At 70.2% G+C, this 57,671-nt stretch carries 41 protein-coding genes, 1 tRNA gene and 1 other RNA gene (2 of these 43 only partly in view); 12 read left to right on the top strand and 31 right to left on the bottom strand.

Going from position 1 to position 57,671, the window contains the following annotated elements; translation table 11 throughout:
* The 4 genes in view from Q5716_RS02165 to Q5716_RS02150 are tightly spaced (each overlapping or abutting the next) and all read left to right on the top strand, a layout consistent with a single transcriptional unit that may run on beyond the window.
* On the top strand, nt 1–935 hold the 3' portion of the coding sequence (locus Q5716_RS02165; RefSeq protein WP_305001445.1) for a glycosyltransferase. 4 nt of this gene lie to the left of the window's left edge; 935 of the gene's 939 nt are visible here — the last part of the coding sequence; its start codon lies beyond the left edge, outside the window; the stop codon is at nt 933–935.
* A complete protein-coding gene (locus Q5716_RS02160; protein ID WP_305001444.1) occupies nt 932–2,161 on the top strand; it encodes a glycosyltransferase in 1,230 nt (409 codons plus the stop codon). Before Q5716_RS02165 ends, Q5716_RS02160 begins: the two co-directional genes overlap by 4 nt.
* Complete coding sequence (locus Q5716_RS02155) at nt 2,158–3,525, top strand: hypothetical protein (protein ID WP_305001443.1); 1,368 nt, start codon at nt 2,158–2,160, stop codon at nt 3,523–3,525. Before Q5716_RS02160 ends, Q5716_RS02155 begins: the two co-directional genes overlap by 4 nt.
* Nucleotides 3,518–4,750: a hypothetical protein gene (locus Q5716_RS02150; protein ID WP_305001442.1), complete on the top strand. Its 1,233-nt coding sequence runs from the start codon at nt 3,518–3,520 to the stop codon at nt 4,748–4,750. Before Q5716_RS02155 ends, Q5716_RS02150 begins: the two co-directional genes overlap by 8 nt.
* Here the strand turns inward: Q5716_RS02150 and Q5716_RS02145 are convergent.
* The 5 genes from Q5716_RS02145 to Q5716_RS02125 are packed head-to-tail and all read right to left on the bottom strand — an operon-like array spanning nt 4,747 to nt 11,111.
* Nucleotides 4,747–5,796 carry a glycosyltransferase family 4 protein gene (locus Q5716_RS02145; protein ID WP_305001441.1) on the bottom strand — a complete coding sequence of 350 codons (1,050 nt, stop codon included), beginning with the start codon at nt 5,794–5,796 and terminating at the stop codon, nt 4,747–4,749. The genes Q5716_RS02150 and Q5716_RS02145 overlap by 4 nt on opposite strands.
* 4 nt (nt 5,797–5,800) lie before the next feature.
* On the bottom strand, nt 5,801–7,276 hold the full coding sequence (locus tag Q5716_RS02140) for a malate:quinone oxidoreductase (RefSeq protein ID WP_305001440.1): 1,476 nt from the start codon (nt 7,274–7,276) through the stop codon (nt 5,801–5,803).
* Nucleotides 7,277–7,285: 9 nt separating this feature from the next.
* Entirely contained in the window at nt 7,286–8,767 is a 1,482-nt protein-coding gene (locus tag Q5716_RS02135; RefSeq protein ID WP_305001439.1) for an oligosaccharide flippase family protein, read from the bottom strand.
* On the bottom strand, nt 8,764–9,786 hold the full coding sequence (locus tag Q5716_RS02130) for a glycosyltransferase family protein (RefSeq protein WP_305001438.1): 1,023 nt from the start codon (nt 9,784–9,786) through the stop codon (nt 8,764–8,766). Before Q5716_RS02130 ends, Q5716_RS02135 begins: the two co-directional genes overlap by 4 nt.
* On the bottom strand, nt 9,783–11,111 hold the full coding sequence (locus Q5716_RS02125; protein WP_305001437.1) for a nucleotide sugar dehydrogenase: 1,329 nt from the start codon (nt 11,109–11,111) through the stop codon (nt 9,783–9,785). Before Q5716_RS02125 ends, Q5716_RS02130 begins: the two co-directional genes overlap by 4 nt.
* A gap of 187 nt (nt 11,112–11,298) precedes the next feature.
* On the opposite strand from Q5716_RS02125, the gene Q5716_RS02120 reads away from it, so the two are divergent.
* From Q5716_RS02120 to Q5716_RS02110, 3 genes are read left to right on the top strand one after another with little or no spacing between them, the layout of a single operon-like run.
* Nucleotides 11,299–13,482 (top strand): glycosyltransferase, encoded by a 2,184-nt coding sequence (locus Q5716_RS02120; RefSeq protein WP_305001436.1) that lies wholly within the window; start codon nt 11,299–11,301, stop codon nt 13,480–13,482.
* Nucleotides 13,479–13,946: a hypothetical protein gene (locus tag Q5716_RS02115; protein ID WP_305001435.1), complete on the top strand. Its 468-nt coding sequence runs from the start codon at nt 13,479–13,481 to the stop codon at nt 13,944–13,946. Before Q5716_RS02120 ends, Q5716_RS02115 begins: the two co-directional genes overlap by 4 nt.
* Complete coding sequence (locus Q5716_RS02110) at nt 13,943–15,025, top strand: hypothetical protein (RefSeq protein WP_305001434.1); 1,083 nt, start codon at nt 13,943–13,945, stop codon at nt 15,023–15,025. Before Q5716_RS02115 ends, Q5716_RS02110 begins: the two co-directional genes overlap by 4 nt.
* On the opposite strand, the gene Q5716_RS02105 is transcribed toward Q5716_RS02110, so the two are convergent.
* The 7 genes from Q5716_RS02105 to ffs form a co-directional block, all read right to left on the bottom strand.
* Nucleotides 14,970–16,031 (bottom strand): aspartate-semialdehyde dehydrogenase, encoded by a 1,062-nt coding sequence (locus Q5716_RS02105; RefSeq protein WP_305001433.1) that lies wholly within the window; start codon nt 16,029–16,031, stop codon nt 14,970–14,972. The two genes, Q5716_RS02110 and Q5716_RS02105, sit on opposite strands and share 56 nt — an antisense overlap.
* Nucleotides 16,032–16,106: 75 nt before the next feature.
* Complete coding sequence (locus Q5716_RS02100) at nt 16,107–17,384, bottom strand: aspartate kinase (protein WP_305001432.1); 1,278 nt, start codon at nt 17,382–17,384, stop codon at nt 16,107–16,109.
* 52 nt (nt 17,385–17,436) lie between these two features.
* On the bottom strand, nt 17,437–18,036 hold the full coding sequence (gene recR / locus Q5716_RS02095) for a recombination mediator RecR (protein WP_305001431.1): 600 nt from the start codon (nt 18,034–18,036) through the stop codon (nt 17,437–17,439).
* Between the two features lie 3 nt (nt 18,037–18,039).
* Nucleotides 18,040–20,067 carry a DNA polymerase III subunit gamma and tau gene (locus tag Q5716_RS02090; protein ID WP_305001430.1) on the bottom strand — a complete coding sequence of 676 codons (2,028 nt, stop codon included), beginning with the start codon at nt 20,065–20,067 and terminating at the stop codon, nt 18,040–18,042.
* 82 nt (nt 20,068–20,149) lie between these two features.
* The gene (locus Q5716_RS02085; RefSeq protein WP_305001429.1) at nt 20,150–21,247 is read right to left on the bottom strand and encodes an acetate kinase; all 1,098 of its coding nucleotides are present in this window, start codon (nt 21,245–21,247) and stop codon (nt 20,150–20,152) included.
* Nucleotides 21,244–23,337, bottom strand: a complete 2,094-nt coding sequence (pta, locus tag Q5716_RS02080) for a phosphate acetyltransferase (protein WP_305001428.1) — start codon at nt 23,335–23,337, stop codon at nt 21,244–21,246. The genes Q5716_RS02085 and pta overlap by 4 nt, the downstream gene beginning before the upstream one ends.
* A gap of 79 nt (nt 23,338–23,416) precedes the next feature.
* An RNA gene (gene ffs, locus Q5716_RS02075) (signal recognition particle sRNA small type) lies at nt 23,417–23,513 on the bottom strand.
* A 58-nt stretch (nt 23,514–23,571) separates the two neighbouring features.
* On the opposite strand from ffs, the gene Q5716_RS02070 reads away from it, so the two are divergent.
* Together Q5716_RS02070 and Q5716_RS02065 are read left to right on the top strand one after the other, a co-directional pair.
* A tRNA-Ser gene (locus Q5716_RS02070) sits at nt 23,572–23,659 on the top strand.
* A 133-nt stretch (nt 23,660–23,792) separates the two neighbouring features.
* Nucleotides 23,793–24,404: a hypothetical protein gene (locus Q5716_RS02065; RefSeq protein WP_305001427.1), complete on the top strand. Its 612-nt coding sequence runs from the start codon at nt 23,793–23,795 to the stop codon at nt 24,402–24,404.
* Here the strand turns inward: Q5716_RS02065 and Q5716_RS02060 are convergent.
* The 9 genes from Q5716_RS02060 to Q5716_RS02020 form a co-directional block, all read right to left on the bottom strand.
* A complete protein-coding gene (locus Q5716_RS02060) occupies nt 24,394–25,143 on the bottom strand; it encodes a helix-turn-helix domain-containing protein (RefSeq protein WP_305001426.1) in 750 nt (249 codons plus the stop codon). The two genes, Q5716_RS02065 and Q5716_RS02060, sit on opposite strands and share 11 nt — an antisense overlap.
* Nucleotides 25,140–26,960, bottom strand: coding sequence for a sigma-70 family RNA polymerase sigma factor (locus Q5716_RS02055; protein WP_305001425.1), 1,821 nt, complete (start codon nt 26,958–26,960; stop codon nt 25,140–25,142). The genes Q5716_RS02060 and Q5716_RS02055 overlap by 4 nt, the downstream gene beginning before the upstream one ends.
* A 107-nt stretch (nt 26,961–27,067) precedes the next feature.
* Nucleotides 27,068–27,649, bottom strand: a complete 582-nt coding sequence (locus Q5716_RS02050; protein ID WP_305001424.1) for a hypothetical protein — start codon at nt 27,647–27,649, stop codon at nt 27,068–27,070.
* A gap of 75 nt (nt 27,650–27,724) precedes the next feature.
* On the bottom strand, nt 27,725–35,215 hold the full coding sequence (locus Q5716_RS02045) for an SdrD B-like domain-containing protein (protein ID WP_305001423.1): 7,491 nt from the start codon (nt 35,213–35,215) through the stop codon (nt 27,725–27,727).
* Nucleotides 35,216–35,647: 432 nt separating this feature from the next.
* The gene (locus tag Q5716_RS02040; RefSeq protein WP_305001422.1) at nt 35,648–36,235 is read right to left on the bottom strand and encodes a GNAT family N-acetyltransferase; all 588 of its coding nucleotides are present in this window, start codon (nt 36,233–36,235) and stop codon (nt 35,648–35,650) included.
* A complete protein-coding gene (locus tag Q5716_RS02035; protein ID WP_305001421.1) occupies nt 36,232–37,494 on the bottom strand; it encodes a saccharopine dehydrogenase family protein in 1,263 nt (420 codons plus the stop codon). The genes Q5716_RS02040 and Q5716_RS02035 overlap by 4 nt, the downstream gene beginning before the upstream one ends.
* Nucleotides 37,495–37,571: 77 nt before the next feature.
* Nucleotides 37,572–38,192 (bottom strand): phosphatase PAP2 family protein, encoded by a 621-nt coding sequence (locus Q5716_RS02030; protein ID WP_305001420.1) that lies wholly within the window; start codon nt 38,190–38,192, stop codon nt 37,572–37,574.
* Nucleotides 38,193–38,211: 19 nt separating this feature from the next.
* The gene (locus Q5716_RS02025; RefSeq protein WP_305001419.1) at nt 38,212–39,441 is read right to left on the bottom strand and encodes a multidrug effflux MFS transporter; all 1,230 of its coding nucleotides are present in this window, start codon (nt 39,439–39,441) and stop codon (nt 38,212–38,214) included.
* Complete coding sequence (locus Q5716_RS02020; RefSeq protein ID WP_305002949.1) at nt 39,438–40,553, bottom strand: Gfo/Idh/MocA family protein; 1,116 nt, start codon at nt 40,551–40,553, stop codon at nt 39,438–39,440. The genes Q5716_RS02025 and Q5716_RS02020 overlap by 4 nt, the downstream gene beginning before the upstream one ends.
* A gap of 169 nt (nt 40,554–40,722) precedes the next feature.
* Between Q5716_RS02020 and Q5716_RS02015 the strand changes: the two genes are divergently transcribed.
* Nucleotides 40,723–42,240 carry an alpha-N-arabinofuranosidase gene (locus Q5716_RS02015; RefSeq protein ID WP_305001418.1) on the top strand — a complete coding sequence of 506 codons (1,518 nt, stop codon included), beginning with the start codon at nt 40,723–40,725 and terminating at the stop codon, nt 42,238–42,240.
* Nucleotides 42,241–42,244: 4 nt separating this feature from the next.
* Here Q5716_RS02015 and Q5716_RS02010 read toward each other — a convergent pair whose 3' ends face one another.
* From Q5716_RS02010 to Q5716_RS01990, 5 genes are read right to left on the bottom strand one after another with little or no spacing between them, the layout of a single operon-like run.
* Nucleotides 42,245–43,273, bottom strand: a complete 1,029-nt coding sequence (locus Q5716_RS02010) for a LacI family DNA-binding transcriptional regulator (protein ID WP_305001417.1) — start codon at nt 43,271–43,273, stop codon at nt 42,245–42,247.
* Between the two features lie 28 nt (nt 43,274–43,301).
* Nucleotides 43,302–45,620 (bottom strand): beta-xylosidase/alpha-l-arabinosidase, encoded by a 2,319-nt coding sequence (locus Q5716_RS02005; protein ID WP_491047336.1) that lies wholly within the window; start codon nt 45,618–45,620, stop codon nt 43,302–43,304.
* 4 nt (nt 45,621–45,624) lie between these two features.
* The gene (locus Q5716_RS02000; protein ID WP_305001416.1) at nt 45,625–46,485 is read right to left on the bottom strand and encodes a carbohydrate ABC transporter permease; all 861 of its coding nucleotides are present in this window, start codon (nt 46,483–46,485) and stop codon (nt 45,625–45,627) included.
* Complete coding sequence (locus tag Q5716_RS01995; RefSeq protein ID WP_305001415.1) at nt 46,482–47,498, bottom strand: carbohydrate ABC transporter permease; 1,017 nt, start codon at nt 47,496–47,498, stop codon at nt 46,482–46,484. Before Q5716_RS01995 ends, Q5716_RS02000 begins: the two co-directional genes overlap by 4 nt.
* 11 nt (nt 47,499–47,509) lie before the next feature.
* Nucleotides 47,510–48,793 carry an extracellular solute-binding protein gene (locus Q5716_RS01990; protein ID WP_305001414.1) on the bottom strand — a complete coding sequence of 428 codons (1,284 nt, stop codon included), beginning with the start codon at nt 48,791–48,793 and terminating at the stop codon, nt 47,510–47,512.
* Between the two features lie 218 nt (nt 48,794–49,011).
* Between Q5716_RS01990 and Q5716_RS01985 the strand changes: the two genes are divergently transcribed.
* On the top strand, nt 49,012–50,010 hold the full coding sequence (locus Q5716_RS01985) for a LacI family DNA-binding transcriptional regulator (protein WP_305001413.1): 999 nt from the start codon (nt 49,012–49,014) through the stop codon (nt 50,008–50,010).
* Nucleotides 50,011–50,030: 20 nt separating this feature from the next.
* On the top strand, nt 50,031–51,194 hold the full coding sequence (locus tag Q5716_RS01980) for an ROK family transcriptional regulator (protein WP_305001412.1): 1,164 nt from the start codon (nt 50,031–50,033) through the stop codon (nt 51,192–51,194).
* Here the strand turns inward: Q5716_RS01980 and yicI are convergent.
* The 5 genes from yicI to Q5716_RS01955 all read right to left on the bottom strand — a co-directional run.
* Nucleotides 51,191–53,503 (bottom strand): alpha-xylosidase, encoded by a 2,313-nt coding sequence (gene yicI / locus Q5716_RS01975; RefSeq protein WP_305001411.1) that lies wholly within the window; start codon nt 53,501–53,503, stop codon nt 51,191–51,193. The two genes, Q5716_RS01980 and yicI, sit on opposite strands and share 4 nt — an antisense overlap.
* Nucleotides 53,500–55,545, bottom strand: a complete 2,046-nt coding sequence (locus Q5716_RS01970) for a beta-galactosidase (protein WP_305001410.1) — start codon at nt 55,543–55,545, stop codon at nt 53,500–53,502. The genes yicI and Q5716_RS01970 overlap by 4 nt, the downstream gene beginning before the upstream one ends.
* Nucleotides 55,546–55,562: 17 nt before the next feature.
* A complete protein-coding gene (locus Q5716_RS01965) occupies nt 55,563–56,453 on the bottom strand; it encodes a carbohydrate ABC transporter permease (protein WP_305001409.1) in 891 nt (296 codons plus the stop codon).
* Nucleotides 56,453–57,376: a carbohydrate ABC transporter permease gene (locus Q5716_RS01960; RefSeq protein WP_305001408.1), complete on the bottom strand. Its 924-nt coding sequence runs from the start codon at nt 57,374–57,376 to the stop codon at nt 56,453–56,455. Before Q5716_RS01960 ends, Q5716_RS01965 begins: the two co-directional genes overlap by 1 nt.
* A 61-nt stretch (nt 57,377–57,437) precedes the next feature.
* Nucleotides 57,438–57,671 carry the final stretch of an extracellular solute-binding protein gene (locus Q5716_RS01955; protein WP_305001407.1) on the bottom strand. It continues 1,041 nt past the right edge of the window, so only the last 234 of its 1,275 coding nucleotides appear in the window; its start codon lies beyond the right edge, outside the window; the stop codon is at nt 57,438–57,440.

Below are 57,671 nucleotides of genomic sequence, written 5' to 3'. Positions count from 1 at the left end.
CCGGGCGCAGCATGACCGTCGTCGTCGTGACGTATCGCAGCGCCGACGTGATCGCGGAGTGCCTCGCGTTCGTGGCCGACCTCGACGACGCGGACGACGTCGACGTCGTCGTGATCGACAACGCCTCGCCCGACGAGACCCTCACCGCGATCCCCCGCCATCCGCGGATCCGCGTCATCGAGGGTGACGAGAACACCGGATTCGCTCGCGCGGTCAACCGCGCGGTCGCGACCGTCGCCGCGAACCGCGACCTCTTGCTGCTCAACCCCGATGCCGTGATCCACGCGGCCGGAGTGCGCGAGCTCGGGCGGGAGCGGTCCTTGCGCGGCGGCATCGTGGCCCCGGTGATAGTGCATCCCGGCGGCCGGCTGCGGGTCGCCTCGGCGGGCCGCGCGCCCACGGTGTGGAGGATGCTCACCCACTACTCGGGGCTCTCCCTCCTGCCCGGCTCCGTGTTCGAGGGCCACTACCTGCGTTCGTCGCGCGTGCGCCGCGAGCGGGTCGTCGACTGGTCCACCGGCGCGTGCCTGCTCGTGTCACGCGAGACGTGGGACGCGGTTGGAGGGCTCAGCGAACGGTGGTTCATGTACGCGGAGGACGTGAAGCTCGGTGTCGATGCGACCCGGGCGGGGCATCCCGTGACCGTCCTGCCGCGGGTCGTGGCCACCCACTTGCTCGGCCACAGCGCGGCGACCGACGGACCCGTCGACGCGTCGTGGGTGCTCGCACTCTACGACTACTACTGCACCGACCTGGCGCGATCCAGGTTCGGTCGATGGGCCTGGCGTTCGGTGGTGGCGGCGGGGCTGCGCTCCCGCGCGATCGTGTACTCCGCCCGCGGCCGCCTCGGCGGCTCGACGGCCTGGCGTGCCGAGGGGCGGCGGTTCCGCTCCTTCGCGCGTGCACTCGTGGCGGCCCGACCGGGGCGCGCGTGAGCGCCCCGGTCCTGCTCGTCTCGGCGTACGGTGCTGACCCGGGCATCCCCAGCGAGCCGTTCATCGCGTGGACGTTCCTCGTCGAAACAGCCCGCCTCGCGGGCGCTCGCGGCCTGGATGTCGCGGTGCTGACCAACCGCCGGTCCGCTGCCGCCCTGCGGCGGGAACAGTTCGCCGACCCCGAGCTGCGCTTCGAGGTACTCGAGGTCGGGCTACCCCGCCTGCTGCGAGGGCTCGAGAAGCCGCGGATCGGGATGCTCGCGCGCGTCGAATACCTCGTGTGGAACACGCGCGCGCGCCGCCGAGTGCGCCAGCTCTGCCGCTCGCGCTCGGTGGTGCTCGCCCATCACGTGTCGTTCGCGACGGAGATCCTCCCGACGCCGATCGCGGCGGCGGGGTCCGACACCTTCCGAGTGTGGGGTCCGATCGGGGCCGACGGCGTCGCGGAGGTCTTCCTCATCCCGCCGCGCTCGCGGGCGAGCCGCTGGGAGTACCTCGTCCAGCGCGCCCGCGACTTGCTCAGCCGCACCGTCGGCCGTTCTCGGGCCCGTCGAGTCGACCTCGTCCTGGCCCAGTCCCCCGCGCTCGAGCGCGCCCTCGGCGACGGGGTGCGCATCCGGGTATTCCCCAACCTCCTGCTCGACGCGCCGCCCGAGTCGGCGGTCGACGACGAGCGGAGGGCATCCCCCGCCGCCGGGCTCAGCGTGCTGAGCGTCGGCCATCTCATCCCGCGAAAGCGCTTCGAGCTCGCGGTCGCGGCTCTCGCCACCCCCGAGCTCGCGGGCGCGACGCTGCACCTCGTGGGGCGCGCGACGGGCGTCGAGGACTACGTGGCCGCGTTCGCGGAGCGGCTCGGGGTGGCCGACCGCGTCGTACTGCACGGCCAGATCCCGCGCGGCGAGGTGCTCGCGCTCATGCGCTCGTGCTCGGTGCTGCTGCACCCCGCGGGTCGGGAGGGCGCGCCGGGGGTCATCGGCGAGGCGTCGAGCGCGGGCATCCCGATCGTGTGCTTCGCGGGCACCGGAGCTGCCGCGATGCTGCGGGAGTCCGGCACCTCGGGCGTGCTCGTCGAGCCGCGTCGCGACCTCGCGCCGTCCGAGCTCGCTGCCGCGGTCGTCGCGGCCGCCGGCCTGCCGCGCGTGCCCGGACCGGCGTGGGATGCTGCCCGCTTCCGCGGACTCGTGCACGATCTCATCACCGAAGCCCTCGATCGGAGACGACCGTGACCGACCTTCTCGCCGCCGCGTCCACATGGGTCGAGCGCCGCTCGAGGCCGCTGGCCGCGGGGCTTGCCGGGCTCGCGGTCCTCGGCGCCGGCGCGGCGTGGGCGCTCCGCGGACTGCTGGAGGCGATCGCGGTGCTCGTCGTGGTCGGGGGCATCGCCCTCGCGCTCGTCGCGCCACTGCTCGCCTGGTGCTTGTTCGTCGCCTTTGCGCTCAGCGGGGGCATCCCGCTGAGCATCGGACCGGTGGATGCCCGGCTCGAGCTCCTGGGCATCCCGATGCTCCTCGTCGCGCTGTGGCGCTGGCGGGCGGGCCGCGCCCAGCCGCTCAGCCGCTGGATCGTCGCGTCGGCCGCGCTGTGGCTCGGGCTCGGGCTCGTCTCTAGCGTGCTCGTCGCCCCCGAGCCGTTGCGGAGCGTGTGGATCTGGGTGCAGCAGCTCGGCGGCATCCTGATCGTGTGGGCCGTCGCGCGGACCGAGCCGCGTCGACGCATCCTGTTCTCGGCGGCTTCGGCGACGATCGGCGCCCTCGCCCTCGCCGCCCTGGTGCTCTACCTCATCGCGCCGGGAGCACAGCCGGGGGCAACGAGCGACGACGTTCGGCTCTCCGGGCTCGCCCTCGAGCCGAACCTGTACGCGGCGATGTGCGTCGGCTGGCTCGCGGTTTCCTACTACCTTCGCGCGTGGCGAGCGCCGTGGCACTGGGCGGTGGATGCCGTGCTCGTGGTATCCGTGGTGCTCGCCGGAACCCGAGCCGCGTGGATCGCGGCCGTCGTCCTCGCCGTGTTCGTCGCGGCGACAGCCCTGCGGTCGCGGGGACTGGGCGCCGGTCGTACCGCTCTCGTGCTCGTCGGTGCGGGGGCGGTGCTGGGCGGCGCGATGTTCGCTGTGCTCGCCGCGATCGGCAGCGCCTCCGACCTCGTGAACCGCGCGCTGACCTTGCTCGACTTCTCCGGCGGCACGGGCGCGTACCGGCTCACCATCTACCAACAGGCCCTGGCCGAGCTCGCCGAGCCGTGGCGCTGGGTGATCGGGAGCGGGGCGAACTCGTTCTCGCAGTTCCACCCGGTGGACCCCACGAACGTGGGCGCCGCCTACCTCAGCACGGTGTGGCTCGCGGTACCGTACGACGCGGGCGTGCTGGGCGCCGTCGGCTTCGTCGCCCTGCTCGTGCTGCTATGGCTGTCGACCGTGCGTCGGGCCGAGTCCCTCGCGGTGTTCGCCGTCGTGCTGATCTGCGCGTCCGCGACGAACAGCTTCTGGCTGGCGTTCCCGTGGCTGTTCTTCGGCCTCGTCGTCGATCGCGGGATGCTTCGGCACCGGCCGACGGCGCCCGACGAGCATCCCGCTCCCGCCGCCCATGCGTAGGTTGCTCGGGCCGATCGGCTTGCTCGGGGTCGCCGCGTTCTCGGGGCCGATCCTCAGCCTGATCGCCGTGCCAGTGATCATCTCCCGGGTGGGGCCCGAGGACTGGTCCGCCCTCGCTGTCGGACAGTCCGTGGGGTCGCTTGCCGCGATCCCGGTCGCCCTCGGCTTCGCCGTGACGGGTACGGTGCGCGTCGCCCGCCTCCCGGAGGCCGAGCAGGCGGCGCTCGCGCGGCAGTCGATGGCGGCGCGGCTGATCGCGGGGCCGGTGCTCATCCTGTTGGCGGCCGTCGTCGCGGCCCTCATCGTTACCGAGCACGCGATCGCCGCGGGGCTCGCCGCGGTCGCCGTGTCGGGCGTCGGCCTCGACCTCGGCTGGTTCTTCATAGGACAGGGCCGACCGCTGCGTCTGTTGCTGTGGGACACAACGCCGAAGGCGGCGGGAACGCTCCTCGGCATCGCGGCGGTACTCCTCGGGGCGGGGGTGCTCGGCTTCGCCGCCGCCCAAGTGCTCGGCACGGCCACGGCTGTCGTGGGGTCGGCCCTGCGCGCACAGCGCGGCGCGGCGCGTCAGTCGGCCCGCTGGTCGCCGCGCGGCGTGCTAGCGGATTCCCGCCGGCAGGGCTATGCGCTAGGTGTGGCCGCCTCGACCTCGGCGTACCTGTCTGTGCCGACCGTTCTCGTCGCCATTCTTCTGCCCGACGCGACAGCGCTGTTCGCCCTCATCGAGCGAATCTCGCGCTCGTTCGGCCTGGCCGTGACCCCGGTGCTGCAGTGGCTGCAGCAGTCGACCCGGCTCGACGGCGACGTCGCCCGGCAGGTGTCGAGGTTCCGCTCGCGCGCGCTGCTCTTCGCGCTCGGATACGGGGTGCTCGCCGCGCTCGTCGCGCCGCTCGCTCTCACCGTGCTGTCGGCCGGCACCGTGTCCGCCCACCCGCTCGTGTTTGGTCTGCTCGGGCTCACCGTGGCCGCGAGCGCGGTGGGGCGGCTCGTCGGCGGGGTCATCCTGCAGCACCTCGACAGGGTGCGCCGGTTGTTCGCCGCAACCCTCACGGGCGCCGCCGTCGCCGCCGTGACGGTGCCGCTGGGCATCCTGCTCGCGGGCTTAGACGGCGCAGTCGTCGCGGTCGCCGCAGCGGAGCTCGCGGTCGCCACCGGCGTGCTTTCGGGCAGCGGACGGCCGCGGCGCGAGGATGACGTGACCGGCGCGGCCGATGCGACGAGCTAGCCGCGCAGCGCGGCGGACCGGACGGATCGGGCGACTGCCGGCCATGAAACCTCGGCGGGCAGCGCCGCTGGCGCAGGCTCGCGGTCGAGCGCGGCGCGTAGCGCCCGGGCGATGTCTGCGGGATCGCGGGGATCGAACGACTCCGCGCTCAACCCCAGCTCCTCAAACGGCGGGATGCGACTCGCGACTGACGTCGCGGAGAACCGCGCCGCCTCGATGAGCGGTAGACCATAGCCCTCATCGAGCGAAGGGAAGACGAACAGGCGGGCGTTCGAGTACAACCATGCGAGCTCGTCGTCGGAGACGTAGCCGAGAAAACGAACTGCCGAGGCATCCGCGCCCGCGAGCGCCGGGTCCACTCGGCCGTTCGGCTCCCCGACGATGAGCAGGTCGGCGTCGGCGGACAGGGAGGAGTCGCCGACGAAGGCCCGCAGGAGCGCCCCGAGGTTCTTGCGCGAATTGAGTCGCCCGACGCTCAGGATGAACGGTCGGGCACCCTCGGCCACGGCGGACGGACGACTGGGCTCGGCCGCATCGAGGCCGAGCGGCACTCCGTAGCCGACGACCGCCAGCCGAGAGGCGACGCGGGGCCATGACCGACCGATGCGGGCGGCCTCGCTGCGCGACGAGGCGAGCACAACGCGCGCGCGGCCGAGGGTCGCCCCGATGAGGGAGAGGTACAGGCGCTCAGCGCGAGTGAACCACTCCGGATGCTCCATGAAGATCGCGTCGTGGACGTACACCGCCGGCCGCGGGCCCGAGAGTGCGGTGAAGTTCTCGGTGACGACCGCGTCGGGGCGCTTCCCGGACCAGCCGCCGAGGAGTACGGAGAGCGCGTGATTCGGCCAGCGCGAACGGACGATTCGGGCCCGGATGCCCTGCCGCTCGAGCCACTCGCGAGCGGCCGCCTCGTGCCGACGCGGCACGCGCACGAGAATCTCGTCGTCCGGGAACGCCACCGACCACCCGGCGATGAGACCGCGCACGACGTTGCGGCCCGACGGCGGCCCGTCGATGAGCCAGTACGCGTCGAGCCCGATGCGCACGGCGTCAGCGGGACAGCTTGAGCGTCGCCGAAGTGCGCTTGATGGTGGCGGCCGCCTTCTTCGGGTCGTCTGAGAGCGGCGAGCCGTAGCTCGGGATCATCTCGGTGAGCTTGGGCGTCCACTGTTCGAGGCGCTGCGGGAAGCACCTCTCGATCAGGCTCGTCATGATCGCGACGGCCGTCGACGCTCCCGGCGAGGCACCGAGCAGCCCGGCGATGCTGCCGTCCGCTGCGGCGACGACCTCGGTGCCGAACTGGAGCACGCCGAGCTTCTTCTTGTCCTTCTTGATCACCTGCACGCGCTGGCCCGCCGTGATGCGATACCAGTCCTCGGGCTGGCCGTTCGGCACGAAGCGCCGCAGCTCCTCGAACTTCTTCTGCGGGCTCGCCGCGAGCTGGCCGACGAGGTACCGCACGAGACCGAGATTGCCGAGACCGGCCGCCACCATCGGCACGATGTTGTGCCAACGGATCGACGCGAAGAGGTCGACGAGCGAGCCGGTCTTGAGGAACTTCGGGCTGAAGCCGGCATAGGGCCCGAACATGAGGCTGCCGCTGCCGTCGACGATGCGCAGGTCGAGGTGGGGCACCGACATCGGAGGCGAGCCGACGGCGGCCTTGCCGTAGACCTTTGCGGAGTGCTTCGCCACGAGGTCCGGGTTGTCGGTACGCAGGAACTCACCGCTCACCGGGAACCCGCCGTAGCCGCGGATCTCGCGGATGCCCGACTTCTGCAGCAGGCCGAGCGCGTAGCCGCCCGCGCCGACGAACACGAAGCGTGCCGTCAGCGGCGGGAGCGGCGTGCCACCGATGTCCTTGCGCAACGACAGCCGCCATAGTCCGTCACGCTGCCGCTTCAGGTTGGTCACCGCCACGCCGGTGCGTAGCGTCGCGCCCTCCGACTCGAGCGCCGACACGAGCGCTCCGGTGAGTGCGCCGAAGTTGACGTCGGTGCCGCTGACAATGCGCGTCGCGGCGATCGGCTCGGACTTCGCGCGGCCGGGGATGAGCAGCGGCGCCCAGGAACGGATGGTGCGGGCATCCTCGCTGTACTCCATCCCCGCGAAGAGCGGGTGATCGGCGAGGGCCTCGAAGCGCTTGCGGAGGTACTCCACGTTGGCCTCGCCCCACACGAAGCTCATGTGCGGGGTCGCGGCGATGAACGCGGTCGGATCGGGCAGCACACCCGACTCGACAAGGTACGACCAGAACTGCCGGGAGAGCTGGAACTGCTCGTTGACCTTGATCGCGCTCGAAGCGTCGATCGTGCCGTCGGCGCGCTCCGGCGTGTAGTTCAGCTCGCACAGGGCGGCGTGCCCGGTGCCGGCGTTGTTCCAGGGGTTGGAGCTCTCCTCGGCGACGTCGTCAAGGCGCTCGATGATCTCGATGGTCCAGTCGGGCTGAAGCTGCTTGAGGAGCATCCCGAGCGTAGCGCTCATGATTCCGCCGCCGATCAGAGCGACGTCGACCGGTGTGTTCACGCTTCCAGTCTAGTTGTCGGCGCCGCCCGGCATGGCGCGACGACGGGTCAGTAGGCGGGCGCTCGATAGCACGGTGCGGAGGTCGGAGCGAGCCCGCCGCCACGCCGCGCAGACGATGGCGAGCAGCAGCAGGCCGAGCGCGAGGCCCGCGAGGAGTCGCACGACCGACGCGGTATCGGCGAGGAGCAGCCGGTCGACGACGCCCACCGGCGCGGCGACCGCCGTCCACACGATGAGCCAGCGGGCCGCGACTCGCAGCAGCCCCGCGCGCGCGAGCCCGATGCGCGGTGCCGCGACGAGGGCGAGCACAATCCAGATCACCGCGAGCCCCACCGAGAGACCTGCGGCGGCGCCGACGATGCCCGCCACCGCCGTGCCCGCTCCGATGAGACCGACCATCGCCGCCCGCAGCGGGAGCATGAAAGCCACCTGCAGCCGCGTCGAGGCGGTCGCCAGGAACGCCCAGTAGTAGACGTAGCCGAGTGCCTGGAACACGCCTCCCACCGAGAGGATGGCGAACGCCGCTGCCGACGGTCGCCAGCCGGGGCCCAGGAAGAGGTCGATCGTCGGCACCGCGAGCGCCGCCCCCGCCGCGAAGACACCGCCCAGCACGACCGCGAGCCGAACCTGGGCGGCCTCGAGACCCGCGGCGAGACGCGCACGGTCGTCGACTCGGGAGAAGAGTGGCAGAGCCACGCGCGTGAGCGGCGCGGCGAGCTGGCTCATCGGGAGCGCGAACACGCTGTAAGCGCGGCTGAAGAAGCCAGCGGCGTCCGGCCCGGACCAGCGACCGAGCAGAACCGTCGGGATGCTCGTGCTCACGTAGTTGGCGACCTGCACGACCGCCGTGCCGACCCCGAACCGCACGAGCGGAATCGTCGAGCGCCAGTCGTCGGGCCACCCCGGCCGCCAGCGCGCGAACACGGTGACGACGACGAGCGCGACCGACGCGGCGACGACCTGCTGGGCCGCGAGCGCCCAGAAACCGCCCCCGGTGAGCGCCACGACGACCGCGACGACGAGCCCGATCGCTTGCGAGAGCACGTCGGCGAGCACGAGCGGCCGGAAGCGCAGCTCGCGGTTGAGGTGCGCCCGGAACTGCGCCGCGACCCCCGAGAGCAGGAAGACGAGGGAGAGCACGCGGACGAGCGCGACGAGCTCCGGCCGGCCGTAGAGCGCCGCGACCGGGTCGGCGAGGAGCACCACGACGACCGCGAGCGCGAGGCCGAGGGCGGTGTTGAGCCAGAACAGCGCGCTGCGCTGGGCGGCGCTGAGCTCGCTCGCCTGCACGGCCGCGAGGCTGAGCCCCGCATCACCGAGCACCGCGGCGACGCCCACGACCGCCATCGCCATCGCGAACAGCCCGAAGTCGGCGGTGCCGAGAGCGCGGGCGAGCACGAGGATGGTGAGCGCCTGGATGCCGAATCGCGCCAACTGGCCCGAGACGAGGAGGGCGCTCGCGCGGTGCGCCGAGCCCGAGCTGAGACTCACCGACGGGTCCCTGCCGCGAGCTCGCGGTAGAGCTGGGCGTAGCGCTGCCCGACCTCGAGCCACCGGCGATGCTCGAGCACGGGGCGAGTCCCCCGGTCGAGCGCGAGGAAGGCCGAGACATCCCGATCGAGCGTCTCCCCCGACAACTCACCGGCGTAGAGGTGCACCCACTCCGAGCCCGCCTCGCCGCGCAGCTCGCGCATCGTCGCGCTTTCCGGGACGACGATCGGCCGGCCGAGGGTGAGCGCGAGCAGAGCGGCCCCCGAGTTGTACATCTCACGGTAGGGCAGTACGACCGCCTCCGCCGCGAGGATCTCAGCGGCGAGCGCGGCATCGTCGAGGTGCAGCGCCGCCACCGACGCGCGGTCGTCGCCGGCGGCGAGCGCCTCGAGCTGCGCCGCGTACTCCGGCGATGCCGCCGCCCCGACGATCCGTGCGGAGAACGGCTCGGCCGCCGACCGCACGGCCGCCAAAAGCGACTCCGCGCCCTTGTACGGGCGCAGCAGTCCGAACTGCAGCAGCCGACCGGGTGAGCGCTCCCCGGACCACCCGTCGCGCTGAGCACCGAAGGTCGGCTCATAGTCGCCTCGGCGGATGACTCTCGCGCGGGCATCCGTCGGCGCGACCGACTCGTACATGTACACGCGGGCCGACGCGACCGACTCCCACGCGGCGAGCAGTGCGCGCTCGAGCCGGCCGCCGTCCTCGTGGGGGCGCAGGTTGTGGACGGTCCAGACCGAGCGGACGCCGCCGAGGCCGAGGCGCAATCGCGCGAGGAGCAGGGCGAAGAGCGCGCGTTTGGCGATCGTGCCGCCGCGCGAGCGGTGCCGCACGACGAACTCGGGCCAGTGCACGTGGAGCACATCGTACGAACCGAAGAGGGCGCGGCGCCACGAGAAGTCGACGACGTCGATCTCGGCGGGCAGCGCGTCCACGAGGAGGGCCACAGTCGCATTCGGCGACGGGACCCGGACGGGCGGGTTGGTGAGCACTCGCGTCCGCCGAGGGGCGGAGGTCACCACGCCGCCCCCGCGTAGGACGCCGGGGCGGGGCGGTCGCGGAGCCGACGCTCGACCCCCGGGGCGAGCATCCCCGAGAGGTCGATGACGGGCAGCGGGCGCCCGACGAGCTCGTCGGTGATCTCCGCGTTCGGGTTGGCGAGCAGCACGAGCTCGGCGCCGTCGAGGCACTCCGCGAGCGAGCCCACGAGGATGCTCTCGAGGCCGGGCAACTGCGCGAGGGCGTAGGCGCGGTTCGCCCCGATGAGCCGCTCGAGCCGCACGATCGGGTCGAACGCCCGCACCCGGATGCCCGCCGCCGCGAGCCTCGCCGTGAGCGCGACGAAGGGGCTCTCGCGCAGGTCGTCGGTTCCCGGTTTGAACGTGAGGCCGAGCTGCGCGACCGATCGCGCGCCGGACTCGACGACCATCCGCACCACGCGGTCGATGTGGGCCTCGTTGCTCGGCAGGAGGCTGTCGAGCACCGGCATCGGCACGCCGCGCTCGCGACTGAACGCGCTCAGGGCGCGCACGTCCTTCGGCAGGCACGAGCCGCCGAACGCGAAGCCCGGCCGCAGATAGCGGGCCGAGACGTTGAGCTCGCGGTCCTGAACGAAGATGCGCATGACGTCGCGCGCGTCCACCGCCGCGCTCTCGAGGGCCCGGCCCATCTCGTTCGCGAACGCCACCTTGACCGCGTGGAACGCGTTGGACGCGTACTTGAGCCCCTCGGCCACCCCGGGCGAGACGACGTGCACCGGCGCCTCGAGGAACGAGAGTAGTTCGGCGGGCACTACCGCCGACGAGGGCTGACGGGCGCCGAGAACGGTGTAGGGAGGGGCGAAAAAGTCGTGCACCGCACTCGACTCGCGCAGGAACTCCGGGCAGAACACGAGCGAGAAACCCTCCCCCTCCGCGAGCCCGGACTCCTCCTCGATCCACGGGATCACGAGCGACTCGGTCGTACCGGGCAGCACAGTACTGCGCAGCATCAGGGTGAGGCCGGGGCCGCGCACCCGCAGCCGGGCGCCGATCTGGCGCACCACGGTCTCGACGTGGTCGAGGCCCAGGCTTCCGTCTGGGGCCGACGGAGTGCCCACGCAGACGATCGCGACATCCACCTCGTCGAGGGTCGCGATGTCGCCTGATGCGGCGATGCGGCCGGCCTCGAACGCGTCGGCGAGGAGCTCCGCGAGCCCCGGCTCGACGACCGTCGCACGACCCTCCGCGAAGGCCTCGACCTTCTCCGGTGCCGGATCGATGCCCACGACCCAGTGCCCGGCCTCCGCCAGGCACGCGGCGGTGACGCAACCGACGTAGCCGAGCCCTAGCACCGCGATCCTCACGCGAGTCACCCCCGGTCGAAATGGGCTTAGGATGCGACGCCCTAAGATCGGTTCAATGCTAATGGGATACCGCACATCCCCTTCCTCGCGGCCCACCGCGGGCGGTGCCCGGGGGCGGGGACAGCCGTGGCCGGCCCTTCTCGCGTGGGCCGGCTACGTGGTGTGCCTCGCGGCAACGGGACTCGGGATGCCCGTCTGGGAAGGCACCGTGCGGCCCGAGCACGTCGGCATCCTGCTGCTCGCGCCGCTGCTGCTCGGAAGCGGCACCCGGTCCACTCCCGTGCCGAGGCCGGTGCTCGTCGGGCTGGCGCTGTGGCTCGCCGTCGGGACGTTGTCGAGTCTCCTGTTCGCCCCGGATCCGCTGCGCAGCATCTACATCGTCGCGCTCATCACGGCGAGCCTCGTCGCCTTCGTCGCGGTATCGCGCTCGCGCGTCGACAAGGCACTCCTCGTCGAGGTCGGCACGTGGGTGCTCGCGGCGCTGAGCACCGGGAGCCTGCTCGTGCTGCTGCTCGCGCCCGAGTACCCGGTCGGCACGCCGTGGGTCACCGCCTACGGCGACGGCTACGGCGACGGGGCCACCGGTCGCATCGTGGGACTCGCCTTCGAGCCGAACATCATGGGCGGACTCTCGAGCGTGTGGGTCGCTCTCGTGGTCTACCACCGGCGGCGGCTCAGCCGGGCCGCGCTCGTTGCGACGTCGACAATCGTGCTCGCTGCGGTACTCACCCTCACTCGGGCCTCGTGGGTCGCGCTCGCCGTCACCCTCGTCGTCGCCCTCGTCGCCGCGCGCCGCACCCGGGCGGTACTGCTCGCAACGGGCATCGCCGTCGTCGCGGGAGTCGGGGCGCTCGCGCTCGCCGTCGCGACTGCGCCGCGCGACGCCCCCTGGCTCGAGCGGCTCGTCGGCCTCCTCGACCTGTCCAGCGGCACCGGCGCATTCCGGGTGGCCACGTGGGTCCAGGCGATGCAGGACCTCGCCGCGAGCGGCTCGTGGGCGATCGGCCTCGGCGTCAACACGTTCCAGCAGCGCCACGTCCCCGCCCCGGGCGCGGCGCCCATCGAGTACTTCTCCAACGCGTGGCTCGCACAGCTGCACGACACCGGGATGATCGGGACGGTCGCCCTGCTCGCCTCGCTCGTCGGCCTGTGGGCCGCTACCCGGCGCCGTCTCGACGCGCTGGCCGTGTTCGCGACGCTCGCGATCACCGCCGCGTTCGCCAACCCGCTGTGGTTCGCCTACCCGTGGGTCGTGCTCGCCCTGCTCGAGTTCCGGCCCCGCCGCCCGTCCGCCGGCAACGCCCGCATCTACCCGATGGCTCGCGTCAGCCACCTCGAGCGACTCCCGCGCACGACGGCCGCTGATTTCCTGTACTCTCGCCACCGCGCAGACTGGGACGAACGGCTCGCCGCCTCGCTGCCCGACGTGCACCGCTCTGCCCTGCCGGGCATCCTCGTCCGCGTCTCGCGTCGGAACTACGCCACCATCGAGACGCCCGAGCCGCTCGCGCTGCCGCTCACCGGTCACCTCGTGGCGCTCTCCGTGCTCGTTGTCGGGCTGAACGCGCTGCTCGGCCGCACCACGAGGCTCGTCTGCTACGCGCTCGAGAACCTCGACCCCGTCGACAAGCTCGTCTCCCGCAGCCGACTGCCACGGTGGATCGCGATCGCCTTGTTGCGCGCGAGCTGGGCGATCATCCTGCTGGGCATGCGCCGCATCGCCTTCGGCACGGAGGGCGCCCTCGAGAACTACCGCACCGCGTTCGGGCCGCTCTGGCGCCGGGTCGAGTCGCGTATCGAGGTCGCCGTCTTCCCAGCCCTGCCCGCCGCGGCGGAGAAGCTCGGCCCGCGTGACCCGCGACAGGTGTGCTTCCTCGGCGGCTTCCAGGTCAACAAGGGGATCCGCGAGCTGCTCGCGGCATGGCCGCTCGTCGAGCAAGCGCGGCCGGATGCCCGGCTCCTCATCCTCGGACAGGGGCCCCTGCTGCCGGAGGTGCTCGCCGTCGCCGAGTCGACGGCGAGCGTGCAACTCGAGGTCGACCCGCCGCGGGACGCCATCCGCGACCGGCTGCGGTCGACGACGTGCCTCGTGCTCCTCTCCCGCCGCACCGCCACCTTCCGCGAGCAGGTCGGGTTGCCGCTCGTCGAGGGCCTCGAGCACGGCTGCGAGGTCGTGACGACCTACGAGACCGGGATCGCCCAGTGGCTCGTCGACCACGGCCACCGCGTGCTCGAGCGCACCGACCCGGAGTCCGTCGCCGGGGCGGTGCTCGACGCCCTCGCCCACGCTCGGACTCCCGAGCAGATCGTCGCGCCGCTTCCCGAGCGGGATAGCCGGCTCGCCGCCGACGCCTGGATGTTCGCGCAATGAGGCGGCTCGCACCCGTCGTCGTCGCGGCAGTCGCAGCCGCCCTGGTTCTGCCCGTGCAGGCGGCGATCGTCTTGCGCTGGGGGGAGCCCTATCCGGCGCTTACCCAGCCGGTGTTCCGGGCGCCCGGCCCCCTCGACGGGGAGGTACTGACGACCTCGAAGCTGGAGGTCGTACTGCGGGATGCCGGCGGCACCGAGCATCCCGTCGAGCTCTACGACCTCCTGGGCACGCACGCCGTCTCCCCCGTGGCCGTCGTGTCTGACCTCCTGCTTTCCGACGACGCGGCCGACGACCCCGCCATCCGCTCGTGGCTGCGGGAGCGGGTGGGTGCGCTCGGGCTGCCCGTCAACGGCTCGACCGTCGAGACGGTGTGGGAGACCGAACAGCGCCGCATCGACGACCTGGATGCGCCAGCCCAGCACGACACGCTCCGCCGGGTCACGATCGAGCTGGGGTCGTCGTGAGCCTCCGCGAGCGCATCCTCGACTGGGTGGACGAGTCTCCGGTCGGGCGCCGCGACCTGGGCGCGTTCCGGATCCTGTTCTCGATCGCGAGCATCCTGCTCGTGCCCGACATCCTGTGGGTCGCGCGGATGCCCGACTCGGCCTTCCACCCCCGGTTCGGGCCGCTTATGCTCCTGCCCAGCGCACCGCCCGAGGCTGCGCTCCTCGCGCTGCAAGTCGCCCTCGCGGTCGCCCTCGCCCTACTCGCCCTCGGCGGACCCGCCACGCCGGCCGTCTCCTACGCAGCGAGCGCGCTTCTGCTCACGCTCTACGGGCTGGCATACTCGTTCGGCCAGATCGACCACAGCATCGTGCTGGCGGTGGCGCCGGCACTGCTCGCGCACAGCGGGTGGGGTCGCACGGTCACGCCGTGGCCGAGCTCCGGCCCGGGGGCGCCCGGCCCCGCCCTGCGTGCGCTGGCCGTCGCGATCGGACTCGGGATGGCGTGGGCCGCCCTCAACAAAGTTGCGAGCGGCTGGATCGGCGGCTCCGCGACCGCGCTGGGCTACTCGCTGCAGAGCCACGTAGAGCCGGGGGACCCCCTGCGCTCGCTCGCCGGGATCGCCACCGGACCCCTCTCGTGGATCGGGGAGGGCGCCGATCTCGTCGTCGTCGTGCTGGAACTCGGCGCCCTTGTGACGGTGCTGTGGTGGCCGGCCTTCCGGCTAACGATCGCCCTGCTCGCGCTCTTCCACCTCGCCGTGTGGATCATGCTCGACATCTCGTTCGCTTGGAACGTCGTCGTCTACGCCGCGTTCGTGCCCTGGGGCCGCGTGCTGCCAACGCGAGCTCTGCTCGCCCTCGACCGGATGCAGGGACGACGGCTGCCCACCGCAGCCGCCGTCGGCATCGGCGTGCTCGCCGCTGCCGCGTCGCTCGTGGCATCCCGGGTGCCTGCCGTCGAGAAGGTCACGAGCGTGGTCATCCTCGTCATCGGGGCCGCGACCGCGGTCGCGCTCCTCGCAAGCGCGACTCTCCGCCGCGTCAGCGCGCGGCGACGAGCTCCGCGGCCACGAGCTCCGCGATCTGCACCGCGTTGAGCGCGGCCCCCTTGCGCAGGTTGTCGTTGCTGATGAACATCGCGAGGCCGCGGTCGTCCGGCACGCCCTCGTCCTGCCGGAGGCGGCCGACGTAGCTCGGGTCCTGGCCGGCGGCCTCGAGGGGCGTGGGCACGTCCGTGAGAACGACGCCCGGGGCATCCTTGAGCAGCTCCTTCGCGCGCTCGACGGTCAGGGGGTTCGCGAACTCCGCATTGATGGCGAGCGAGTGGCCCGTGAAGACCGGGACGCGCACGCACAGTCCGCTCACGCGCAGCTCCGGCAGCTCGAGGATCTTGCGGCTCTCGTTGCGGAGCTTCTTCTCCTCGTCGGTCTCGAAGAGGCCGTCGTCGACGAAGCTCCCGGCCTGCGGGATCACATCGAACGCGATCGTCTTGGGGAATGCGGCGGCGTCGGGGAAGTCGACGGCCGCACCGTCGTGGACGAGAGCCAGGGCATCCTGCGAGACTGCGGCCTTCGCCTGGGCCAGCAGCTCCTCGCCGCCCTTGAGGCCCGCGCCGGAGACCGCCTGGTAGGTGCTCACGATGAGCCGCTCGAGGCCTGCCTCGGTGTCGAGCACCTTGAGGATCGGCATCGCGGCCATCGTCGTGCAGTTCGGGTTGGCGATGATGCCCTTGCGCGCGTCCTTAATGGCGTGCGGGTTGACCTCGCTCACCACGAGCGGCACGTCGGGGTCCATGCGCCAGCCGGAGGAGTTGTCGATGACGAGCACGCCGGCCTCCGCGAATCGCGGAGCCTGGGCCTTGCTCGTCGTGGCGCCGGCGGAGAAGATCGCGACGTCGAGTCCACGCGGGTCGGCGGTCGCGGCATCCTCGACGACGATGTCCTCGCTCTTCCAAGGGAGGGTCGTGCCGGCGCTGCGCGCGGAGGCGAAGTAGCGGATCTCGGCGACCGGGAAGTCGCGCTCCTCGAGAAGGCGGCGAACGACGGCGCCGACCTGGCCGGTGGCGCCGACGACGCCGATGCGGATGCCCTGCTCAGAAGTCATGGGATCCATCATCCCAGACGTCGCACGCGGATTACGCCGGGCGGGGTGCCAGGGATGCTCGAGAAACTGCCGCCCCTACCGGCCCGTTCCCGCGTACACGACCGCTTCCGCCTCGCCATCGAGACCGAACGCGGTGTGCACCACGCGCATCGCCTCGTTGAGGGTGTCGGCTCGAGTCACCACGGAGATGCGGATCTCGCTCGTAGAGATCATCTCGATGTTGATGCCCGCGTCCGAGAGGGCGCGGAAGAGCTGCGCGGAGACGCCCGCGCTCGTGCGCATGCCCGCGCCGACGACGGCGAGCTTGCCGATCTGGTCGTCGTACTGCAGCGACTGGAAGCCCGCCGAGCCCTGGCCTGCGCGCAGCGCCGTGAGCACCTTCTCGCCCTCCGACTTCGGGAGCGTGAACGAGATGTCGGTGAGGCCGGTCGCCGCGGCGGAAACGTTCTGCACGATCATGTCGATGTTGGCGCCGGTCTGCGCGACGATCGTGAAGATCTCCGCCGCCTTGCCGGGCACGTCGGGCACGCCCACGACCGTGATCTTGGCCTCGTTGAGGTCGCCCGCAACTCCCGTGATGATCGGCTCTTCCACCGTGTCTCCCTCGTTCGGGCCGTCGATCGACTCGACCACCCAGGTTCCCTCGTTGTTGTTGAATGACGACCGCACGTGCAGCGTGACGCCGTGCCTGCGCGCGTACTCGACGGCGCGGATGTACAGCACCTTCGCGCCGGCGGCAGCGAGCTCGAGCATCTCCTCGCTCGTGACCCGGTCGATCTTGTGGGCCTTCGGCACGACGCGCGGGTCGGCGGTGAAGATGCCGTCGACGTCGGTATAGATCTCGCACACATCAGCACCGAGCGCCGCCGCGAGGGCGACCGCCGTCGTGTCCGAGCCGCCGCGGCCGAGAGTCGTGATGTCCTTCGTGTCGCGGTTGAAGCCCTGGAACCCGGCGACGATGACGATGGCGCCGTCGTCGAGGGCCTCGCGGAGGCGGACGGGGGTGACATCCACGATCCGGGCGGAGCCGTGCTGAGCATCCGTGATCATGCCGGCCTGGCTGCCCGTGTACGACCGGGCTTCGACGCCCATGCTCTTGATCGCCATCGCGAGCAGCGCCATTGAGATGCGCTCACCCGTCGTCAGGAGCATGTCCATCTCGCGCGGGTCCGGCAGCGGCGTCACCTCGTGCGCGAGGTCGATGAGCTCGTCGGTCGTGTCGCCCATCGCGCTCACGGCGACGACGACGTCGTTGCCCGCCTTGCGCGTCTCGACGATCCGCTTCGCGACGCGCTTGATGCTTTCGGCGTCGGCGACCGACGAACCGCCGAACTTCTGGACGATCAAAGCCATTGACAAACTCCTGGGGGGCGCGGGCGACAGGCCCAAGGAGCGATTCTAGCGGTCAGCCCTCGACGAGCCTGCGCCCCTCGAACGCTCGGCCGAGCGTGACCTCGTCGGCGTACTCCAGGTCGCCGCCGACCGGCAGGCCCGACGCGAGTCGAGTCACGCGCAGCCCCGGCTGGACCAGCAGCCGGGTGAGGTATGTCGCCGTCGCCTCGCCCTCGAGGTTCGGGTCGGTCGCGATGATGACCTCGGTGACCGTGCCATCCGCGAGTCGGGTGAGGAGCTGGCGGATGCGCAAGTCGTCGGGACCCACCCCGTCGATGGGGCTGATCGCCCCGCCGAGCACGTGGTACAGGCCCTTGAACTCCCGGGTGCGCTCGATCGCGACGACGTCCTTGGCCTCCTCGACGACGCAGATCGTGGTGGCCGAGCGGCGCGGGTCGCGGCAGATCGAGCACGTCGACTCCTCCGTGACGTTGCCGCAGATCTCGCAGAAGCGCACCTTGTCGCGAACCTCGCGCAGGATGTCGGCAAGTCGCGTCACGTCGAAGCTCTCGGTCTGCAGGATGTGGAACGCGATGCGCTGCGCCGACTTCGGCCCGATGCCGGGCAGCCGGCCCAGCTCGTCGATGAGCTCCTGGACGATTCCGTCGTACATCGGCTACTGCTCGTCGCTCGGCTGCGGCTGGGGCACGACTCGCGGCTTGAGCGGCTGCTCCTCGATGAAGCTCGCGCCGAGGATCTCGCGGACGACCGACTCGCCGTACTTGGGCCCCGACCCCGCCGGGCGGGCGGCCGCCGGACGGGCGGCGGGAGCGGGCGGCGGGGGTGCGGTGGCGGATGCCGGTGCCGATGCCTGCGGCGCGGGCGCCGGTGCCTCGGGCTCCGGTCGCGCAGGTGTCTGCGTCGCCCACGCCGGCTCGCCAGGATCCGAGCCGTCGTCTTCAGGGCCTTCGTCCGAGGCCGGAATCGAGGCGACGGCCCAGCTCGCGGCCCCAGCGGGAGCGGGAGCCGGAGTCGAGGGAGGAGCGGCCGGCGGAGCATCCACCGCCTTCGCGAGGAGGAGCGGCTCCACGCCGAGAACCTCCACCATCGCCTTCTTGATGTGGTCGCCGATGCCCTCGCCCGGGGCGGACTGCTGGCGGAGAGCCGCCACATCGTTCTGGCTCGGGAACGAGAGCACGAGCACATTGCCGTCGCGCCACTCGATCGGCTTGGCCGTCACGACCACCATCCATGCCGTGCGCTTGGCCTTCTCGATCACCTCGAGGATCTCCGGCCACGCGTCCTTGATGAGCTGGAGGGTCACGGGCGCGCTGAGGTCGCGGGCGGGGGTCGCAGCCTCGGGCGCGGCAGGTGCCGGCTCGGGATCGCTCTCGGTCTGAGCAACCGGCTCGGTCTGGGCGGCGGGTGCAGCCGGCGCCGCGGCGGGCGCGGGTTCGGTCGCACGGGTCACGGCAGGGACTGGCGCTGCGCTCGGGCGGGCTGCGGGCGCCGCGGCATCCGGGCCGTCGACTCCGATGCGGCGCTCGAGGCGCTCGACTCGCGCGAGCGCGCCGCGCTCGGTGTCGTCGCTCGCGGGCACGAGGATGCGCGCCGCCATGAGTTCCAGGTGGAGCCGCGGGGAGGTCGCGCCCGTCATCTCCGAGAGCGCGGCGTTGACGACGTCGGCCGCCCGGGAGAGCTCGGCCGGGCCGAAGGCCTTCGCCTGCGCGGCCATGCGGTCGAGCTGATCCTGCGGCACGCCGCGCAGCACCGCCTGGGCGTTGCCCGAGGTCGCCGCCACGATGATGAGGTCGCGGAGCCGCTCGAGCAGGTCCTCGACGAAGCGCCGCGGGTCCTGACCGGTCTGGATGACCCGATCGACTCCCGCGAACACTCCCCCGGCGTCACGGGCGCCGATCGCGTCGATGACCTCGTCGAGGAGGGCGCCGTGGGTGTAGCCGAGGAGGGCTACCGCGCGCTCGTACTCGACAGTGACCGCGCCATCCGCCGCCGACTCGGACCCGGCGATGAGCTGGTCGAGCAGCGACAGGGTGTCGCGCACCGACCCGCCACCGGCACGGACCACGAGCGGGAGGACGCCGGCGTCGACCGACACCCCCTCGCTCTCGCACAACTGCTGCACGTAGTCGAGCATCTGCGCGGGTGGCACGAGTCGGAAGGGGTAGTGGTGCGTGCGGGAGCGGATCGTGCCGAGCACCTTCTCGGGCTCCGTCGTCGCGAAGATGAACTTCACGTGCTCCGGCGGCTCCTCGACGATCTTCAGGAGCGCGTTGAAGCCCTGAGACGTGACCATGTGCGCCTCGTCGAGGATGAAGATCTTGAAGCGGTCGCGCGCCGGGGCGAACACCGCGCGCTCCCGCAGATCGCGCGCGTCGTCGACGCCGTTGTGGCTCGCCGCGTCGATCTCGACGACGTCCAAGCTGCCGCCGCCATCGCGGCTCAGCTCGACGCAGCTCGGGCACACGCCGCACGGCGTGTCGGTAGGGCCCTCGGCGCAGTTGAGGCAGCGGGCGAGAATGCGCGCGCTCGTCGTCTTGCCGCAGCCGCGCGGCCCGGAGAAGAGGTAGGCGTGGTTGACCCGATCGGTGCGCAGGGCAGTGCGCAGCGGATCGGTCACCTGCGACTGGCCGATGAGCTCGGCGAACGTCTCGGGCCGGTATCGGCGGTACAGGGCGGCAACCACGCCTCAAGAGTAGTCGCCACCACCGACGCGATCGCCGCCCGGGGCGAAGGTGTGAATCCGCGCACAGCGGACACCCGCGTCCTCAGACGAGAGCGGCGGCCTGCCGGGCGATCTCGAGCTCCTCGTTCGTCGGCACCACGAGGACCGCAACGGGCGAGTCATCCGCGCTCACCACGGTCGTGCCGCGCACCGCGTTGCGTTCGCCGTCGAGCCGGATGCCCGCCCACTCCATCCCCGCGAGCGCGGCCTCACGCACGCGCGCCGCGTTCTCCCCGACTCCCGCCGTGAAGACGATCGCGTCGACGCCGCCGAGCGTCGCGAGGTACGCCCCGATGTACCTCCGCAGCCGGTGGACGTAGACGTCGAAGGCGAGGATGCTCGCGGCATCCCCCGCGTCCACCCCCGCGAGGACATCGCGCATGTCGTTGCCGCCGGCGAGACCCGTCAGCCCGCTGCGCCGGTTGAGGAGGGCATCCAGGTCGGCGAGGGAGTATCCGGCGCGACCCAGGTGGAACAGGATGCCCGCATCGATGTCGCCCGAGCGCGTGCCCATCACGAGCCCCTCGAGCGGGGTGAGGCCCATCGACGTGTCGACCGACCGCCCGCCGTCGATCGCACAGGCCGAGGCCCCGTTGCCGAGGTGCAGCACGATGAGCCTCAGCTCGTCGAGGGGCCGCCCCAGCAGCTCGGCCGCGCGCGCCGACACGAACTGGTACGACGTGCCGTGGAAGCCGTACCGGCGCACGCCGTGCTCCTCGGCGACGGCCGAGTCGATCGCGTACGTGTAGGCCGCCGGGCCGATGCTCTGGTGGAAGGCCGTGTCGAACACCGCGACGTTCGGCACCCCCGGGAACGCCTCGCGCGCCGCGCGGATGCCAAGCAGGTTCGCGGGGTTGTGCAGGGGTGCGAGCGCGGAGAGCTCCTCGATGGCGCGCTCGACCTCATCGGTCACGATAGTGGCGGTCGTGAAGCGGGAGCCACCGTGCACCACGCGGTGGCCGATGACGTCGGGATGCCCGCCGCCGAGTTCCTCGAGGATGACGCGCATCGCCCCCGCGTGATCGACGCCGTTCTCGCCGATGCGCTCGACGATGCCCCCGCGCATCCGCTCGCCGGAATCGACGTCGAGCAACTCCCACTTGATCGACGACGAGCCGGAGTTGACGACGAAGGCGATCACTCGGGGGCTCCCGCGCGCTGCGCTTGGATCGCCGTGATCGCCACCGTGTTGACGATGTCTCGGACGAGGGCGCCGCGGGACAGGTCGTTCACCGGCTTGCGGAGCCCCTGGAGCACGGGGCCGATCGCGACGGCTCCCGACGAGCGCTGCACCGCCTTGTACGTGTTGTTGCCCGTGTTGAGGTCGGGGAAGATGAAGACCGTGGCGCGCCCTGCGACCTGCGACTCCGGCATCTTCGTCTTCGCCACGGCCGCGTCGGCCGCGGCGTCGTACTGGATCGGGCCCTCGACGAGCAGGTCGGGTCGGCGCTCCCGCACGAGCGCCGTCGCCGCGCGCACCTTGTCGACATCGGCCCCCGAGCCCGACTCGCCGGTCGAGTAGGAGAGCATTGCGATTCGCGGCTCGATGCCGAACTGAGTCGCCGTCGCGGCCGACGAGATCGCGATGTCGGCGAGCTGCTCCGAGGTCGGATCAGGGACCACCGCGCAGTCCCCGTAGACGAGCACCCGGTCCTCGAGCGCCATGAAGAACACACTCGAGACGATCGAGACGCCGTCTACTGTCTTCACGAACTCGAAGGCCGGCTTGATGGTGTGCGCCGTCGTGTGGATCGCGCCCGACACCATCCCGTCGGCGAGCCCCAGCTGTACCATCATCGTGCCGAAGTACGACACGTCGGTGATGATCTCGCGCGCCTCGTCGAGGGTCACGCCCTTGTGAGAGCGCAGCCGGGCGTACTCCTCGGCGAAGCGCTCCCGCAGCTCGGGCTCGGTGGGGCTCACCACCTGCACGCCCGCGAGATCGACTCCGAGCCCGGCGGCGCGAGCGCGGATCTCCTGCTCGTCGCCCAGGATGGTCAGGTCGCAGACGTCCCGCGACTTCAGCGTGCCCGCCGCGAGCAGAATGCGATCGTCCGTCCCCTCGGGGAGCACGATGCGCTTGCGGTCGGCTCGCGCCCGCTCGAGGAGCGCGTACTCGAACATGAGCGGAGTCACGACGGTCGAGTTGCCCGCACCGAGCTGCTCGAGGAGGAGCCGGGCATCCACGTGCTTGTCGAAGAGGGCGAGCGCGGTATCGATCTTGCGCGCCGAGGTGACCGACAGCCGCCCGCGCGTCTGGGCGATGCGCTGGGCGGTCGGCCAGGTTCCGAGACCGGTCGAGACGATCGGAAGGGAGTGGTCGAGGCCGTCGATGAGGCGCTGGATGACGGGCGAGAGCTCGAAGCCGCCGTTGAGCAGGATGCCCGCGAGGGAGGGGAACGTCCCCGAGGCGTGCGCCGTCAGTGCCGCGAGCAGCATCTCGCTGCGGTCTCCGGGGATGACGACGACGCCTCCCTCGACGAGTCGGGGCAGCACGTTCTCCATCGACATCGCCGCGATCACGACGCCCAGAACCTCTCGCCCGAGCAGTGCCTCGTCGCCCTGCAGCAGCTCTCCGTCGACCGCGAGCTGCAGCTGCGCCATGGAGGGCGCAACGAGCAGCGCGTCCTCGGGGATCGCCCACGCAGTGACACCCGACGCGGCCGCGACGGTGCGGATGATCGGCTCGAGGTTCTCCGGATCGGCGCGGTTCACGACCACGGCGAGCAGGCTCGCGTGCGCCGACGCGAGTTCGGGGACCGCGAGGTCGGCGACCTGGCGCACCTCGTCCGGGGTGCGCGCCCGCGACTCGTCGAGCTCCCGGCCGGTGAGAACGAGCAGCACGGGCGTGCCGAGGTTTGCGGCGATGCGGGCGTTGAATCCGAGTTCGGTCGGGGATGCGACATCCGTGTAGTCCGAACCGATGACCACGACGGCGTCGCACCGCGCCTCGACGCTCTTGAACCGCTCGACGATCATGGAGAGCGCGGCGTCCGGGTCGTCGTGGACGGCCTCGTAGGTCGTGCCGATGCAGTCGTCGTAGTCGAGGTCGACGCCATCCCTCGACAACAGCAGCTCGAGGACGAAGTCGCGCTCCGTCGTCGACCGGGTGATGGGCCGGAACACTCCCACCCGTTCGCCGCTTCTGAGGAGCGTGTCGAGCACGCCGAGCGCGACGGAGGACTTGCCCGAGTGCCCCTCGGCGGACGTGATGTAGATGGACCGGGCCACGCCACCAGCCTAAAGCGCGGGCCCGACGCCACGAGAGGACCAACGGCCCGGATGCCCGGCTGTGGGTACGGGCTCACAAAGAAAGGACTCCTCGCGCACCCGCCAGAGCCCGGTTACCCTTGCTACGTTTCCGTCCTGGGGGAGTTGGCCTGGATGGCGCCACGCGAGGAGCCGGAGTCCATTCTACCGGTATGCTCTTACGTGGTTGTCGCCCACTGTGGCGCTTCCGCCCCAGGAGAATTCGCCTAGTGGCCTATGGCGCACGCTTGGAAAGCGTGTTGGGTGCAAGCCCTCGGGGGTTCGAATCCCCCATTCTCCGCCACTTCGCCCGAAGCGCTTCTCGCAGCGCCCATCCGCCCGCGAGAAATTGTTCACTTTCGTTATAGTGAAGCGCTCGATGTAAACGCATCGACCTGGGTGGGGGGTGCGAGGTGGACGACGACGAGGACGTAGTCGTGCGTGTAACTCCTCGAGAGTCCCTGGCGCACACCGGTCTCATCGCGAGCCTCGTCGGCGGAATTCCGCTCTTCGGGGTGCTGTACTGGCTCTCCGCCTCACAAGGCAGCTGGCGCCGCGTCCTCGCGGTCCACGTCGTCGCTGTCGCGGTGGTCGCGTTCGGCTGGATCCGTCACCGCGGAGCCTTCGCGGAGGTGACGGCAACCCGGGTGATCAAGCAGGCGTTCTTCCGTCGGCACGTGATCGACCGCGATCGGATCGCATCCGCGCTCATCGGCCACACCTGGCGCCCCGGATCGTCCGAAGCCGTGCCGCAACTGCTACTGCGCGATGCGGATGATCGCACTCTGCTCCGGCTCCGCGGGACGTTCTGGACCCTCACGTCGATGGAATCGCTGGTGGATGCGGTGCGCGTTCCTGTCACCGTCGACCCGGAGACGATCTCGCTCCGCGAGTTCTACGAGGCGCATCCCGACTCGGCCTACTGGTACGAAGGAAGGCCGTGGGTGTCGGTGCTGGGAATCGCCGTCGCGTTCGCTGGCGCCTTCGTGATCATGAGCTGGATCATGTTCGCCATCGGCGTTCCGAGCACGTTGAGCCTTACGCCGTAGCGCGGCCCTCGGCGGTGTCGGGGCGGAGGGCGGCAGGCGAGAGTCCGTTGGACGCGAGAAGTGCGCGGGTCATGTGCTTGGTCGATGAGAATCCCGTGGCCCGAGCGATCTCGGCGTGTGAGCGGTCTCGGAAGGACTCGTCGGCGAGCATCCGTGCCGCGCGCATCGCTCTGGCCGTGCGGATGTACTCGCTGATTCCACCGAAGTGCGGCTCGGCGAGCTCGTAGAGCGATCGACGTGAGACGCCCAGCGATGCGGCGATCGTGTCCGGGGTGAGGCGCCGATCCCCGCTGAAGAGGGCGACGATGCGCTCCACCTGCGCCCGTCGAGCCCGTGCGACCACAGCGGCTGACGGAGAGACTCCGGTCGCTCGCGCGACGACGATCGACAACGTCTGTGCCCACCGGACTTCCTCGCCGAAGGGCGGCTCCTCCGCTGGTTGGGTGAGCATCGTCCACGTGCGCTCGACGAGGGGCGACGCGAGATCGCGGTAAGCGAGAAGGTTGCCGAGTTCCGCGACCCGACGCAGTTCCCCCGATTCGGCCGGGATCATCGACTCCTCCAGGCCGATGATGAGCGCCTGGAGCGGTCGAAACTCTTTCTCGCCGCGGTCGTCAGCCACCTCGATCCGGATGTCGCTCAGGCCTCGGACAGGACTCGCGCCGGACCCGCCAGCGCCGAAGGACATGGCGATCGTGACGAGCCGCCGCCCCTCGCCGGGAACCATCCGCACGATCACGGCGTCACCGTCACCGTGAAGGACTCCGTTGAGAGGGGTTCCAGAGTGGTGGGGTCCGCATAGGCGATGGTGATCACGTGGACGCCAGCACTCAGGAAACCGCCCTGGTAGGCCTGGAAGTTGCCGGATGCCGGGATGGTCGTGATGAGCGAGTAGTTCGTCCACACCGGTTGGCCGTCAATGTAGGTGCGCACGGATGCTCCGGGCCACCCGCTCGCCAGGACCGGCCACATCAGCCAGGATGCCGGATACTGCGTCTGTGTCGTGGTGAAGCGCGGAGTGAACGCCAGCGGGGTGATGGCCGCGTCGGAAGCGTTGCCGGCGCGATCGATCTGCGTCACGACGAGCTGTGTGGAGTAGGCCGTGAGGCCCTCCAGCGACGGAGTCGACCACGAGCCATCGTCGTCGGCCGTGACTCGAGCCAACTCGGTGACACCATCGGACACGACGACGATGGCCCCGGGTTCCGCGACACCTGAGACGGGCGGAGCACTCTGCGCGTAGCGATCAAAGGTCGTGGCGAGGAGAGGCTGCGCCGGGGCGACGGAGTCGACCGTGAAAGGGATGCTGACGATCGGTGACGACGAGCGGGTAGCCGAGCGCTGGACGACGCCGAGTTCGTGTGCGCCATCGGCGAGCGAGGCGACGAGATCGTGATGCCAGGAGCCGTCCTGATCCACGATCACCGATCCGGCGCTCTGTCCGTCGATCGTGAAGAGGATCTCGCTGCCCGAGTCGCCGCTGCCCGATACAGCCACAGCGCCGCCCGGGACGGCCTCGCCGGCGAGTGGGCTGAAGACCGCGGGTGTGGTCGCTGCGGGGAGGGCTGCCGGCGTCGTGGGCAGCGGCGGGGACGTGGGTGGCTCGGTGCGAGTCGGATCGGTGGAGGCCGGGTCGCGCGTGGGCTCGACTGGCGCGGGATCTCCGCCGGGGCGCTCGGGCTCACCGTATCCAGGAAGGGGCGCGCTCGCACTGGCCGGGACCTCGAGCGTGGGCGATGTTCCGGGCTCGGGGGGTGCGATGATCGCCGCAGCCACGAGGACACTGGCGGCACCGATCGCGGTCGCGCCCGCGATGAGACCCGAGAAGGTCGGAATCGGGAGGTGCGACGAGGCAGTCGTCACGGCGGCTGTCGCCGGTGCACTCCCCCCGGTGTCGCGGAGGAACTCGGCGAGCGGGATGCCCACCAGCAGCGGGACGAGGACCGCCCGAAGACGACCCGCCAGAACCTTGTCGCTGGGGGCGCTGACCGCGGCGTCGTCCTGTGCTCTGAGCTCCAGCCAAGCCTTACGGAATCCATCGCGCGCGCGATACGCGAGCGCCGCGACGGCGTTCGCCGACATCCCGAGGATCGGCGCGATGTCCCGCGGCTTGAGTCCTTCGACCTCGCCGTACCACAGCACTTCCTGCCACCGGTGGGGAAGCGAACGGAAGGCGAGAGCCTCGTAGGACCGCTCGAGCGCAGCGACCCCCTCGTCCTCGGCGGTCGTGCTGTCGGTGAACGTGTCGAAGTCGACCTCTTCGAGCGTGAACGCCGATTCGCGGATCGACCACCGGATGCTCAAGTTCTTGAGCGTTGTATAGAGGTAGGGCCGGAACATCTCGTCGGGCCCCGCGCCGTTGCGAATCGCCTGGTAGATGCTCGCGAATGCGTCGGAGACCAGATCTTCGCTGTCGGAACGACCGACGAGCCGCGTGGCGAACCGGAGCGCGGCCGTGTGGTGCCGGTTCCACAGCCTCCCGAAGGCTCGCGCGTCGCCCGACCTCGCCTGCCTGATCAGGACCGCGTCAGCAACGTCCTCTGCATCACCAGCCACCTGTCACCCCCACATGTACTCAGCGTTCTTCAGCGGAAGAGGCCAGCTACGCCTCGTACTGCTTGAGCGCGTCGCGTGCGTTTCATGACGGGCGCCTCTGACTTTTTTCAGCCGCCGAGTCCGAGCACAGTGAGTGCGGTCGTCCAGTTGTGAGCGATCGCGTACTGAGCGGCCTGGATGCCCGCCCGTCCCCCGCACACGGCGTCAGCAACCGCCGCGTCGGTCTGAGCTTTGGTCGTCGCCGACGGGTCCGACTCGGGCATCGGCCACAGATTGGCGAAGTCGTTCGCTCCACCGAGCTGGCGCGGAACGAGGTAGTCGACCCGGTATCGGGGCGCATCCTCGTTCTCGATGCCGTACGCGGACAGAACGGCGGACCGAACGGACTCGTTGATCTCCCCGCCCGCGGATTCGCGGCACACGACGGAGGGATCTGCGGGCGAGATCTCCGAGGTGACCGCGCCGGGCGTGCACGAGGCATCCGGGCGTGTTCCCTCATCGCCGTGGTCGAGCTCGCACGACCCGGCGCCGGGCGCGGAGCCGGTGGTGCTCTCTGACCAGCTGTCTGAGGCGACGACCGGCTCGCCGACGTCGGTCGTGGTGGTGGGGCCGGTGCATCCCGCCAGGAGCGCCGGCACTGCGACGCAGGCGATCACTGCCGCCGCGAGTCGTGTGGTGATCGAGGTCACGGAGTTCCTTCCGTTGGTCTGCAGAGACGGGGGATGTGAGGGGGTTGGTGGGGTCGCAGCCAACCCCCTCACTCTTTAGGCCCCGGTCGACCGGCGCCCCGTGCGCCGCGACCGAGCAATCAGCAGCGCGGTGAGGCCCAGCCCGAACAGGACCGCTCCAGCGCCGATGATCGTTGTGACGGTGCTGCCGGTGAGGGCGAGCGCCGTGGGACGAGGAACGACATGGGTCGTCTCGCTCGACTGACCGACTTCGTGAGTGACAGCAACGGTCGTGTCGGTCTCCCCGAGGGTCACCTCGAAGGAGTAGCAACCGAGGTCGGCCGGAAGGACGCTAGGCGTCGTGTAAGTGCCGTCGCCGTCCACCGTGATCACTCCCTCGAAGGCGACCTCCGCGTCATCCCACGCGACTGCGCTGCAGTCCGTGGTGGTGGCGATCGGGCCATACAGCACCCAGGTCGCCTCGATGGTCGCGCCGCGAGTTCCCTCGATGATGATCGAGTCGGACACGCGAGTCTCGAGCTGGGTCTGGCCGTTGCTCACCTGGGTCGACACGATCGGCGAGAGCGCCGTGACGAGGAAGGTTTCCGCCGGGTCGCCCGCGGCGTGGACCGCGGCGAGCGAGCTGTCCGTCGCCGCGAGCGCACCGGTGTAGGTGTAGCACCCGGGCAGGCCGATCACGCTCTCGGTCGTGCCGTAGTCGCTCGTGCCCGGCTGGACCGTGAACGATCCCGTGTCGAACACCGGCGCGGCCGTCCAGTTCACGGTCGTGCACTCGCCGAGGACGGGCTCGACCGGGCCGAGCAGCTGCCACTCGTAGAGCGCCTCGTCGATTCCGAACGAGGAGATCGTGATCGAGTCGGTGATGACGTCGCCGGGCTCCGCGGTCAGAACGGATGCCTCGGTGCTGATCGCGGGCTCGAACGGCTCGATCAGGAACGTCTCGAGCGGGTCACCCGCGGGCAGCTCCACCCCGAGGCTCGTGGCGGTCGCCTCGAGCTGTCCGGTGTAGCTGTAGCAGGCGGCGTCCGTGACGACCGTCGCGTCCGTCGTGTACGTCCCGTCGCCGGTCACCTCGAACTCTCCCGAGTCGATGACGTCACCGTCAGCAGCCCAGTCGATGGCGACGCACTGGCCGGCTCCATCGGGCTCCGCCTGGACGAGAGTCCAGGAGTACGTCGTGGTCACGTCCGCGAGACCGCTGATCTCGACAGCGTCGGTGAACGACTCACCGGGCAGCCCCTCCGACTCGGACGCACGTGTCGTCACTGCGGGGTCGTAGGGCTCGACGATGAAGGTCTCGGCCGGGTCTCCCGCGGCGAGCTCGACAGCGTCTGTCGTTGTGGATGCGGCGAGGGAGCCCGTGTAGGTGTAGCACCCTACGGCCTCGGCCGACGTCGCGGGGGTCACGTACGTACCATCGCCGTCGATCGCGAGCGTCCCCGAGTCGGCGACGGCCGCACCGGTCCAGTCGACCGCCTCGCACGCGTCGTCGACCGGAGCGACGGGTCCGAGGAGGGTCCAGTCGTACTCGGTCTCGGCACCATTGAGCCCGGTGACGACGATCGAGTCCGTGAACTCGTCTCCAGCGACCCCGGTCGAGCCGGACGCGGTGGTCACGACGGACGGGAGGTAGGTGTCGACTCGCACGGTCTCCGCGGGGACGCCGGGGTTCTGCACGACCGGGTCGGTGCTCACGGAACCCGCGAGGCTTCCGGCGTAGCTGTAGCAGCCCACCGCAGTCAGCGTCGAATTCGGCGTGGCGTACGTGCCGGCTCCGTCCACTGTGAAGCTCCCGCTGGCGACCACGGCCGCGCCGGTCCAGTCGAGGCTCACGCAGGAGTCCGCGACCGGCGCGATCGGGCCGACGAGCGACCACGAATAGGCGGTACCGGCCGGGATCGGCCCGGTCAGCACGACCGTGTCCGAAACCGTGACGCCCGGGGCCCCGGTCTGCGGGGTGGCCTGCGTCGTGAGGCCCGGGATCGCCGAGTCGATGAGAACCGTCTCCGCGGGGTCACCCGCAGCGAGGCTGACGCCGAGGCTCGTCGCGGTGCCGGCGAGGTCACCCGTGTAGGTGTAGCAGCCCGCCGCGACGAGCGTGCTCGCGGTCGTGGTGTAGGTGCCGTTGCCGACCACCTGGAAGCTGCCGCTGTCGAAGACCGGCGCTCCCGTCCAGTCGACGGCGGCGCACGAGTCAGCGACGGGCGCGATCGGGCCAAGAAGCGTCCAGTTGTAGTCTGCCGTCTCACCGTCCAGCCCGGTCACGACGACCGAGTCGGTGACCGCAGTACCGGGGCCCGCCGAGTTGGTCGACGCCTGCGTGGTCGCGGCTCCGACGTTGGCATTCACGAGCACCGTCTCCTCGGGGATGCCTGCGCCGAGGACGACCTCGTCGCTCGCCGGGGTTGCGCCCAACGTGCCGACGTAGGTGTAGCAGCCGACCGCCTCGAGCGACGTCGCGGTGGTCACGTAGGTGCCGTCACCGCTCACCGCTACGGTCCCGCCGTCGTAGGCGGGAGCACCCGTCCAGTCGACCGCGTCGCAGCTACCGGCGACCGCGGCGACGGGGCCGAGGAGCGTCCAGCTGTAGGTGGCGTCGTAGTCTCCCAGACCGGAGACGACGACACTGTCGGAGACCGACGTGCGGGGCGCCGCGACGTTCACGGAGGCCTGGGTGGTGACTGCCGGAGAGAGCGCGTCGACGAGGACCGTCTCCTCGGGCACACCGGGAGCGAGGATGACCTGCTCTGTCGTGTCCGTCGCAGCGAGAACGCCGATGTAGGTGTAGCACCCAGCGCCGCCGAGCGTCGACGACGGCGTGCTGAACGTTCCCTCGCTCGCCGTGACGCTGCCGGTGTCGTACACGGGCGCGCCCGTCCAGTCGACGGCGTCGCACGAGTCGGCGACGGCGGCCACGGGACCGAGGAGGCTCCACGTGTACGACGGGGTCTCGGCACCGAGTCCGGAGACGGTGACGGCGTCGGACACTGTGTCACCCGGGTTGGCGGAGTTCACCGAGGCCTGAGTCGTCACGACCGGCGTTCCGGCGGTGACGAGAATCGTCTCGGCCGGGTCACCCGCGGCGTGGACAACGGTGTTGCTCGTGCCGCTGGCCGCAAGCGTGCCGGTGTAGGTGTAGCAACCGACCTCCGCGATCGTGCTGGCATCGGAGGTGTAGACCCCGTCGCCGTCGATCTCGATCGTGCCCGAGTCGAGCACCGCGGCGCCCGTCCAGTTCACTGCCGAGCAGGAGTCGGCAACCGGCGCCACGGGGCCCAGCAGCGACCACGAGTAGTCGGTCTGCTGGTCGCCGAGGCCGGCGATGGTGATCTCGTCCGTGACATCCACCGGCGGGTTAGCGGCGTTGGTCGATGCCTCCGTCGCGACGGTGGGGGTCACGGCGTCGACCCGGATGGTCTCTGCCGGAACACCCGCGGGAAGAGTGGCGGCGTCGCTCGTGGGAGTCGCCGCCAGGGCACCGGTGTAGGTGTAGCACCCCGCGTTGCCGAGCTGTGTGGAGCTCGTCTGGTAGGTCCCGTCACCCGTGACGACCTGGCTTCCGGCGTCGAACACCGGTGCCCCAGCCCAGTTGACCGTGTCGCACGAGTTGGCGACCGCCGGCACCGGGCCCAGCAGGGTCCAGGAGTACGTGGCGCTCTGGCTTCCGAGGCCGGTGATCGTGACCTCGTCGCTCACCGACTGCAGCGGGGCGGTGACGTTGGTCGAGGCCTCGGTGGTCACCGTCGGCGCGTTGGCCGAGATCGTGAAGGACTCGGACGGCACGCCCGGAGCGAGGTCTACCTGGCTCGTCGTCCCGGTGGGCGCGAGCGACCCGCCGTAGGAGTAGCAGCCGACAGCCGACACGGTGGTGCTCGGCGTGGTGTACGACGCCTGCGACGTCGTCACGGCGAACGAACCGGTGGCCAGCGCGGGGGGCGAGTTGGTCCAGTCGACCGCGGCACAGCTGCCGGCCACGGGCGCGACAGGTCCGTAGAGCGTCCACGTGTAGGTCGAGTCGCTCGTGAGGCCGGAGATCGTCACCGCGTCGCTCGCGGTCGCTCCCGGGCGGTTGTTGTTCGTCGACGCAACGGTGCCGACCGTCGGGACGTTCGCCGAGACGAGCACCGTCTCGGCAGGGATGCCGGGACCGTCAACGACCGGGCCGACGGGAATGCCGTCGAGGACGTACGAGCCGACATAGGTGTAGCACCCAGGGGCGTTCAGCTGTACCGGCGGAGTAGTGACGATGCCCGGTCCGGTGACGACGAACGAGTTCGTTCCGACCGTCGCGGCCCCCGTCCAATCCAGCGATACACAGGCTCCCGCGTTCGGCGCTACCGGCCCGAGAAGGGTCCACGTGTAGGTGCCACCAGTAGCAGCGGGAGTGAACGTCACCTGGTCCGTGACGGATGCCGTCGACCCCACCGTCTGAGCGGAGATCTGCGTGCGGTAGAAGCGCGACGCGTTGATGTCATCGACTATGACATACCCGAAGTTCACGTCGGATCGGTCGGTGTCGACCCCGAGCGGGAAGAGCCCGCTGTCGCTGTTGGGCGAGGAGGTGCCGTTATCCAGGTCGTAGGTGTTCTTGATGACGTCCGACAACGGAAGCGTGGAGGTGTCCACGACGACGCGGTAGTCGCCCGAGTGGTAGTTGCTGAAGCGGTAGAGACCGTTGGAATCCGTCACCGCGGAGTCGATGATGTCTCCGGCGGAGTCCAGGAGGTTCACGGTGACGTTCGGGATGCCCGTCTCCGCAGCATCCTTGACGCCATCCTGGTTGTCGTCCCACCACACCAGCTCGCCAGCGCTCGAGGCGACGACGTCGACCCGCACCTGGTTCGAGATGGGAACCTCGAGCGGAAGCTCCTCAGCCCGTCCGATGCCCGTGTGGTTCTGGTAGACGTCACCCTCGCTGTTGCCCGTGGGCTGCATCGTGTAGTGCACGTTGCCGACCTGTCCCGGCGCGAAGCTGGGGATCGTCACCCGGATAGCGGTCGTGTCGGCGATGGTGGCGGGACATCCTGCACCGCCGAAGGTCGCGCACCAGACCGTGGATCCGCCAGCGAGGTTGCTCGCCGCGTACGGGTCGGTGTCGATGAGTGCCGGCGGACGGGAGGTGTACTCGACGATGACTCCGTTGCCGCCCGCGAGGTCAAGCGATGCCAGGGCGAGCGAACCGTCGAAGTCGGTGCCACGACCGTCGCCGTTGTACGGCAGCACGTCGATCCACTGGGACTCACCGACGTTCGACGCCATGGTGTTCGACCACTGCACAGTGAAGCCGATCACATCTGGTGCAACCTCGACGATGGGCTGGTCCACGAGCTTTGTGATGTCGATCTGCGAGGCCGTGCGAACGGTCGTGAACGAGTTCGAGTACCGCTGCTCGATGTTTTGGATGTTGCCCTCGGCCGAGATGACCGCGGTGTTCGCCTTCTGAACTCCGTCCGGAGTGTTGTTGTCGATCTTCACCGTGTAGTCGATGTCCGGCACCGGGGTGTTCGGAGTGATCGGATTCTTCGTCGTGAAGGTCAGCGTGATGCCGCTCACGTCGTCCGGCGTGCACGAGAGTCCGTCCGGGCCGAAGTCCGCCGGCGTCACCTCGATGTTCCAGTCGGCGATCGTCGCCGCCGACGGCACGGGGTTGATGAAGCACGTCGGCAGCGAGTCGGTGATGGTAACGACCCGAGGAGCCGACCCGTTCACCGTGGGGGTGGAGATCGTCGAACCGATGTGGAACGGGACGACCTCACCCGCCAGCGCGTTGCTCGCGGCCTGACCGCCCGTCGTGCTCTTCGACACGGTGAGGATGTTGTCGCTCACGGTGTAGTTGCCGAGTCCGCGGTTTACGTACGGAGCGCCGTTCGCGCTGTACCAGAGGGTGTCGATGCTGTTGTCGCCCGGAGTGGTGAGCACGTTCGTCATCGGCACGCTCACATCGAGGGAGAGCGAGGTCATCGAGCCGGTGAAAGTCACTCGGACGGTAGTGACCGCCGAGGGCCCGCCAGCAGCAGCGATGGAACTGTACCAGGGGCCGTCGGTGACAGAATCGCCCGCGACACCGCAGCTCTTCGAGAACAGATTCCCCACCGGCTGCGTTCCATACTCGATGACGTAGGGCGCGAGGGTCCCCGATCCGCCACTCTGCGTGACCGTCACCGGCACGTCGTCACGGATCTGCTCGCGAGTCGGATCGAAAGCGTCGCACATCACAAAGTCGGTCGTTGCGACGGACGGGAGAACCGTGGTGAGCTTCGCGACGAACTTCTGGCCGGGGACGAGCTGGGCTCCCGTCGACGGGTGACTCGGGAGGTTGCCTCCCGTCTCCGAGTACAAACCCTTGTAGGTCGTCACGTTGTCGCCGCTCGAGGGGTACAGGACAACAGAAGCGCAGTTGTTGTTGTTGGCCGGCGACGTGCACGTGTCATCCGGGTACCCGCCGGGTTCCCAGCCAGTGGCATCTGCGGCACTCCCGAAGTTCGACGTACCGCCCGCGGCCTCCGGGTCGAAGCCGCGGAGCTGGTCGCTCGCGGTTACACCGCCGGCGGGGATCGAAGACTCGGGGACGAACAGGAAATAGTCGCCCGCGAACACCGTCGTCTGGTTGGCGGCGGGAGAGACCTGCACCGGGCCCCCGCCGGTGTTGGCCCCGGTCACCTCGATGGTGATCGGCTGGCCCGGCGCCGACTGCGCACAGTTCCAGGTACCGGCCGCGACACCCTTGACATCAGGGAATCCCGCGAGGGGCGCGAGTCGGCAGTCGCCAGGGGTGAATAGGACGGTGCCCGCAGGCATCCCCGCGAGGTCATCGACAAACGTGAACGGGCTGACGAGGGCGGCGATGCCCTTGGCGTTCGGCGAGTTCAGCTGAGCACCGGCAACGTTCACGCGCAGCACCGCTCCGGACTGTCCGTTGTAGACGCCGGGGCCCTGAGAGTAGAGACCGATTCGCTTCGAGAGGTCGACCCGGGCGCGCGACACCACGGTGATGGGGTTCGGGGTGTACTGGGTGGTGGTGGACCCGACCGTGACCGAGAGCGGAGCCTGAAGAACTGTTCCACTCGGAACGTCGGGCGAGACGGTCGCGACCATGCCCAGTGAGCCCGCACGCGCGTTGCCCGGGGCGAACGTCAGCGTGCAGGTGAGGGTCTGACCAGAGATCGTTCCCGTTGCCTGGTAGTCAGGCCCGTTCTCGCAGAACAGAAGGTTGTTCGACTGCCATGAGAACCCGGACGGCAGGGTCTGGGTGTAGGTGGCGGTGAGCGACTCGCCCGCACTGACGTTGTAGAACCAGTCGTAGCGCACATTGTCGTTCGTGCACACGACTCCATCGGTCGCGCTGTTATCGCCGCCAGCGCCCGTGATCGCGCACGCTGCGGCAGTTCCCTGACCGGTGCCGTCGTAACCGATCTGGATGCCGAAGTTCGCGGCTGAGGCCGGGATAGCGCCGACGAGTCCACTCAAGAAGATCGCCAGCAGCGCAGCGATCGCCGCGACGACGCCCCACCGCGCGCGAGCGCGGGTACGACCGACGGAAAGTGTCTCCAACTGGGAAGTGCTCACTGTGACCCCTTGAACCCCTGAATGCGAAAGCGCGTTCGGGTGACGCGCTGTCGGCACGGTACAGCACGCGGTCAGCCAAATGGAGGACCGGAAAAGTGGTGGAAAGCCCGACAAATCGGGGCAAAATCGGCCATAGACAGACAGGTTTGTGCACCCAAAATGTGCAGCGCCGTGCATGTGAGTACGATTCAAACGGGGTACGTTTTCGTCGAGTCAACTCCGTGCATTGCACAAAGTGGGCGTCGCCGCTTCACGGGAATTCAGAGGCGGCTCCGCACTCATTGCACAAAATGGGCCTATAGGTCGAGCGTGCAAGTTCTGGAGTGCGCACGGGTCATTTTGTGCACCCAGAACGGCGCCCACCGCAGGGAGTCGCCTCGTCAGGTCCCGGCTGTGTGGGAAACCGTTACCTGTTCGTTACATACGGAGCGCTCAGGCGACGCTGAAGGTCGAGATCCCTAGCGCTCCCGACGGCAGCTCGACGAAGCCGATCCGGTCGTAGAAGGCGCGCGCGGAGGTGTTCGCCGGGTCCACCATCAGGTGCAGACCGAGGATGCCGCGGTGGTGCAGATCCGCGCGCAGGGTGGCGATGAGCGCTCGACCCAGGCCGTGACCCTGCGCCTGCGGCAGGAGGTCGATGTGCAAGTGGGCAGGGTACGCGGAGAGCTCCGGAAGAAGCATCCGCTCCGGGTCCAGCCCCATCTGGATGATCGGCTCGTCCACCGCCGAGCCAGCCGCGTACTTCGCCGCGAAGCTCGGAAGCCAGCGCTCACGGTAGAGGCCCACAAAGGCCCGCGTATCGGCCGCCGCGACGATGTAGCCCACCACGCGCGATCCGTCGTCGACGACCCACGCGGATTCCGGCTCGAGATCGATGTAGGGCCCGGCGAAGACGTCGGGCAGCAGGTCGTCGGTCGAGTACACGCCCGAGGCATCCTGACCAGCCGCGCCCGTGCGCACGCAGACGTCGTAGACGTCCGCGCGGTCGGCAGGTCGGTACGGCCGGATGACCGGGGTCACTGCTCGCGCAGCCCCCAGGCCTGGCCGTACCCGCCGTCCGCGACAGGGAGGGCCATGAGGTCGAGGAACGGCTTCGCGTCGAACGCCTCCGGCCCGAGCACGCCGGTGCCGGACCACGTGCCGTTCGCGAGCAGCTCGAGCGCGATCACGGGGTTGAGCGCGGTCTGCCACACCACGCACTGGCTCTCGTACTCGGCCATCGTCCACTCGTTGTCGCTCACGTGGTACAGATACACCTCGCGGGGCGAACCGTCGACGCCAGTGCCAGTGACCCAGAGGCCCGCGCACGTCTTGCCGGTCATCCGGGGGCCGATCGTCGCGGGATCGGGAAGTCCGGCCGCGACGACGTCGCGCGGGGCGACCATCACGGGCCCGTCGGCGGAGCGAACGCGCAGCGGCTCCGTCTTGTCGAGGCCGAGCTGGTGCAGCGTCTTAAGGATGCCGATGAACTCCTCGCCGAGACCGTACTTGAAGGTCACGCGCTTCGCGTCGACCCAGCGCGGCATGAGGAGCACCTCCTCGTGCTCGACATTGACACACTCGACCGGCCCGATGCCCTCGGGGAAGTCGAAGACCTCGGGCTCGGAGAAGGGCGCCGTCGTATACCAGCCCTTGTCCTTCTCCCAGATCACCGGCGGGTTGAGGCACTCCTCGATCGTCGTCCAGATGGAGAAGCTCGGGGCGAAGATCTCGTTGCCGGCCTCGTCGCGCACCACGAGGTTCGCGCCGTCGCGGGTGCCGAGCTCGTCGATCTCGCTGAAGAGATGGTCCGCAGCGTAGCGCGCGAAGACATCGGAGAGCCCGGGCTCGACGCCCATGCCGACGAGGGCGAGCCGGCCCGCCTGCTCCCAGTCGGGCGCCTGCGCGAACTGGTCGTCGCCGAGCTTGACGCCCGTCTGGCTGTGCGGGTCGGTGGGATGCGGCTCGCTCAGGCTCATCGCCATGTCGAGGTAGTCGGCGCCCGCCGCGAGCGCACCCGCGAAGATGGTCGGCACGAACTTCGGCTCGACGGCGTTCATGACGTGGGTCGCGCCGTGCTCCCGCGCAACAGCGGCGACGCTGTCGGGGTCGGAGGCATCGATGCGGGATGCCACGAACCTCCCCTTCGCCTCCCCGCGGGCCTCGAGCCACGCGATCGTGCGCTCCGCCCGCGACTGGTCGTAGTCGCTCACGATCATCGTCTCGAAGAAGTCGCGCCGGGCGGCGATCTTCGCGATCGCGTCACCGACGCCGCCGGCGCCCACAAGGAGGATTCTCATGCCTCCACGGTATCGCTTTCCGCGGTTTCCGTCGCGGGGAACTTGCCCGGCGACCGATTCCGCAGGTGCCGGCCCGGTCACACGGGCGCCGCGCCGGGGCGGGGGCGGTGCAACGGCGGGATGAGCGACCACACGAGCACGGCGACTGCGGCCCCGAGGAGGGCTCCGCCGAGGGTGTCACTCACCCAGTGTGCGCCGAGGTAGGTGCGGCTCAGCGCCATGAGCACGACGTAGGCGACCCCGGCCGCCCACACCCACGCGCGCCGCACGATGAGGCCGAGCATCACGGCGATGGTCGCGGCGTTCGCGACGTGGCCCGAGGGGAAGGAGCCGGCGTCCACGTGGATGAGAAGGATATCCTCGGGCCGCGCCCGGCCGAAGAGCGCCTTGAACGCCTGCACGAGGCCCGCGCTGAGGGCCGAGCCGAGCACCCAGTAGAGCGCCTCCCACCGCTTGCGCAGGAGAAGCAGCACGAGCGCTCCGCCGAGCGGCACGACGAAGACGGCGAACCAGCCACCACCGAGGAAGTCCATCAGCAGCGCCGGGATCGTGAACCACGCGGCGCGCTCCTCGAGCACCTCCGTCATCCACTCCGAATCGAAACCGAACGGGCTGCCCCGCAGTCCGATGAGCGCGCCGAGGCCGACGACGAGGGCGAGGGCCGCCACCGCGGCGATGACGAGGTGGTATCGGCGCATCCCCCCACGCTACCGGTCGCTACCTCGACAGCGCCGGAACCGTCCAGGGGCGCACGACCGTCCACAGCACCACGATGGAGACGCTCGCGGTGATCGCCATGATCGACGCCATCGGAATCGCGTTGTCGATGTGGAACAGGCCGACGATCGGCGAGATCAGTCCGGCGAGGCCGAAGTTCAGGGCACCGAGCAGGGAGGCCGCCGTTCCTGCCTCACTGCCATGGTTGGCGAGCGCGAGCACTTGCGTGGCCGGGAAAGTGAACCCGCACGCGAAGATGAAGAACCAGAGCGGGATGAGGATGCCGAGCAGCCCCGCACCGATCGTGTCGAGCACGACGATCGTCGACGCCGAGAGCACGAGCACCGCGAGAGACCCCCCGAGGATCCACTGCGGCCCGATGAACCGAGCGAGGAACGAGCTCGCCTGCACCCCGACGACGATGCCGACCGAGTTGGTCGCGAACAAGAACCCGTACTGCTGCGGGTCGAGTCCGTAGACGTCCTGGAAGAGGAACGACGAGGAGGAGAGATAGGCGAAGAGGCCGGAGAAAGTCATGCCAGCGATGACCGCGACGCCGATGAAGATGCGGTCGGAGAACAGCGAGCGGTAGCGCTGGCTGGCCGTCGAGTGACCGAGATCGACGCGGCGCGCGGGGGGCAGGGTCTCGACGATGAAGAAGATCGCGGCGAGGACGACGAGGAAGCCGTAGACCGACAGGAAGACGAAGATGCCGCGCCACGGCATGATCTGCAGCAGTTGCGAGCCGATCACGGGGGCGAGGATCGGGGCGAGCCCGTTGACGAGGGCGAGGCGGCTGAGCATCCGCACCAGGGGAAGTCCGCCGAACAGGTCGCGCACGATCGCCGTTGCGACGACGCCGCCCGCCGCCGCGCCGGCGCCCTGCAGCAACCGGAAGACGAAGAGCCACTCGATCGACGGGGCGATGAACACCCCGAGGCTCGCGAACACGTGCACGCTCGTGGCGATGATGAGCGGGAGCCGACGCCCGACTCGGTCGCTCCACGGGCCCACGAAGAGCTGCCCGACGGCGAAGCCGAGCATCGTCGCCGTGAGCGTGAGCTGGATCGCGGCCTCGGTGACGCCGAACTCGCCCTCGATCTCGGGGAACGCCGGGAGGTAGAGATCGATCGTGAACGGACCGAGAGCGGTCAGCGCCCCAAGGACGAGGATGTAGACGAGGCGCTGTCGGGGGGTGAGGGAGTCTCCGGGGTGGACGACCGTCGTCACTGGTCGATCACGGTCCAGGCGCTCCCGTTCGACGAGCTCGACTCGATGGCGCTCAGCACGTGCTGGACCTGCGCGCCGTCGGCGAAGGAGGGGGTGGGCTGCACTGACTCCACGATACCGGTCACGAAGTCGCGCACCTGGTTCGAGAAGCCGTGCTCGTAGCCGAGCATGTGACCCGCCGGCCACCAGGCGGCGACGTAGGGATGCTGCGGCTCGGTGACCATGATGCGCGTGAAGCCCTGCTGCTCGACCGGTGCGGTGGCGTCGTAGTACTCGAGGAAGTTCAGGTCCTCGAGGTCGAAGGCGATGGCGCCCCTGTCTCCGGAGACCTCGAGGCGCAGGGCGTTCTTACGCCCCGTCGAGAACCGGGAGGCCTCGAACTGCGCGAGGACGCCGTTCTCGAACCGTCCGGAGAAGAGGGCGAGGTCGTCGACCGTGACGTCGCCGTACTCCCCCGGCTTGCCGGGGATGGGCCGCTTCTTCGTGATCGTCTCGATCGTGCCCGAGACGCTGGCGAGGCGCATGCCGGTGACGAACTGGGCCAGGTCGATGGCGTGCGCGCCGATGTCGCCGAGCGCTCCGGAGCCCGCGAGCTCCTTCTGCGAGCGCCACGTGTACGGCGCCTCCGGGTCGGTGAGCCAGTCCTGCAGGTAGCTCGCGCGCACGGAGTGGATCGCGCCCACCTTCCCGGCCGCGACCATGTCGCGGGCGAGGGCTGTCGCGGGCACGCGACGGTAGGTGAAGCCGGTCATCGCGAATACGCCCTTCGCAGCGGCGCGCTCCGCGGCTGAGGCCATCGCGTCGGCCTCTTCGGCGGTGTTCGCGAGCGGCTTCTCGCACAGCACGTGCTTGCCCGCCTCCAGGGCGGCGATCGCGATCTCGGCGTGCGAATCGCCCGGGGTCACGATGTCGATGATGTCGATGTCGTCCCGGGCGATGGCCTCGCGCCAGTCGGTCGCGGTCTCGGGCCAGCCGAGCTTGTCGGCGGATGCCTCGATGCCGGTGCGACCGACGATGAGCTGCATCACCGGCTCGGCGGGCAGGTCGAAGAATCGGGGAGCGGTGCGCCACCCCTGCGAGTGCGCGGCGCCCATGAATCCGTGACCGATCATGGCGACTCTGAGGGTGGGCTTCGACACGGGATCCTCCTTGGTCCGGCACGGGTGCGGCTGGACGGAGCCGCGGCTTTGTTCGAGCGTCGACCTAAGTCTGGTCGCTCGGGGCTCGCAGCGCAAACGATGCCAGGTATATCGTAAAACCATTAGGAAGCAAGGAGGCACCGTGAGCAGCGACGCCCACGTCATCGTCAACCTCGACGTCCCCGGGCCGGTCATCAGCCGCCATCTCTACGGCCACTTCGCCGAGCACCTCGGGCGCGGGATCTACGAGGGCTTCTGGGTCGGCGAGGACTCGTCGCTCCCTCACCGCGACGGCATCCGGCTCGACGTCGTCGAGGCACTGCGCGCGCTGCAGGTCCCCAACCTGCGGTGGCCGGGAGGATGCTTCGCGGACGAGTACCACTGGCGGGACGGAGTCGGGCCCCGCGAGCACCGCCCCCGGGTCGTCAACAGCCACTGGGGCGACATCGTGGAGACGAACCACTTCGGCACTCACGAGTTCATGGCCCTGTGCGAACTGCTCGGGGCCGAGCCCTACGTCAACGGCAACCTCGGGAGCGGCACCGTCCAGGAGATGAGCGAGTGGGTCGAGTACCTCACCCGCGCGGACGACAGCCCCATGGCGCGGTTGCGGCGCGAGAACGGCCGCGACGAGCCCTGGCGCGTTCCCTTCTGGGGGCTCGGCAACGAGGCGTGGGGCTGTGGCGGGAACATGACGCCAGAGCACTACGCCCACGAGGCTCGGCGGTACGCGACGTTCTGCCGTGACCACAGCGCCAACCGCCTGACCCGCATCGCCACCGGTGCCCCCGACGACGACCTGCGCTGGACGCGCGCCCTCATGGAGGCACTGTCGTGCCTCGGCTGTCAGAAGGAGCCGACGAACGTCTTCCAGGCGATCTCGTTCCACTACTACACGCACGCGGGAGAGGGCATTCAGTCGAGCCCGGCCCGCGGCTTCAGCGGCGACGAGTTCCACCGCACGATGCGCACCGCCCTCGACATCGACCGGATCATCACCGCCCACACCGCCGTCATGGACGCCTACGACCCGAGGGGCGCCGTCGCGCTCGTGTGCGACGAGTGGGGAACGTGGTGGCGCGCCGAGGAGGGCACCAACCCCGGCTTCCTGGAGCAGCAGAGCACTCTGCGGGATGCCCTCGTCGCGAGCATCCACTTCGACGCGTTCCACCGTCACGCGGCCCGCCTGCGCATGGCCAACATCGCCCAGACCGTCAACGTGCTGCAGGCGATGCTGCACACCTCCGCCGACGGCGGTCTCGTGCTGACCCCGACGTACCACGTGTTCGAGATGAACAAGGGGCACCAGGACGCGACCTCTCTCCCGCTGCACGTGCTGTCGTCGCCGACGGTCTCGGTCGATGGCGACGAGTTCTCCGCGATCTCGATCTCGGCGAGCACGACGGGTTCGACTGCGCTCGTCTCACTGTCGAACCTGTCGGCGGATGCCCCGCTCCCCGTCCGAGTGGAGCTGCGCGGCCGCGCGGCCGGGATCCGCCGGGCCCGCATCCTCACCGGGGACGCGGCGGACGCGGCCAACACGTTCACGGAGCCCACCCGGGTCGCGCCGGCACCGTTCGACGCGAGCCTCGACGCCGGCGCGCTCGTCGCGACCCTGCCCCCGCACTCCTTCGCCACGGTCGAGCTCGACCTGGCCTGACCCGTCAGAGGGTCGTGCCGCGACGGACCAACCGCGCGGCGGGCATGACGATCTCGCGCGGCACCGGACCGTCCGCGTGAATGCGGCGGGCGAGGAGGCGCACGACAGCGTCGGCGATGGCGTCGTTGTCCGGGTCCACCGTCGTGAGCGCGGGCGTCGCGAACCGGCCGGCGCGCGTCCCGTCCCAGCCCACCACCTGGACACGACCGGGGACATCGATACCGGCGGCAGCGAGGGTGTGGAGCGCGCCGAGGGCCGTCTCGTCGGTGAGCGCGAGCAGGGCCTCCGGGATCGCGCCCTCGGCGATCAGGGCGGCGGCCGATCGTGCCCCGTCATCGAAGCCCACCCCTCCCCCGACGAGGAGCCGCGCGTCCGGCGCTACCCCTGCGGCGGCGATCGCCTCGAGATAGCCGCGGGTGCGCAACGACGCCATCGAGACAGGGCCGCCGGGCTGCGCGCCGAGCACAGCAATGCGGCGCGCGCCCGTGGAGAGCAGGTACTCGGTGGCGGCGCGCGCTCCCCCGACATTGTCCATCACGACGTGGTCGAGGGAGCTCGAGACCTCCCGCTCGCCCACGATCACGACGGGACGACCGGGATGCCGCCGCGCAACCTCCTCGGCATCGCCCGCGGCCAGAACGAGCGCGAGGCCGTCGTACTGGTCGAGGTGGCCGCGCTCCACCGTCGCGAGTTCGCTCTCGCGGCGTCCCGCGGTGTGCTCGAGGACGAGCCGCAGACCCGCTTCGGCGAACCGGACGGCGAGCCGCTCCGCGAACTCGGCGTAGTAGGCGAGGGAGAAGTCGGGCACAGCAAGCGCCACGACACCGGTTCGCCCCGATCGCAGCCGGCTGGCGCTCACGTTCACGCGGTAGCCCAGCTCCTCGATCGCGGCGAGAACCCGCGCACGAGTCGCGGCACCGACGCGCGCGGTGCGCCCGTTCACCACATTCGAGACCGTCATCTGCGAGACACCGGCACGATGGGCGACGTCGCCCATCGTGGGCGCGCTCGAGGGCCTGTCGCCGGTCGTCACGACTCCATCATGCCGCCGCGACGAGCGATCAGCCGCGCACGACCTCCACGGTGGAGATCCGCGGGTCGAGCGGGGTGACTCGGTGAACGTCCCCGACGAGCACCACGCTCGACTCCGTCTCGCGCTCCTCGCAGTTCGGACCCACCCAGAGCTCGATCGAGCCGGGCTCGACGATGCGCTGGAGCCGGGCATCCGAGAATGCCAGCCGCGCGGTCGGCACCGTGAACCGCACCACCGCCTCCTGGCCGGGCTCGAGCTCGACCCGCTCGAAGGCGAGCAGCTGCGCGACGGGGCGGGTGACCGATGCGACCGGGTCCCGGCCGTAGAGCTGCACGACGTCGGTGGCGGCCCGCGATCCGGTGTTGCGCACGACGACGGACGCCCTGATCTCGCCCGACGTCGGGGCGATCTCCTCCGCCGCGAGACCGGAGTGCGTGAAGGTCGTGTAGGACAGTCCGTGACCGAAGGGCAGCACCGGCCGCGCGTCGACGCTCGTGACCTCGGTCGGCCCGCCGAGCACCGGGTGCAGGTAGGAGTAGGGCTGGGCCCCCGCCGATCGCGGGAGGGAGACCGGCAGCCGGCCGGACGGGACCGCGTCGCCGACGATCAGGGCCGCGAGCGCCGCGCCGCCCTCCTCGCCGGGGAAGAAGGACTGGAAAGCGGCGCCCGGGGCGGCGTCTCCGGAGACGGCCCACTCGATGGCGTACGGCCGGCCGGTGAGGAACACGGCGACGACGGGGGTGCCCGTCGCGACGACGGCCTCGACGAGCTCTCGCTGCACCCCCGGCAGGTCCAGCGACTCGACGTCGTTGCCCTCGCCCACTGTGCCACGGCCGAACAGGCCCGCCTGGTCGCCGAGCACGATGATCGCGACATCCGCGTCCCGAGCCTCCTCCGCGGCCGCCGCGAACCCCGACCGGTCGTCGCCCTCGACGTCGCAGCCGACCGAGTGGACGACCTGCGTGCCGGGCAGGGCGGCTCGAAGCGCGTCGAGCACGGAGGGGATGTCGAACCCGGCCTCGACGCCGGGGTGGTGCGCGAGAACGTGGTTGACGAAGGAGTAGCAGCCCATGAGAGCCTCGGGCCGGTCGGCGTTGGGACCGATGACGGCGACGCGGCGCACGCTGTCTCGCGCCAGCGGCAGCACCCCGTCGTTTCTCAGGAGCACGATCGACTCCTCTGCCAGGCGGCGCGCCAGCTCGCGGTGGCGCGGCGAGTCCAGCTCGACGGACTCGGGCGGGGTTGAGAAGTCGTCGTCGAGGAGCCCCAACCGCTCCTTCTGCGCGAGCACGCGCAGCACGGCGCGATCGACGAAGGCGATGTCCGTCGCGCCAGAGCGGATGCGCTCCGCGAGCGGTTCCAGGTACGTGTCGCCCGTGGGCAGCTCGACGTCGATGCCCGCCTCGAGGGCGATCGCTGCGGCGGCCCCGGCATCCTCGGCGACGGCGTGCATGAGCTCGAGGAACCGCACGGAGAAGTAGTCCGACACGACGACTCCGTCGAAGCCGAGCCGGTCGTGCAGGAGGTCGCCGAGCACCTCCGGAGAAGCGGCAACGGGGATGCCGTCGATCTCCGAGTAGGAGTTCATCACCGAGGCTGCGCCGCCGTCGCGGATCGCCATCTCGAACGGCACGAGGAAGACGTCGGCGACCTCGCGCGGTCCCGCGTGGACGGGGGCGTGGTTGCGGCCGGACTGGGAGCCCGAGTAGCCGAGGAAGTGCTTGACCGTGGCATCCACCCCCGCCGACTGAACGCCGCGCACGTAGGCGGTGCCGATCATCCCGACGAGGTAGGGGTCTTCGCCGATGCACTCGTCGACGCGACCCCAGCGCGGGTCGCGGATGACGTCGAGCACGGGGGCGAGCCCCTGGTGGATGCCGAGCTCCCGCATCGAGCCGCCGATCGCCGCTCCGACCTCCTGTACGAGGCCCGGGTCGAACGCGGCGCCCCACGCGAGCGGCGTCGGGAACGTCGCGGCCTTCCACGCGGCGAGCCCGGTGAGGATCTCCTCGTGGACGAGCGCCGGGATGCCGAGCCTCGTCTGAGTGCGAAGGACCCTCTGCCGGTCCCACAGCCACCGCGCCCGCTCGACCGGGTCGACCGGCCGAGTGCCGTAGACGCGCGTGAGGTGCCCGATGCCGTGCACGGTCGACTCGTCGAGGGCGCGCGATGTCGGCATCTCGCCGGCGAGCGGCGCCACGACCTCGCCGCCGTGGTCGACCCAGAAGCCCACGAGCTGCGCGAGCTTCTCGTCGAGGGTCATGCGGGCGAGCAGCTCCGAGACGCGGGCGGAGACGGCGGGCACATGGGGTGGGGTCACGGTGGTTCTTTCGACGGGCTGGGTCACGGGGTCATCCCTTCACCGCGCCGGTGAGTCCGCCGACGATGCGGCGCTCGAAGACGCTGAAGAAGACGAGGGCCGGCAGCATGGAGAGGGAGGTGAACGCGAGCACCTTCGCCGTGTCGACCGAGTACTGCGACGAGAACGCCTGCACCCCGAGCGGCAGCGTGAAGGATGCCTCGTTGTTGAGGATGAACAGGGGCAGCAGGTAGCTGTTCCAGCTGTTGATGAAGACGAGGATGCCCACCGTGATCACTCCGGGCAGCGAGAGCGGCACGACCATCCGCCAGAAGAACGCGAGCCGCCCCGCGCCGTCGATGGACGCGGCCTCCTCGATCTCGTCGGGGATCGCTCGAAGGAACGGCACGAGGATGATCACCGCTTGCGCGAGCCCGAACGCGATCTGCGGCACGATGACCCCGCCGAGCGAGTTCATGAGCCCGAGATTGCGCACCACGATATAGAGAGGAGTGATCGCGACCGTGAGCGGGAACATCAGCCCCGACGCGAAGAGCACGTACAGCGCCCCCGCACCGCGGAACCGGTACCGCGCGATGACGTAGCTCGCGGCGAGCGAGAGGGCCAGCACGCCGAGCGTCGTCGCCGCGGCGGTGATCGTCGAGTTGAGCACTTGGCGCCAGAAGATGCCGCCGCCGAGCACGTCGAGGTAGTTGGCGATGTTCCACGGGTCGGGCCAGCCAGCCGGGTCGACCGTGATCTGGGAGTTCGTGCGGAAGCCGCCGATGATGATGTAGACGATCGGCCCGAGCATCGCCGTGATGACAAGCGCGGCGATCAGGTACACGAGCGGGTTGCCCCAGGGCAGGTCGCTCGAGCGGCGCAGACCGCGGGGTGCGGTGGTGGTCGTCATCGCTTCGATCTCCCGGTGAGCGCGCCGGCGGTATCGCGGCGCAAGACGATTCGCTGGTACGCGAGCGCGACCCCCAGCGAGATGATGAACATCACGACGGCCACGGCGTTGCCGTAGCCGAAGTTGCCGGCGTTGCGACCGTTGGAGACCATGTAGGTCGCCATCGTCGAGGTGCCCGCGGTCGACGCGATGTACTGGCCCCAGATGATGTAGACGAGATCGAACAGCTGCAGCGCGCCGATGATCGACAGGAACGCCCAGATGCGCAGGGTCGGTCCGAGGAGCGGCAGGGTGATCCGCCGCTGGATCTGCCAGTAGGACGCGCCGTCGATCGCCGCCGCCTCGAAGAGCTCGTTCGGGATGCCCTGCAGCCCGGCGAGGATGATGATGACGGCGAAGCCGACGTACTTCCAGACCAGGATGCCCATGAGCGTCCAGATCGCGATGTCGGGGTTCGAGATCCAGTCCTGCGTGAACGCGCCGAGCCCGATGTTCTCGAGAAACGCGTTCACCGCTCCCCGGCTCTGCAGCATGAGCCCCCACCCGGTACCGACGACGACCTCGGAGATGACGTACGGCACGAAGATGAGCACGCGGATGACCGATTGGCCCTTCATCCGGCGATTGAGAAGAAGCGCGAGGCCGATGGCGATCGGCGCCTGAAGCACCAGGGAGAGCACGACGATGACGATGTTGTGCCAGAGCGCTTCGTGGAAGTCGGGGTCCTGGATGATCGTCAGGTAGTTCTGCAGCCCGACGAAGTCGGTCGGGATGCCGTACCCCTGCCAGCGGAAGAAGCCGTAGTAGCCCGCCATGACCACCGGCAGGATGACGAAGGCCAGGAAGACAAGCACCGCGGGTCCCGCCAGCAGGAGGATCTCGAGCCGGATGCCCCACAGGGACTTCCGGCGCGACGGGCGCGACGGGGGCAGCGCACGCGCACTGCCCCCGTCGGCCTCGATGATCGCTGGCGAGCCGCCCGCAGCCGGGCTGATGAGCTCGCGATCGGTCATCTGTGTCTCACTCAGCCCTTCGCTGCCGCGGCGTTGACGGCCTCGACGAGCCCGGCGGGGTCGGTTTTGCCGGCGAGCAGGTCGACGACCGCGACGTTGAGCGCGTTGCCGACGTTCTGGCCGTAGACCGTGTCGAGCCACGGCGAGACGAACGGCGCCGCGTTGTAGGCCTCGAGGATCTGCTTGAGGTACGGCTCGGTGATGACCTCCTGCGCGACCGTGTTGACGACCGGGGCGTTGTAAGCGGCGTAGTACGCCTTCTGCACGTCCGACGTCGCGAGGTAGTTGAGGAAGTCGACGCACGCGTCGGGCGCGTCCACGTGGCACGAGTAGCCGTCGACGCCCGCGAGGATCGAACCGGGCTCGCCGTCACCGCCGTCGATCTCCGGGAACGGGAACCACGCGAGGTCCGGCAGCGGCTTCTGGTCCGGGGTGAGCGAGGCGATCACGCCCGGGTTCCACGCCCCCATGAGCTCCATGCCCGCCTGGTGGTTGGCGAGGAGACCCGCCGAGCTGCCGGCGCCCTGCTGGGCCGAGGTGGTGAGGAAGCCCTCGTTGAACGGCTCGGTCGCGGCGAAGTCCGCGACGTCCTCGGCCGCGCGCAGCCAGCAGTCGTCGTCGAAGACGAGGCTCTCCGCCGTGGAGGCGAGAGTCTCGGGGCTGCACTCGCGCAGTGCGGAGAAGTAGTACCAGAAGGCAGCAGGCCAGGCGTCCTTCGCTCCAACCGCGACGGGCGCGACACCGATCGCCTTGAGCTGGTCGACGGCCGTGTCGAGCTCGTCGAACGTCGTGGGGTTCTCGGTGATGCCGGCCTGGTCGAAGAGGTCCTGGCTGTAGAAGAGACCGCCGGGAAGGACCGCGATAGGCATCGCCCACAGCTTGCCGTCGAGGGAGTTCGCGGAGAAGGAGCCCTCCGAGATCTCGCTCGTGGCCGTGTCGGACAGCTTGCCGGTGAGGTCCTTGAGCTGGCCGGCCGCGACCATCGCGGCCATCTTGCCGCCGCCGCGCTGCAGGAAGATGTCGGGCGCGTCGCCCGAGTTGAGCGCGGTCTGGAGCTTGCCGTCGAGGTCCTCGTTCTGGATCGCCTGGATCTCGATCGTGACTCCGGGGTTCTCGGCCTCGAAGTCGGCGACGGTATCGACCCAGAACTGCTGGCCGGGGCCGGTGGTGGAGTTGTGCCACAGCGTCATCGTGACGCTGCCGTCACCGGAGTCGCCTCCGGCCGTGCAACCGCCGAGGGCGAGTGCGCCCGCGGCGACGAGAGCGGTGCCTGCGAGTAGCTTGCGTGCCTTCATGTGCCTTCCTGTCTCCTCGTTGAGCGGCATCGGCGTCGATGCCGGTGAAGTCGATCCCGGGGGATCCGTGCTGTCAGCGGATGCGATTGCGTCCGACCCGCGACGAGTGGCGCTCGTCGCTACCGCGGCTGCCATGCTGCGGTGAGGCGAGTATCTCTGCCGCCTCGGAAAAGTGTCAAACGTTTTCGATAACCTTTTCGAAGCCTATAGTGATGCGCATGAGGCGACGAGTTTCCATCTCCGACGTGGCTCGCGAAGCCGGCGTCTCCGTCGCCACCGTCTCGAAAGCGGTCAACGGGAGGTACGGCGTCGCGGCGGCCACGGCCGAGAGGGTCATGCAGGTCGTCGAGCAGCTCGGCTACGAGACATCCCTCGTCGCGAGCAGTATGCGGTCGCACCGCACGGGCGTGATCGGCATCCTCGTGCCCGACTTCGAGCCGTTCAGCGCGGAAGTCCTCAAGGGCGTCGCCGGCGTGCTCCGGGGGTCGCGCTACGAGCTCATGGCGTACAGCGGAACGCGCCAGCACAGTAGCGCGGGCTGGGAGCGCCGGTCGCTCTCGCGACTCAGCGGCACCCTCATCGACGGGGCCATACTCGTCACTCCAACGGTGCTCGACGTCGCCGCCGACGTGCCGGTCGTCGCGATCGACCCGCATACCGGACCGGCGGGGCTGCCCACCGTCGAGTCCGACAGCTTCGGGGGCGCCCTCGACGCCGTGGGCCACCTCATCGGGCTCGGGCACCGGCGCATCGGCTACGTCGCCGGCCGCCCCGACTTGCGCTCCTCCCGCCTCCGCGAGGCCGGGTACCGGCAGGCGCTCTCGGACGCCGGCATCCCGTTCGACCCCTCCCTCGTGCGGGTCGGCCTCTACGAGCACGACATCTCGCGCGAGACGGCGACGGAGATGCTTTCGCGCTCCGACCGGCCGACCGCCGTGTTCGCCGCCAACGACCTCTCCGCCATCGCGACCATGGAGTCGGCGGCGGCGCTCGGGCTGTCGATCCCCGGGGATGTCTCCGTGGTCGGCTTCGACGACATCCCCGAAGCGGCTCGCACCAATCCCCCGCTCAGCACCGTCAAGCAGGGGATGCAGGCGCTCGGCGGTGCCGCCGCGGACATCCTCGTCGCCCTCATGGAGGGGCGCGAGCCGCCGTCCCAGCACGTCCGGCTCACGACCCGCCTGGTGCCTCGCGGCACGACGGCGCCGCCCGCGTGAGTTCTGGCTAAGGTAAACGGATGGCGAGCGCACCCGGCGAGAGCGTCCGGCGGCGAAACCTCTCCGCCGTGCTCGAGCTCGTCCACCGCGGCGGTGCGCCCTCCCGAGCCGAGCTGACCGCGCTCACCGGGCTCAACCGATCCACGATCGGCGCGCTCGTCGCCGAGCTCGAAGCGCTCGGGCTCGTGACCGAGACCGACCCGGCGTCGAGCAATCGGGTCGGTCGACCATCGCCGCGCGTCGAGCCGGCGAAGGACGTCGCGGTTGTCAGCGCGAACCCCGAGGTGGATGCCGTCACCGTCGGCATCGTCGGGCTCGACGCTCGCGTGCGCGGCCGAGTGCGGCAGGATGTCCCGGCCCCGCCCACCCCGGAGGAGACGGCTCGCATCATCGCCGAGTTGACCGAGCGGCTGCTCGATCAGGAGGGCTCCCGCCCGCGCATCCTCGGTGTCGGCCTCGCCGTGCCGGGACTCGTCCGCTCCCGCGACGGGCTCGTGCGCTGGGCGCCGCACCTCGACTGGCGCGACGTGCCGCTCCCGGACGTCGTCGGCGACGCCCTCGGGCTGCCCACCTTCGCGGGCAACGACGCCACGCTCGGCGCCCGTGCGGAGTGGCTGTTCGGCGCGGGTCGCGGCGTCGAGGAGCTCGTGTACCTCAACGGCGGTGCGAGCGGCATCGGCGGCGGAGTAATCGTGCGGGGGCATCCCCTCGGCGGGGCCCACGGCTACGCGGGCGAGTTCGGTCAGAACCGCCCGGGGCTGCGGGACGCCGACGATCGCTCGACGCCCGCCGGGGTGCTCGAGGACGAGGTCAGCCGCGCGCGGCTGCTCGCGACCGTCGGCCTCGACACCGCCGACGAGCCGACCCTCCGCGAGCACATGCTGGCATCGTCGTCGCCCGCCGTTGCGGCCGAGGTCGAGCGGCAGCAGCGCATCCTCGCCGTTGCGCTCGCGAACGCCGTCAACGTGTTCAACCCGGAGCGCGTGGTCCTCGGCGGCTTCCTCGCCACCCTCCTGGAGTGGGAGTCCCCCGCGCTCGAGCGGCTCGTCGAGGCCTCGAGCGTGGCCTCGGCGTTCGAGGGCGTCGACGTGCTGCCGGCCGCGCTCGGCGAGGACCGGCTGCTCATCGGGGCAGCCGAGCTCGCCGTCGCGCCGGTTCTCGCCGACCCGACGTCGCTGGGCTAATCGAGCTCGAGCTCGAGCCGACCGTCGACCGAGTCGATGCGCTCACCGCCGGCGAGGCGCGCTCCCCACGAGCCGGGGGCTCCGGAGACGCGCACGCGGTCCGCCGACCTCTCCACGGCGAACACCGCCTCGACTCCGTCGGGCTGCACGACCCGCAGTTCGCTCGACCCGGACCCGCCCGGATAGACCTCGAGGGTCAGCCCGTCGAGGTAGTCGTAGTCGGGCCGGTCGTCGCGAGCGCCGATCGGCAGCACCGCGCCCTCCCGCACGTAGAGCGGCAGCGAGTCGAAGCCGTGAGTCTCCCGGTACCACCTCGGCCCGACGCGCGTCTCCCCGGAGAGCAGGCTCGTCCACCGGCCCTCGGGCACGTAGAACTCCACCTCCCCCGTCGCCGTGAGCACCGGCGCGACCAGCAGATCCGACCCGAGCAGGTACTGGCGGTCGAGGTACGCGGTCGCCGGGTCATCCGGAAACGCGAGCGCCATCGGACGCATGAGCGGGATGCCCGACCGCGTCGCCTCAGCTCCGGCGGCGAGCAAGTACGGCATGAGCGAGAGCTTGAGCGACGCGAAGCGCCGCGTGATCTCGACGGCCTCCTCGTCGAACGCCCACGGCACCCGGTAGGAGCTCGAGCCGTGCAGGCGGGAGTGACTGGAGAGCAGCCCGAACGCGACCCAGCGCTTGAAGACAGCCGGGTCGGGCATCCCCTCGAATCCCCCGATGTCGTGGCTCCAGAACGCGAACCCGCTCATCGCGAGGGACAGGCCGCCGCGCAGGGTCTCCGCCATCGAGTCGAACGTCGAGGTCGAGTCGCCGCCCCAGTGCACCGGCAGGCGCTGGCCGCCGACGGTCGCGGAGCGGGCGAAGAGCACCGCTTCCCCGGAGCCCCGCCGCTCCTCGAGCACCTCGAACACGGCCTGGTTGTAGAGCTGGGTGTACCAGTTGTGCATGCGCTCCGGGCTCGAGCCGTCGAAGTACTCGACGTCGAGCGGGATGCGCTCGCCGAAGTCCGTCTTGAACGCGTCGACCCCCTGGTCGAGGAGCGCGCGCAGCTTGTCCTGGTACCAGCGCTTCGCGTCGGGGTTCGTGAAGTCCACGAAGCCCATGCCGGCCTGCCACAGGTCCCACTGCCACACGTCGCCGTTCGGCCGGGTGACGAGGTAGCCGAGCTCCTTCGCCTCCGCGAAGAGCGGCGCGCGCTGCGCGATGTACGGGTTGATCCAGACGCACACGCGGAGGTCCTTCGCGTGCAGGCGCTCGAGCATCCCCTCGGGGTCCGGAAAAGTGCGCGAGTCCCACTCGAAGTCCGTCCAGTTGAACTCGCGCATCCAGAAGCAGTCGAAGTGGAACACCGACAGCGGCACGCGGTGCTCGGCCATCGCATCGATGAACGACGTGACCGTGGCCTCGTCGTAGTCGGTCGTGAAGCTCGTCGAGAGCCACAGCCCATACGACCAGGCGGGCACGGATGCCGGCCGGCCCGTCAACCTCGTGTACCGGTCGATCACCTCCGCCGGAGCGCCCCCGCCGATGACGTAGTACTGCAGCGACTCCCCCGAGACAGAGAACTGCACTCGCTCGACCGCCTCCGAGCCGACCTCGAACGAGACGTGCCCGGGGTGGTCGACGAGCACGCCGTAGCCGCGGTTGCTGAGGTAGAACGGCACGTTCTTGTAGGCCTGCTCGCTCGACGTGCCGCCGTCGGCGTTCCACACGTCGACCGTCTGGCCGTTCTTCACGAGCGGGCCGAAACGCTCGCCGAGGCCGTAGACGAGCTCGCCGACGCCGAGGTCGAGCTGCTCGTGGAGATAGGTGTGCGAGCGCGGGCCATCCGTGCGGGCGCGAGCGTTGCCGACGGGGCCCGGGTCGACCTGCGCGTCAGAGGCGAGCTGGAGGTAGGCCTGCGCCTTGTGGCCGCTCCCGGTGAGCCGCGTTTCCCCGGAGAGGAACTCGAGGTTCCAGGGGGCACCCCGCGTCACGCGGGCGGTGAGGTCTCCGCTTCTCAGGAGCCCGGCATCCCCGACGACCTCGGCGTCGCCGTGACCGGGCTCGGCGCCCACCAGATCGAAGCCGATCTCCTCGCGGCCCCCGGAGAAGTGCTCGATGCGCACGCCGATGACGCCCTCGAGCGGCGAGGTCAGCGTCACCGTGAGCACCGGGCGGTTGAGGGTGTCACCGCGGCGCTCGATGACCTTCGTCGGCGCGGTCACGACGAGGCGGCCGTCGCTGGCGACGAGGTCGTACGCCTCGGAGGCGTAGAGCGCGGTCACGCCGGGCCGCAGCTGCCAGAAGCCGTCGGTGAACTTCATCGCGCGGCCTCCTCGAGAACGACGACCGCTCCCGCGGCGACGGACACGACGCCCGAGTGGACGGCCCCGCTGACGAGGTCCGTGCCGCTGGCGCGCGCCTCGAGGTCCTCGCCGGTGTGGTTGATGAGGAAGAGATACGACCGGTCGGCCGAGCGCCGCCGAGTGACCTCGATGCCCTCGTCGACGTCGGCGACGGGAGCGACCCCGGCGAGCGCGACGAGGTCGTCGACGAGCGACTGGATGCCCGCAGCATCCAACCCCGCCGACAGGTAGGTCGCGCTTCCCGCACCCACGCGCGCTCGCGTCACGGCGGGGTGCCCCGCGAGCTCGCCGGTGGCGTAGCGCGCGAGCACCTCGGCCCCCTCTGCGCGCAGCAGCTCGGTCCACGTCGTGGCGGTCGCGCCGGAGTCGAGCGAGACCGATTCGCCCTCGAAGAGCGGGTAGAACTCCTCGACCCGGACGCCGAGCAGGTCTCGGTAGGCGCCGGGATACCCCCCGGTGATGACTCGGTTGGCGTCGTCGACGATGCCGGAGAGGTAGCTCACGAGCACGTGCCCGCCGGCACGCGCGAATTCGCCGAGCTGCTCGGCGACGCCCGGCGCCGCGAGGTAGAGCGTGGGCACGAGCACGAGGTCGAAGCCGTCGAGCCCCTCCTGAGGACGCACCACTTCCGCGGCGATCCCGCGTCGGGTGAGGGCGCGGTGCAGCGCGAGCGGCAGGTCGAGGTAGCCGATGGAGCGCGTCGGCTTGTTGCCGGAGCGCCACGCCGCGGCGGACTCCCAATCGAAGAGGATGCCCAGCCGGGCCCTCTCGACGGTGCTCCCCGCGACGGGCGCGATCGCCCGCAGCACCGCGCCGAGCGCCTCCACCTCGCGGTAGATCTTCGAGTCGGCCCCGGCGTGCGGAACGATGCCCGAGTGGAACTGCTCCGACCCGGCCGCGGACACCCGCCACTGGAAGAACAGCGCGCCGTCGGCGCCCCGGGCGATGTGCGCGAGGCTGTTGCGCGCGAGTTCGCCCGCCGACTTCGCCCGGTTGACGGGCTGCCAGTTGACGGCGCTCGTGGAGTGCTCGATGAGCAGCCACGGCCGCCCCTGGGCGACCCCGCGGGCGCGGTCGGCGGAGAACGACAGCTCCCCGTGGCGCTCCGGGTCGGCACCGATCGTGTAGTGGTCGTTGGCGACGAGGTCGACCTCCTCGGCCCACCGGCGGTAGTCGGCCACTCCCGGGTTGTTCATGATCATGAAGTTGGTGGTGATGGGGATGTCGGGGGTCACCTCCCGCAGCACGGCGCGCTCGGCCAGGTAGTGCCCGAGCAGGGCATCCGAGGTGAACCGCTCGAAATCGAGGAGGAGGCCCGGGTTGTGCGAGGTGCGCGCGTGCCGGGGCGGCAGCACCTGCGAGAACGACGTGTAGTGGTGGCCCCAGAACGCGGTGCCCCACGCCTGGTTGAGGGCGTCGATGCTGCCGAACCGCGCCTCGAGCCACGACTGCCAGGCGAGCGCGGTCTCGTCGCTGTAGCAGCGCGCGTTCTCGTTGCCGATCTCGTTGCTCACGTGCCACAGTCGCAGGGCCGGGTGCGAGCCGTAGCGCTCGGCGAGCGCACGCACGAAACGCAGGGCGAAGCGCCGGAAGGTCGCCGAACTCGGGCTCCACGCCAGTCTCCCGCCCTGCGACGTGCGGACGCCGAACTCGTCGACGGTGGCGATCTCGGGATGCGCCTGCAGGAGCCACATCGGGGGCGCGGCGGTCGGCGTGGCCAGGTTCACGCCGATGCCGTTCTCGTGCAGGAGGTCCATGGCGCGGTCGAGCCATCCCCAGTCGTACTCGCCGTCGGCGACCTCGAGCAGTCCCCAGGAGAACACCCCGAGGTTGACGGAGTTCACGCCGGCGCGCCGCATGAGGGCGACGTCCTCCTGCCAGACCTCCTCCGGCCATTGCTCGGGACTGTAGTCGCCGCCGAGCGCGAATCCGTCGGCGATCGAGGGGAACGACCGCGGACCGGAGAGGTCGGCGGCGTGCGAGGTGAAGTGGTCGTGCATCGTCTTCCGTTGTTCCGTCAGCCCTTGAGGCTTCCGCTGAGCAGCTCGAGCTTCCAGTAGCGCTGGAGCACGAGCATGAGGATCACGAGGGGGATGATCGAGAGCAGGGCCCCCATGATGGCGTAGGTGTACAGCACGGGAGTTCCGGTGCCGCGGTTGAGCAGCATGTAGAGGCCGGTCGTGAGCGGGAACTTCGACTCGTCGCTCAGCATCATGAAGGGCAGCAGGAAGTTGTTCCAGATGCCGATGAACTGCAGCATGAAGACTGTCACGAGGCCCGGCGCCATCATGGGCAGGGCGATGGAGCGGAAGATGCGCCACTCCGACGCGCCGTCGATGCGCGCCGCCTCGATCGTCTCCTCGGGAACGGCGCCTTGCGCGTAGATCGTCGCGAGGTAGATGCCGAACGGGTTGATGATGCTCGGCAGGAGCACGGCCCAGTAGGTGTTCGCGATGCCCGCTTGGGCCACGAGGAAGTACTGGGGGATGGCGAGCGTGATGCCGGGCAGCAGCACTCCGGCGAAGAGGACGGTGAAGACCACCGACCGTCCGCGGAAGTTGTATCGCGCGAGCGCGAAGCCCGCGAGCGCCGAGACGAGGGTCGACAGCAGCGCCCCGCCGCCGGAGTAGATGAGCGAGTTGAGGGCCCACAGCCAGTAGCGTCCGCCCTCGTAGGTGCTCAGGTCGACGAGGTTCTCGAGGAAACCCGTGCCGGGCGCGAGCGAGAAGGTGGAGAAGAGCTCGCCGGCGGTCTTCGTCGACGCGGTGACCACCCAGAGGATCGGGAAGAGCGTGTAGACGGACGCGGCGAGCAGGATGATCGTGGGCAGCCACTGGGTGGTGCCGCGGCCCCGGGCGGCAGTCCCGCGGGAGGAGCCGATACGGCGGGCGGAAGCGACGGCGGTCATCAGCGGGTCCCCTCGAACGTGCGGCGCTGGAGCACGCGCAGCAGCACTACGGAGACGGCGAGGGTGCCGAGCGCGAGCACGACCGACATGGCGGCGGCCCCCGAGACGTTGTCGACGCCGAACGCGTCGCGGTACACCTTCATGAGCGGGAAGAAGGAGTTGGAGATCGAGTTCGACATGCTCTTGAGCGTCGTCGGCTCGGAGTAGGCCTGCAGGGTGCCGATGAGCGAGAAGATGAGCGTCAGCAGCAGCGCCGGGGCGAGGAGCGGGATCTTGATGAGGCGGGCGATCTGCCACTCGCTCGCGCCATCCAGCCGCGCAGCTTCGTAGACCTCGACGGGGATCGAGCGCAGCGCCGTGTAGAGGACGATCATGTTGAAGCCGAGGCTCGCCCAGACGGCGATGTTGGCGAGGGAGCCGAAGATGCCCTGCGCTCCGAGGAAGTTGATGGTGGGCCATCCGATCGCCGACAGCACATAGTTGATCGGGCTCGTGGTCGGGAGGTACATGAAGCCCCACAGGAGCGTCGCGATGACCCCGGGCACGGCGTACGGCAGGAAGATCGCGGTGCGGGAGAACCGGGCGAACCGCACGCGGGGCAGGTCGAGCAGGAGCGCGACGAGGAGCGCGCCGCCGAGCGTGATCGGCACGGAGATGAAGCCGAAGGTGGCGAGCCGGCCGAGGGATGCGACGAGCTCGGGGTCGGTGAGGGCGTTGATGTAGTTCTCGAAGCCGACGAACACCTGCTGGCGTGTTCCGAAGGCGCCGCCCTGGACCCGGAGGCCCACGAAGCTCAGGTAGATCGCGTAGCCGATCGGCAGCACGAGGAAGAGGGTGAACAGCACGATCGCCGGGGCGAGGAACGCCCACGGGGCGACTCTCGGCCGAATGCGATGGCGGGGCTGCGCGGTCGCGACAGTCACGGGAACTCCGTTCGGGGAAAGGGCCGGGGCCCGGCGCACACACCGGGCCCCGGAGTTGGTGCTACTTGACGGTGAAGCCCGTCGTCTTGAGGTCGCTCACGACCTTGTCCTGGGCCGCCACGAGGGCGTCGCTGAACGGAGCGCCGCTGTCGAGCGCCGCGCGCACGGTGTCGCTGTAGGTGTCGAACGCGATCTGCACGTTCGGGCCCCACGTGAAGCTCACGGTGTCGGAGGCGATGTCCGCGGCGAGCTCCCAGAAGTCGTCCTGACCAGAGACCATCTCGGGCACGGGCAG

The sequence above is a fragment of the Antiquaquibacter soli genome (assembly GCF_030580675.1).
In the GTDB taxonomy this organism is placed as follows: Bacteria; Actinomycetota; Actinomycetes; order Actinomycetales; family Microbacteriaceae; genus Rhodoglobus; species Rhodoglobus soli.
The sequence above is the reverse complement of the archived record's forward strand: the minus strand, read 5'-3'. Positions and strand labels throughout refer to the sequence as shown.

Bases quoted from the DNA above. Each gene is read 5' to 3' on its own strand.
- Q5716_RS02150 (WP_305001442.1), top strand. From the start codon at position 3,518: ATGCGTAGGTTGCTCGGGCCGATCGGCTTGCTCGGGGTCGCCGCGTTC.
- Q5716_RS02120 (WP_305001436.1), top strand. From the start codon at position 11,299: ATGCCCGTCTGGGAAGGCACCGTGCGGCCCGAGCACGTCGGCATCCTG.
- Q5716_RS02115 (WP_305001435.1), top strand. From the start codon at position 13,479: ATGAGGCGGCTCGCACCCGTCGTCGTCGCGGCAGTCGCAGCCGCCCTG.
- Q5716_RS02105 (WP_305001433.1), bottom strand. From the start codon at position 16,031: ATGACTTCTGAGCAGGGCATCCGCATCGGCGTCGTCGGCGCCACCGGC.
- Q5716_RS02100 (WP_305001432.1), bottom strand. From the start codon at position 17,384: ATGGCTTTGATCGTCCAGAAGTTCGGCGGTTCGTCGGTCGCCGACGCC.
- recR (WP_305001431.1), bottom strand. From the start codon at position 18,036: ATGTACGACGGAATCGTCCAGGAGCTCATCGACGAGCTGGGCCGGCTG.
- Q5716_RS02035 (WP_305001421.1), bottom strand. From the start codon at position 37,494: ATGAGAATCCTCCTTGTGGGCGCCGGCGGCGTCGGTGACGCGATCGCG.
- Q5716_RS02030 (WP_305001420.1), bottom strand. From the start codon at position 38,192: ATGCGCCGATACCACCTCGTCATCGCCGCGGTGGCGGCCCTCGCCCTC.
- Q5716_RS02020 (WP_305002949.1), bottom strand. From the start codon at position 40,553: ATGATCGGTCACGGATTCATGGGCGCCGCGCACTCGCAGGGGTGGCGC.
- Q5716_RS02000 (WP_305001416.1), bottom strand. From the start codon at position 46,485: ATGACGACCACCACCGCACCCCGCGGTCTGCGCCGCTCGAGCGACCTG.
- Q5716_RS01995 (WP_305001415.1), bottom strand. From the start codon at position 47,498: ATGACCGATCGCGAGCTCATCAGCCCGGCTGCGGGCGGCTCGCCAGCG.
- Q5716_RS01990 (WP_305001414.1), bottom strand. From the start codon at position 48,793: ATGAAGGCACGCAAGCTACTCGCAGGCACCGCTCTCGTCGCCGCGGGC.
- Q5716_RS01985 (WP_305001413.1), top strand. From the start codon at position 49,012: ATGAGGCGACGAGTTTCCATCTCCGACGTGGCTCGCGAAGCCGGCGTC.
- Q5716_RS01980 (WP_305001412.1), top strand. From the start codon at position 50,031: ATGGCGAGCGCACCCGGCGAGAGCGTCCGGCGGCGAAACCTCTCCGCC.
- yicI (WP_305001411.1), bottom strand. From the start codon at position 53,503: ATGAAGTTCACCGACGGCTTCTGGCAGCTGCGGCCCGGCGTGACCGCG.
- Q5716_RS01970 (WP_305001410.1), bottom strand. From the start codon at position 55,545: ATGCACGACCACTTCACCTCGCACGCCGCCGACCTCTCCGGTCCGCGG.
- Q5716_RS01965 (WP_305001409.1), bottom strand. From the start codon at position 56,453: ATGACCGCCGTCGCTTCCGCCCGCCGTATCGGCTCCTCCCGCGGGACT.